The sequence below is a fragment of the Treponema medium genome, assembly GCF_017161265.1.
Classification (GTDB): Bacteria; Spirochaetota; Spirochaetia; order Treponematales; family Treponemataceae; genus Treponema; species Treponema medium.
In genome coordinates this window covers 2,422,199-2,479,869 of sequence record NZ_CP031393.1, presented here as the reverse complement: position 1 = coordinate 2,479,869, position 57,671 = coordinate 2,422,199, and the positions used below count along the sequence as shown (strand labels likewise).

Here is a 57,671-nt window from a genome sequence, read left to right as displayed (position 1 = left end):
ACAGAAAGCAGCTGTATATGAAGCTAATTTTGGTTGCGAACATTTTGAACTTGGCGACATAAAAGATGTGAATGGTAGGGATTTACCTTTTGCTCATTTATCTTGGGTCAGTTTTCCGTGTCAGGATTTGTCTTTGGCTGGTTCTTTAGGCGGTATTCACGCATCCAGAAGTGGATTGGTGTGGGAATGGCTACGCGTTTTGGATGAAATGGAAGAAAAACCACGAATATTGGCCTTGGAAAATGTAACCGGATTGCTTTCCACAAATGGCGGCGATAATTATCGGGTTCTTCATATGGCGCTTGTGGAGCGAGGTTACGACTGTGGCGCTATCGTTTTAAATGCTTCCCACTTTGTTCCGCAGTCAAGACAGAGGGTTTTTGTTATTGCCGTGGAACATGGATATGAAATCCCGGCGTATTTAACCGGAGATGCCTCTTGCTGGCTGCATAATAAAGCCGCCTCTGATTTAGGTCGGTCTCTACCCGGATGGATTTGGTGGCAGGCCGAGAAACCTCCGCATCGCCACAGCACATTAAAAGATATTATTGAAGAAGGAGCAGAATTTGATAAAGATACTGTCTTGCCGCTTGTTCCGGAACGGCACTGGATCAAGCTAAATGAGCAAGACACGGTTTATGCTACGGGCTATCGCCGAACTCGTAATGGAGAACAGCAGCTAGAATTGCGCTTTGATGGTATTGCCGGTTGTTTACGAACGCCGGAAGGCGGAAGTAGCAAACAGTATTTAGTTGTGAAAAAAAATAATGAAATTCATGCTCGCCTATTAACTGTTCGTGAAGCCGCTCGATTGATGGGAGCGCCGGATAGTTTTGTTCTCCCCGGCAGTTACAACGATGGTTATAAAGCGATGGGCGATGCTGTCGCAATGCCGGTAGCTCAATTCATAGGAGAAAAATTTTTAACAAAACTTGCGGAGGCCGTATACGAATACGATGATTAGTGCACAAGAAAAGTTAAAGATATTTCAAGAAGAAAATAATATCTATACGAAAGGACCGCTATCGTTAGTAGTTCAATTTACTCGACTTGTTCAGAACAAGGATTTTCCCTTAAATCCAGACGATTTTCAAACAAGCAGCAAGGGGCAGGTCGCTGGCCTTGGCGGTGGTAATCTCAAAAAAATATTAAAAGCGCATGGCATTACTCAACAATTATCCGCAGAAGGTGGGCGCACGAGTCGCGGAAGTATGGGGTTAATGATAAAGTACGTTGATTTTCTAAACACATGGAATGAAGAAGAAACAGTTGATTTTTCAATCGTGGAAGAATTTTGGGCGGAACAAGTTAGAGAATATTTCAGAAATCAGCCGTTTGTTTTGACCGCCGACACTTCCAAAACTATTGGAGCAAATTTAGACGAACTATTTGAACAGGCTAAGAAACGTCAGAAACAAAATCTGGGAACGCAGTATTTAGGGACGGTTTTACAGCACTTAGTAGCTGCGAAATTATGTCTTATTATGCCTGAAAATGCATTTGAGATTCATGGCGTTTCCGTTGCGGACGCACCGACTGAACGAAGCGGCGATTTTGTTATAAACAACACCATTATCCATTGTACAACAATGCCCGGCGCTTTGCTGATTGAAAAATGCAAGGCGAACTTGCGTAGCGGATGCCATCCTGTCATCATTACAATCTTTGAGCGTGTACATACAGCATTAAATCTTGCGGAAGATGCGGGGCTTGCCGGGCGTGTTGAGGTTTGGGATATTCAGCAATTCCTGTCGTCTAATGTATATGAGCATAGCTTTTTTGATGAAAGCAAAAGAAATTCTACGCTTTCAGATATTATTGGTCGTTATAATAAAATTGTTCTTCAGACTGAAACTGATCCGAGCCTTCGCATTGAGTTTGAGGCGAGATGATTTATCATGGCGGATATTTTTAATAATGAAAAACGCTCTGAAATCATGCGAAAAGTTAAATCAAAAAAGAACAAATCAACAGAACTGCGATTGATAGACATATTTAAACAGAATGGTATTATTGGATGGAAGCGCAATTATTCAGTCAAAGGACATCCCGATTTTGTGTTTCTAAAAGAAAAAGTTGCAGTATTCGTAGACGGTTGTTTTTGGCATGGTCATGATTGTCGAAATACACGCCCGGCAGAAAACCATGAATACTGGCAAAAGAAACGCGAACTTAATATGAAGCACGATAAAGATGTGACTGCCTTGTTTGAGGTACGCGGATGGAAAGTTCTGCGTATTTGGGAATGCGAATTAAAAAAGAGAAACGAAACTATATTAGTCGAAAAAATTCAGTCAATATTGAGTCGTTCTTCTGGAAGGACACAACGATGACAATTAAAGCTGTTGATTTATTTTGCGGCGTAGGTGGGCTTACCTATGGTTTGCAAAAAGCGGGAATTCCAGTTGTAGCAGGAATTGATATTGATGATTCTTGCGAATACGCTTATACTCACAACAACAATTGCACATTTATTCATAAAAGCGTTGAAAATGTCACAGGAAAAGAAATACGCGCCCTTTTGCGAGGTGCTGACGTTAAAATACTTGTCGGATGTGCACCATGTCAACCTTTTTCAAGCCACCAAAAAGATAAACAAAACCGTTCTAAACATAAAGACTGGAAATTACTATACCAATTTGGGCGGTTGGTGGAAGAAACTCGTCCCCGCATAGTATCAATGGAGAATGTGCCAGAATTAGAAACGGAAAAAGTTTTTAAAGATTTTGTTTCCACGTTAGAAGGCTTGAATTATATTGTAAATTATCAAGTTGTAAATGTCGCAAATTATGGCGTACCGCAACGGAGAAAAAGGTTGATTTTACTTGCGTCGTGTCGCAAAAAAATAAAACTTATTGATGCAACGCATCAAAAACATCTGACAGTCAGGGACGCTATTGGTAGCTTACCGAGAATTTCCGCTGGGGAGGCAAATGAAAACGATAGACTTCATATTTCGCCAGCACTCTCTCCTCTTAATTTGGAACGAATACAACATTCCGTTCCCGGCGGTACATGGCGCGATTGGCCTGAACGTTTAGTATTAAACTGCCATAAAAAAGAAGGTGGAAAAACTTATGCATCAGTATATGGTAGAATGAAGTGGGATGATTTGTCTCCTACTATCACCACACAATTTATCGGTTATGGAACCGGGCGTTTCGGACATCCAGAACAGGACAGGGCGATTACTTTACGGGAAGGCGCTATTTTACAGTCTTTTCCTCCTGATTATCAATTTTCGCCTAGCGATGTTGAAGTTTCGATAAGGAAAATAGCACGCCATATAGGAAATGCTGTTCCGCCTCGTTTGGGCGAAGTGATTGGAGAAAGTATAATTAGAAGTTTACCTAAAAATGGACAAAAGGAAGCGACGATTGCAAATGAAAGAGAAAGAATACAAACTTAATATTGATCCCCGTATTTTGGAATTATTAGGTCCAAGCCTGTATACAAACATTTATTATGTGCTAGCTGAATTAATTGCTAATGCCTACGATGCAGATGCTCACAATGTATATATCATTGCTAACAAGGATGATATTACCGTTGAAGATGACGGCAAAGGAATGTCATATGCTAACGGCGATATCCAGAAATACCTCAATGTTGCCGCAGTTTCTAGAAATACCGATGCCGAATCTCTAACCCCTATGAAACGGAAGAAAATGGGGCGTAAAGGCGTGGGAAAACTAGCTGCCCTATCGGTTTCTGAGAATGTTCTTATAAAGACGGTTTCAGATGGCGAAAAATCAGGGTTTGTATTATCTCGTCATATAAACGATAATAATTTACTTGCCCCGCTCACTGACGAGCAAATTTCTTTCGAAAGAGTATCTGGCAACGGTACTTCTGTCGTTATGCAGAATCCGCAGTACAAACTTCATAGTACATTAAAGGCAATTAAACGGAATTTACTTAGGATATTCCCGTTAATAAATGAGAAATTTAAAATTCACCTGATTCGGGGAACGGAAGAGGAAACCATTGAGAGCTTTGATAAGGAAATGATTTCAGAACTCTCTACTCTAATTACTTTAGGGGATGTGTTCACATATCTTAATGCTTTTTTCCAGACTCCATATGGAAATCAAATAGCAGAACTCCGCAAAAATAAACCTTTAGTAACAATGCCTATTAGTATGGATGACAAATCTGGTGTTGAACATACATATAACGTCGAAATCAAAGGATGGATAGGAACTTATACATCGACTCGCGGCAGAAAAGTAGAGTTAACGGATTTTCCTGATAATTTTATTTCTCTGTATGCCAACCAAAAAATGGGCGAATTTAATATACTTCCTGTTGTTGGACAAAACAAATTGAATGAAGTCTATGTCGTAGGTCAACTTCATGTTGATATTTTTGAACTGACAGAGTTACCCGATATGGCTCTAAGCAATCGTCAAGGATATAAAACGGATGATCCTCGCTATCAGGCGGTACTAGATTATGTTAGAAAAACTTTATTGCCTGATATCTTGAAAATGCGAGATTTGTTTGTGTCTTTTGGCAAAAAGAAAAAAGAAGAAAAAAAGCTAGAACAGCAACGTCAAAACGAAGCTTCATTTAAAAGGTTGGTAGATACTTTCAGAAAAAACACCGCCAAGAAAGCAACTCAAAAAATTTTTTCTCATTTAGGTATTAGGACAGAGCAAGCTGATGAAATAGAGGCAATCCTTTCTGATGAAATAAATGCCAACAGCCCGGATATGGGGATTAAAAGCATTATTGATTCTCAAAAGAAGAAATTGCTAATTAGTCAGACATATCGAGACAAGGATTTAGCGGATATTATTTACAATATGTTAGTATTTAACAACGTGCCGCCTGAAGATATAATTTATACAAACTGTGATGATGAAGTATCACGAATTCCAGAAGGCGACGTAGGAAAAAGTGGGATATACAGCTATTTGCGTGATTTCTTTGTTGATAGTTACTCTACGCAAAAGATTTATGTTATTTTCGTTACAAGTCATAATACGAAAAGTTCATGGGGTGCATTGATGGAAGTTGGCGCAGCATGGATAACTCAAGTTGAGCATAAAATATTTAACATTTACGATTTTCGCCCCGAACATCCTTTAGACGATGAACAACAATGGCATTCAAGTTCTAGAGATGATGACGATAATCTTTATATGTCAAAATTGAGTGTAGACATTTTTGCTCAAAAAATTGAATATATATGTGATAAATTGGGCTATAAAAAAAGAACTCGTCAGGAAAACAAGGAGCATTTGTCAACATTGGTAAAGGTTACACCTCGTTAATATGAAAGCGTGGCGCTGTTATGTCTGCCTGACTTTTCCCGCGCTTTTGCATTTCAATGAGATCCTGTTCTAAATCAATATCTTCTCCTGCATTTTTATCCTTTCTCATCATTCATTTTCCGTTGAAAGACAATAAGAGCAAGAACAAAGATAACTGCCGTATAGATTATTACAACAGCCAAATGAGAAAGGTCATAAGCGAAGTTGTCGCTTGAGGTTGCCCTTATCGCTTCAGCACTAGGATAGAATGGCAACATATTTGTTATTGTTTTGAAAGTGTCGCCTATTAAATCGATCGGAATAAATACTCCGGATAACCATCCGACAACGTTTGTTAACAAGGCGGCGCAAACACCTCCGACCGCTTACAAAGCAAAAAAATCGTTTCTGTTTGGAACCACCGGCATCCGTGCCTGATCGCACACACAGTGCGAAACATGGAACACTGTAGGCCGATGCTCTGCGTCGAGGGTGTTGATTCGAGCATCATTTACAGCCGCTTATCGGTGCACACTTTGCGTTCCGCGATATTGCCCAAGCCTGCGCAGCATGCGACGGCGGTAAGGTAAACGGGAAAATCGTCGTGGAGCTGTAAGGCTCGTGATGCATGAGAAAAGTCCTCTGATAGCTCCCTTGTTGCCTCAGAAAGCTTTCGCTTGCTGTATATGGAATGCAAACCGAAATCAATAGAAAATAAATGCAGGTTTATTTTAAGATGGGAGATGATCTAATGGAGAATACACGTACAATAAAAAGAAATCTTTTGATATTTATTGTTTTTATATCAGTAATAGGCTTTGTAGGATATTTTATTGACAGGATGACGGGACATGCCGATTATATGAATACAGGTATGGGCGATACCGGTACGGCAGGAATGGGAATATGGCTTATCAGTACAATGGAAGATGCCTACATCAATCCTTTGTTACTATCGGGTGCGGTAGTTATCCACACGCAAACAGCGCTCGCTTTCGGAGATAGGCATTCTTTTCTTAATCAGATAATATCTTTACTTCTTCTCTAACATGATATTTAATTAATCCATTTTCTAGTACCGGAGAATATTTATTTCCAATATTAGTTTCAATAATTGATATCTTTTTTTGTTCAACATTGTATTTTTTTAAAATAATTTGCGAGCTCAATATTTCCTTTTCATCTTCCGGAGATTGAGGATTGAACCAATTTGAATAAATTAAAATAGCTTTATTCGTGTCAAAACAATATTCATTGTAACCGCAAATATCATCGGGAGCATCAAAATAGCACAGTTCTTTTTTATCGACATTATATTTTGCGATATATGAAATATGAGTAGGGGTTATAGACCAAAACCAATAATTTTTATTGCTATCATCCCATCCGAGATCATAAATTGTATCTGCATTCGGGTATCGGGATTGTGCTTCATCCCAAGAATATCTTAATACCAAATGTCCATTCTTATCTTTTATTTCTAAGATACTGGAACCTATTATAACTGCTGATAATGTAGTAGCAGCATACCTATTTTCTCGTATTATATTTGTATCGTTGTGAGCTATTGTTTTTGATTTATTACAAGAATTTAATAAGAGCCAACAAGTCATTAATACGAAAATAAGTGTTTTATATTTTACCATGCTTCTACCTCACTCATCTTATAGCCGTATGCTCCACAACCAGAAGCTCTCGCTCCAGCGCGATTTTGTCGTTCGGCTCCTTGACATAGATGTTCCTGTAAGTCCAGTCCTCCGGCTTGTATGAGCCGCCGTCGTCAGTAAATGCCGCGAATGAGGCGAACAGAAGTGCTATGATTAAAAGTGATCTTTTCATTTTATCTCCAAGCTGCTCAGTAAGCTATCCGTTGAACGGACGTGTTCGATTTCTTTTATAAATTGATGAGATTATATCATAGGAATGCTGCCATTTCAATTAAAACCCTCGTGCCGATATCTATTTTATCGTATCAATCCGCGGTGAATAAACGGTTTATGTAAGATCGGCTAAAATACCGTGCATCATCATTGAGAAGTGAGGCGGTATGTGCTAAAATCAAAAACTGTTATCAGTATTTTTTTTGATAATCGTGCTTGCTGTAATCAAAGGAATCTAATGCTTTTTATTTTGGTTAAATCTGTTATGTACTAAATTTGATAACATACAAACTACAATAATCTCAAAGAAAATTGGTAAAATGATTGCGGAGAAAAAATGAAAACGAAGATTTTTGAGTTTATCAAAAAAGCAGATTTTGTGTTGGTGTTTGTTTTTGTTCTTCTGGGGATTATAGCTCTGGGTTCAGCACTCATCAATGATTTGTTACCGTTTCATCGAACACGGGTGCAGCAGATTGCAGTTGTCGAGGATGTACACGTAGAAATTAAAGAACATCTGGAATTTGAAAGAAAAATAAAAGATGTATATATTTTTAGCGTGAAAAGTTCGGCGATTAAGGCGGATGAAGCATACGGTACGGAAAAATCCAAGTGGTCGGGAAATGGATTTTCGAATGTGTTGGGAAGAGGTTTTGGTGGAAATGGTATCACAAACCTTATTTTTGTGAAAAATAACGGGCGGGAAGAATACAAGTTGTTTCCGGCAAATGTTTTTATCTATAAATATTGCTTAGCCGAGGTTGAGGAAGAGCAGCCGCCGAGATATCCTCATGAGTGTAATGTGTATGCCGTCGTTAAAAACGATACAACGAACGATAAGATTTTGAATAGCGAGGATGATATTGCGCTTTATGTTTCCGATTACGACGGTACGCATGTGAAAGAGATTTCGTCTGCAATAATTACGTTCTGCTTTCTCGGCGGCGAAGAAATCTTGTTTTCAGAATATGACGGAACGGTACAATCGTATTTTGTTTACGATTGCAAGACGAATGTAAAAACACTGATAAAATCCGTAAAGCAAGAGATTATAGAAAAAGAAATTGCGCTGTATAAATAATAGAAGGGTAGGCAAAATATGGATAAGATTTTTCAACAGGATTTAACCAAAGAAGAAAAAGTCAGCGGCATTTTTGTTGTCAAGCTCTTGTTTAAAGCGCCGGTAACAATGCCGGCTCGAGAGCAGATGGAAGCGGTGATGCAAAAGCGCTTGGGAGATGCCGAATGTTTTTCGTACGATTCCGATACTGCCGTAGCGCAGTTTGCCGCCACACGATTGAGCCGAACCTGATGGTAAATCATGCATACAACACCGCGTTGTATCTTTTAATAAATGATAACCCCATAGAAACCGGCAACACCATTGACGGCATACCGGACGGTTCAGCGCAGCCTGAGCGATGGATATGCCGCTACGAAGAATCGCTTATCCAGCCTGTGCGCGAAGTTCTCGATATAGATACCGGCGCCTATGCTGCGGGTAACAGACATTATGAATAAACACAAAAATGATAGTATCCGATCAGTGATGTTGAATATGAAAAGCTGTAAGGCAAAGGCGGATAAGAAATGAATGGAGAAATAACAGATGCTATTATCGAAGCTGCAAAAAAGTATGCGGAAACGTTTTTTAAAACCGATACAAGCGGACATGATTTTTTTCATACAATGAGAGTATGCCGCATCGCGAGCTATATTGCGAAAGAAGAACACGCTGATCCGTATATCGTTCAGCTTGCAGCATTGCTGCACGATGTAGATGATAGAAAACTTTCGCCGGAAACGTATAAGCATAAAGACCGTGCCGTCTCGTTTATGCAAAAACATCATATCAGCAATTTCGTATACCGTTTGATTTGTACCATTATTGAAGAAGTTCCGTATCAGGGAACGGATTCCGTTACTCCGTCTTCCATCGAAGGAAAATGCGTTCAGGATGCAGACCGATTGGATGCCCTGGGCGCGATAGGAATAGCACGGGTATTTGCATATAGCGGAAGCCGTAACCGTCCGCTGTACGATCCAGCAATAAAACCTATGCTGAGTATGGATAAAGAAACCTATTATCAGCATACATCTACAGCAATTAACCATTTTTACGAAAAACTATTTTATCTTAAAGATATGATGAATACCGAAACTGCTAAACGAATTGCCGAACATCGTGAACAGTACATGAAAAATTTTGTTACAACCTTTTTAAGCGAATGGGATATGGCAGATTTTATAGAAGGTATAACTTCGGCTGCTAAATAGAGCAGCCTCGTTAACCGATGAGTTTGCCTTGCGGCAAACGTCACGTATTGACGTATGCGCGTTCCGCGCACGAATGCAACAGTCTCCAAAATTGATATTTTGTTCGACTGTTGCATTTTAAGGAAGGTTTATTTTAAATTGTCTCCGAGCTTGCTCAATACGTTTAGCCGCTCTTGTTCGTCAAATAATCCTCTTTCTTTCATTCTTTTATTTTAGCATTTTTTTACATCTTTTTTAAGGGGTTTTTAGAGGTGTCCTTTAATTGTTTAGGTATGAGTAATCTCTAAAAACCGTAGCCCCATCGGCTTGTTCTGTAAGAAATAATTATCATATCCGCTAATACGGACTACGAGTCGGTTTCTAGAGATTTACCTTATGCTTATTTATTCAACAGGCGTCACATTGTTGACATCAAAGAACTGCGGGACGCTGGAAAAAGTATATCCTGCAATCTTTGACGAATTATAAACGACTAAATCTTTAGCGTAGGAGATCGGGAAGTCGATTACATTATCATTGGAAATATTCAATGCAGTTGCAATAGCTTCTTGAACGATTTTCGGATCGGCAGACGTTGAAAACATATTTACGGCATTTGCGTAGCGTTGAAAATCTTTAAGCGCCTTTAATGAAACGGCGTGGGGATCGGCGCCGAGAGATTCCTGCAAAAACTTGTGCGGCTCCGTATACGAACCTTCCGTATTCCACGTTGTAATATCATAGTGTCCGGCAACGCCCTCTGTCCACCATGTCATCTGATCTTGACCGATAGTCGCTATATCAATACCTATCTTTGCAAGTTGTGTTTTAATAGCCAGTGCGATATCTTGTGCTAAAGAAATATCTATCCAATAGGTATACTGTAATGTTAATTTCTTTCCGTTTTTTTCTCGAATACCGGTGCCGGTATTCATTATCCAACCGGCTTCATCCAACAGAGTATTTGCTTTGTCTACATCATAGTTCCATGTATTGTTATAGGAAATATCGGTATAAGGCGCTCCGGGCGCAAACAAGGTAACGGCGGGAGTTTCATGTCCATACGTCAGTCCCGTAGTGATTTCCTTTCTGTTAATCGCAGAGGCGATAGCTTGACGAATTTTAATATCACTTAAAATTGAACCGGAAGCGTTCAGTACCAGATTCCGAGTCAGCGTATTGCCGGTATTTATCGTGCCTTTAATACCGTTAAGAGAAAGCGCTTGATTATAATCGTCGTAGCTGAGAAGATCAGCACCATAAATTAAATCAACTTCTCCGGTTTGCAATGCCTGTAACCGTGAAGACGCTTCCGGTATATACTTCACGACAATCTCATCATAATATGGAGCTTTCCCCCAGTAATGTTCATTTCTGATAAATCGGGTGCAATCTCCGGAAATCATTTCCTTATGAATATACGGACCGGTACCTACAACAGCTTTGAATGTTTGAAAATTTCCTGCTTCAAATACATTCGGCGACATCATCGCTGCAACATTTTGAAAACAGAAATCATTGATATAAGAAAAGCACGGTGAAGCGTAATGAACAGCTATCGTGTATTCGTCGATCGCTTCTACGCTTTTAATATTGCATATTCCTTTGATGCCGCTAAAGTTGGGATTGGAATTATCAAATTCGAGAATTGCTTTTACGCTTTTCGCATTAAAAGGCGTTCCGTCGGTAAAGGCAACACCTTTACGAAGTTTGAATGTAAGAACGGTGTTCGTATCATCCCATCCCCATTCTGAAGCTAATCGCGGAATAATCTTTCCGTTCTCATATCCGACTAAGGTTTCATAGACAAAGCCGCAGGCAATGTTGTTTTCCTTGTTCATCGTCAGCGTAGTAAGGTTATCGAGTTCTTTCGCTGTAACGATTGTGAGCACCTTCGGCTCATTTCCCGTTTTTCCGGTATTACTGCCTGATTGTGTGTTTGCAGAATTTTGTCCGCATGACATCATTGCCAAAACCATGCAACAACCCAAAATCGTAGTAATAAGGTTTCCGTGCAGTTGTTTCATATTATCATTCCTCCTCGTATGATAATCGGCATCTTCTAAGAACTGAAGGTATAGCTTTTAAAAGATGTCTTAATTTATGAGATGACCTTGCTCGGTAATCCGCCCGTCTCGCATAATGACTACTCTATTAGCAATACGCATGGCGTCTCGTTTGCTATGGGTAATAAAAATGCAAGAGCTGCCGGATAGCTTTACAAAGTTCTCTACCAAGGTTAGTACGGCATCTGCCGAAATAGCATCAAGCCCGCTCGTTACCTCATCCATAACTAAATAATCAGGTTCTACGGCAATTGCTCGAAGCAAGGAAAGCCGCCGTTGCTCCCCGCTTGAAAGCTGACGGACAGGGGTTTCTAAAAGCCGATAATCCATATGAACGTCATCCATTAACTGTAAAATATGTTTTTTTCGATCTGCTTTTTTCCGGTCGGTAAGATTTACTAATGCCTCTTCAACATTTGCATAAGCTGTTCTTGCCGGATTTAAGGTTCCGGAAGAATCCTGAAAAACTGCTTGTATCATTTTGCGGCGCTGTCTCCAAGTTTTATAATTCCAACTTGTTATATCTTCTCCGTTTATAAAAATAGCGCCTGATGTCGGTTTTTCAATTCCGATGAGAAGCCGTGCAAGCGTACTCTTTCCTGAACCGCTTTCTCCTTGAATTGCAAGGTTTTCGCCTTTTCTAAGATGAAGATTGATATCCGAAAGCGCAAAGAAATCTCCTAATTGTTTGTTATGATATATTTGATTTACATTCCGAATTACAATTTCTCCCATTTCCATTCCCCTCGGTTTTCTGTCCGGCTTATTCGTACGGAGGGTTTAATACCCCGACGCTCTGCGTCGTAACAAAGGGTATTAAAGCCGACTGTAACCACCTTATGAGAACAACATACCCCGACGCTTGCGTCGGGGTTGTTGATTATGGAAAACCGTTTCATCCACTCTGTTTTTGGATGAGCTAAAAGCCTATCCATCGTTCCGGTTTCAATTATTTTTCCCGCTCCTAATACATATACATTGCGGCACACTAGGGTAAGTGCACTAATATCATGCGATACAAACAAAATTCCTTTGTCCTTCATTTGTTCTTGTATAATGGAAAGCAGCACATCTCTGTTTTCTTCATCCAATGCTGCTGTCGGCTCATCCGCTAAAATATAATCCGGCGCCATTGCGAGCAGTATTGCTGCTGCGACTCTTTGCAGCATTCCACCCGATAATTCAAAAGGATAGGCTTGTAATACTCGATCAGTATCTTTGAGATTTACCGCAATCAAATATTTTTTTGCCAAAGCCTTTGCGTCATCTCTATTAAGATGTAAACGATTGATAAATGTTTCTTCCATCTGATATCCGATCTTCAAGCGGCTATCGAATGCCGTCATAGGATTTTGAGGGATAAATCCCAGCCGCTTACCGCACAGTTCACGATGCGCTTTACGAGAAAGCATCGATACATCTACATCATCCAGCAAAATCGTTCCGGCACTGATACTGCAATTTGTATGAAGCATTCCCAAAATACTCCTCAGCAAAGTTGTTTTCCCGGCGCCGCTCTGACCGGTAAGACCGATGATTTGACCTGCCGGAATTTCCATAGAAACATCTTTTAAGAGACAACGGCCTGATTTTTCTTTTACCTCCAGTCGTTCAATTTTCAACATCACGATGCATCCTTTGTTGTTAAGTTTCTTCCTTAAAGTTGAACAACTGAACAAAGTGTGAACTTTGGAAGTTGTTCAATTCGTGCGCGACACGCGCACACGTTAATAAACGATGTTTGCCGAACGGCAAACTCGTAGTGTTTTTCAGCCGCGACATTTTAGCGGCTGAAAATAAACCTTCCGATGACATTAAAGCAGAGGGTCGATATGATAACTGCTCCTATCGGATACAAAATCATGAACGGATGAAGAATTAACGCGCCTCTTGCATCTAAAATCATACGTCCCCAATCCACGACGTTATCGCCAAGTCCCAATCCGATAAAAGAAAATCCCGTAATTGCTAAAATCATATCCGCACAGGAAAGACATAAGAAGCGAATCATTTCGGCGAGCAGATTAGGAAAAATATGAATCAGCATAATTCTTGCCTTTGAAGCGCCGGATGCTATTGCACACATAATGTATGCTTTTCCTATTTCCATATCAGTGCGGGTACGTACCAGTTTTATATACCGCAAAATATAGGATATCGTTAAAGCAATAAGCGTTGTTTTTGCTCCGCTCCCCCAAGCGCCGACGAACACAATTAAATATGCAATAGGCGGAATTGCAGTAACGGCATTAATGAATCCGTCTATAAGCGCATTTTCTTTAATGACACCTCTGCTTGTAACCATTCCTATGGCGGTTCCAAGCAGAAAAACGATTAACGAGCCGCCTAATACAAGGCTTAATGTTGTCCATCCTCCATAGAGCAGCCGTGAAAAAATACAACGGCCTAATGAATCCGTACCGAACGGATATACCCTGCTTGGAGAAGCAAATCTATTGAGCAAATGTGCTTCCATCGGATTATTGGGTGCACATAAAAATCCTAAAAAGAAAAATATGATAATCAATAGAGGAATAAAAAACATACTTTTTTGAGCGAAATGCCGTGCGTTCATTTTAGTACATTACCGCCTTTTTAGACCCGATTGTCCATTGCGCAAAATCGGCTGCGATATTACAAAGCGCTATTGCTAATGCTAAGAAAAAAACTTCAGCGTGAATCATAGGCGTGTCATGATCAAGTACATGATTTACTATCAGATACCCGAATCCCGGAATTGAGAAAATGGATTCAATAATAGTTGCATTTGCAAGCGCTAATCCGATACTTTGCAAAAAATTAGGAATTAAACCGATTACCGCTCTCGGCAAAAAGTGAAAAAATAAAAGGCGGATTTCCGAAAGTCCGCGGCATCGGGCATAAAACGCATAATCTTCAGAGCTTTCGTTGTTCAGAGCGTCCATCAAAAGCGGCGTATAAAATGAAGCGCCGAATATTCCAATACAGAGCGCCGGAGAAATATAACTTATTAATGTTATATTTCCTGCGACGGAAATCAATGATTTTTGAACGGCAAAATAATCCAAATAAACAGTCGCTACATAAAAAGAAGGAATAGAAACGCCTAAAATACAGAACAGCCTTACCATTTTTTTTGCCGCTTTATGCGGACATAAAAACGCAGCGCAACTAAGTCCGATGATAAAAATAATTTGAAAAAAAGAGGCGAGGAGAACAATGGACAATGTTTTAGGAAAAGCTGTTGCAATATCAGCCCATACATCGTGTCCGTTTGCAAGAGAAGTGCCTAAGTTAAAATGAAGTAAATTCCATACCCAATAAAGATATTGAATTATCAGCGGTTTATCGAACCCCAACCGAACACGTATTCTCTCTATCTGCTCCATCGTCGGATTTCCCACCATCCGTTTTGCATAAGCAGTTGCAGGATCAACAGATGATAACCGCATCAGCAAAAAAGACAGCAAGGTTACAAACAGCAAGGTGAAGAGTAATTCAATTAATTTCTGCAGAATATATTTTCTTACATCCTGATTCATGCACCTTCCTTTAGTTATAAAATGTTAGCTATTGTTAATAAAGCCTCAAAAAAAATACCGCATATTACGCGGCTTTTTTTAAGACTTGAGCTATAGAAACAGATTGTATTTGAATTGATGAACTCTCGCTACTCTAAAAAGACAAACTACCCTCTATTTGGACAATGATTTTAGAATATACGGTGCTCCTTCCCTCTTTTGAGCACAATCTTTTTTATGTCAAGCGGTATAAAAAAATGTGTTTTAAGCCTACTTTCAAAATACCGCATAATTTGCACTTTCCGGAAGGTATAGGTTTTATAATGAGCCATAATCCCAAGGTATGAATTTACGCTTGCAAGGCATTGCCGTTTTTCTTCGGCACTCGGTAGATGAGATTCTGCTACTGCAGCGTATTTTTTTAGACTCTGTACAAAGTTATTTTTTATCCGGCGGTCGCTCACCGTATAAAAGGGTTTGATAAACGTGCCTAAAAATTGTACACCGTTGCCTGCTTTTTGTAAGTATATTTTTTTAGGATGCAGGGTAAGATGTAATTCTTCTTTTAAAAATTTTTTTGACAAGCGGATAATTGCTTTAAGTTCATAGATGTTACGGCTTACAAAAACACAGTCGTCAACATAGCGTACATATCGTTTAAACTGAAGCGTGTGTTTTATATAGTGATCAAATACCGAAAGATAAAAATTCGCAAAGACTTGACTGGTTAAATTGCCAATCGGCAGCGCGCAGCCTTGCTGTGCCGTAAACATACTCTTATTACGCGGAAGCGGTTCCCATTCTGCTTTTTTGCTTTTAAATATGCAGTGTTGCGTTGGGTTATTAAAGATAATTGCCTTGGCAAGATACTTTTCAAAATCAGCCGAATTGCCGGAATCGGTTTTATACTGACTGTCGATAAACGATTCAAGTTTTTGCCATAAAATATTCCGATCAATACTCATAAAAAAACCTTTAATATCGAGTTTAAGGATATATGTTTCTTTATGCCCATTATTACTTTCACTTTTTATGTTATGCTCTACCTTACGGATAGCGGCATGTGTTCCTTTTCCTACCCTGCATGCATAGCTGTCGCGGATAAAATATTTTTCAAAAGCGGTATTAAGACGAGAGATTAAAATGTGATGCACAATTCTGTCGCGAAACGGGGCGGCAAAAATTTCACGCCGTACGGGTTTTGTAACGATAAAACAATTCGATTTTCCCGGCTGCCATTTTCTATTTTTTAAGTCTTCATATAATCGAATCAGATTTTCTTCGTAATTTAATTCAAAATTTCTACTTCAAAGTCATCCAAAAATTGTTCCAAATCAACAACCCCGACGCAAGCGTCGGGGTATTAAACCCTCGCACGAATAAATGCTCAACGTATCAGAACGCCCAAGGACGGGTGTGGTTCCTCCAAGCAGAAGCAAGTTTGCTCCTGCAAACTTGTAGCCCAAAAATGATCATTTTTGGGCGTGTCTCCGCTTTATTTCGGCTAGGCGCCTAGCATCTACTCCACCTCTTTGCAAAAGGCATTTCAGAAGCGGCATTCTCAAACGTTTTCGACTTCATCTCTGCTGAGACCGGTCATCTTCTGAATAAAGGAAATCTCACAATTTTCCTCTTTCATCAACCTTGCCGTTTCAAGCGCTTTTTGGCGGGAACCTCGTGCCTCGCCTTCATCAAAGGCGTCCATAAGAGCTGCCGGTAAAATATGATATTCTTTCCGTGCTAATTCGTTACGTTTTACGGTCTGTATCATCTGCTCTATCCTCCCTGTATATTCAGTTGTTACCTTACCGGTTTTTACATATTGTAAAAAGCCTTGTAAATCTTTATTACCTGCTGTATTAAACGCATTTGCATTCAATATAATCTTTTTTGCATCTTTTACAAATATGCGGGCATCTGCTGTGTCGTACGCCGAAAATAAATGCTCACCGTATACCCGATACGCCTCCGCTTTATTTTCGGCTATCTCCTTGCATCTGCTCCACCTATTTGCAAAAGGTGTTTCAGTACCGCCACGGATGGCGGTGGTTCTACGCAGCAGCGATGTTTTGCCGAATGGCAAAACTCGTGTTTTCCGATAGACACGGACGTCTATCGGAAAACACATTTCAACATTGTAAGATGTACCGGCATCATCTTTTACCAGTACATCCAGCCTGATCGTTTTTGCTCCCGAATTAGTGGTAACAGTATTCTGGGACGATAGATATGTGATTTTCTCGATTTTAATGGTAAAGAGCATTTCAAGAAATTCTTTACAGATGGACTCATACTCCATAACTTTACAGAACATGAAATCATCGGAAATAGTTAGGTCTTCAAATGGTTTTTGTGTCATTTACACCTCCGCGTACCTCTCTTATACAGCACGGACGTAAAAATGGCTAAGAAAATGAAGAAAAAATCAACGCATCTGACGCAGAGCATCGGGTACAGCTCTCAATGTTTCGCACTGTATGTGCAATCCGGCACGAATGCCATCGTTAAGAAATGTACGTCCGTAGGCGTTCGGCGTTCTGAAACAGAGATTAACAAGGAAAGCATAGCTACTCAGCTTTTCATTCAGAACCAAGCTTGGGAACCAAGGCGGGTTCTTAGTGATTACAAGCCAGCGTAGCAATCCACCTAAGTCGCCCGCTGAGGGGCGTCCATCGATGCCGCGTAGAACCAGAGGCAGCCGTGCCGCTACTGAAACAAAGTTGCACAAAAAGCCTGACTGCTCAGTCCTTTTTAAGAACGAAACATGAGTTCCAAAACGGGTTCTTAGGGCAGAGCCCTAAGTCGCCGTTTTTCTTTAGATGGGGTCATAGGGGAAGACTTTTCTTTTTATCGAAAAAAAAGAAAAGTCTTCCCCTAACCGGTTAAAAGCCTGCCAGACAACAAACACGCTTAAGATCGTACTTGTTGCTGAAGTCCACATTGCCATCGCTGAAATAGACTCGCCACGTGCGATAATTGAGGGAAGCAAACTGCGACGACGACCAATAAAAATTCGTCCCAAGAGATTCGTCTGCATACGCACTGCCGCCCGATGCATCATGTATTGTCTTCAAGCTTGCGTTAATCTTATCCTTGTTTTTATACACTTCGCACAGCTCTGCAAGGCTCGGCATATACCAGTTAAATGTTTTATGGTTAAGCTGTGCAACATACTGCGTGTTATACTGATTTACCCAGTTAAACGCCGGATAATTCGTTGCTGCATCCGCTGATCCTGCAGGATCTACTGCCTTGATATATTCCCAGTTATCACTGCCGTCTGAGTCTCCGGTAAACGTTGCCGTTTGGGCAGCTCCGCTTCCCTTCTGACTAGGTGTACAAATAATCCCTTCAAACATCGTCTTGTAGCCGGTGCTGCCATCCTTTGCCCATACAAGGTCGCTGCCGCTTGTATGCAGCGCAATCATACGCGGTACTCCATAGCTATTAGAACCGCAGATAATCGCAACCGGCGGATTGCTTGAGTCTATCGTATAGCCACCTTTATCAACGAGTGTTTTATCTGCAAGTACAATTTTGCCGACATCATAGCCGGTATAGTCCTTTACACTGATCGTTCCTGTGTTGCTTGCCGTGCCGCACATTACCGTAACGGGATACTCTCCAGCACTATACGGACAGGTTACCTCCGCTGTTGCCGTTGTATCATTTACAACTGTAAAGTTTGTTATGCTAGCATCGCTTCCGCTAAAGCTTGCCCCCAGCGCGGTAAAGTTTTTTCCTTTAATCGTTACCGGCAGCTTGTTTCCGCCGTAAGTCTTTCCGGCCTTAGGTATGCTTACGCTTGTAATTTCAGGCGCACCGTACAGCTGCAGCTGTGCAGTCTCCGTTTGTTTATTTCCCTTAAAGAACACCGCCACCGTGTATACGCCGTTTACAGCAGGCAAGTTGGCAATCTCTGCGGTAAACTCAGTTTCATTTCCTACATTTTCTGCAACAGTTACGGTACTTCCTACTGCCTCATCTCCATTTGAATCGAGCAACTTTATCTTTGTTTCACCGCGGATATCAAAGTTGGTTCCCGTTACCGCTACACTGACCTTCGTTGCACTACCGAGTTTGAGTTTATCAGGCGTAAGCACTATATTACTAACCTTTGCAGGGTTTGAAACGATAAAAGAAGCCGTAGCGGCGGCAGGAGTGGTGCTGTTGGCGATTGCCTTTACGGTGTACCTTGTGCCTTCATCGGTAGGATAAGACGGTACCGGTGCCTGTACTGTTGCGGTTGCCGTATTGTGTGATGCATCAATTGTTGCCGTTACCGGCGGATAATTTGTACTACCGTCCGTCACTTGTACCAAAAGGCTTGTAAGCTTATCAAAATTGCTGCCGCTTACCGTTACTGTAATATTTCGGTCGGTTTGAACTGTATCAAAGTGCGTGCGGCCGTTAAGCTCTACCTTTGTTATTTCAGCTGTTGCCGTTGCCTGTACGGTTGTTTCTACAGGGGTAGCAGTATTGCCGACATCATCTTTTGCTGTTACCGCGATGGTGTATGTACTGCCATCCGCTGTAATATTGGGAATTTCATAGCTGATATTACTGGTTTCAAGCAGCACATTCGTTGCCGCTCCGCCTTCTTTTTTCCAGCTCAAGGTCAGGCCTGCAAAATCGCTGTCTGTAGGATTCGTCCACGTTACGATAATCTTTTGGTTCCCTGAATCGTATACTGCAGAAAGGCTTTTAACCTTTGCAGGCGGTGTGGTGTCCTTAGCCGGCTGTGGAGTTGTAACATTTTGATTACAGCCGATCATCATCACTGCTGTAAGCATCAGCATTCCTGCTAAGGAGCTCAGCAGCTTGGTTGTTCTATATATAGTTCTTTTCATGTATAAATTCTCCCGTATAATAATTCATAATCCATAATTTATTTAGGGGGGGCTAACTACTATCGAACCAGACTGCCTGCCGTGAATTACGGTACAGGGCGGTAAATAATGGGTAATTATGTGGTGTGAAATTTCTTGCTGAATATTTTGAATCTTGAACGTACTTTGTAGTTTCTGTTCTTAATGCAACCGCTAAGTATGCAGAGAACGCAAAAGGGTTTATATCTGCGGTTTGTTTTTGCGTGTAAAGTGAGAAAAGATTGTCGTATTTATGGAAATTAGATAAAAAGCTATCTAAATAAAGTTCACGCTGTGAGCTGTGAGCTGTGAGCTGTGAGCTGTGAGCTGTGAGCTGTGAGCTGTGAGCTGTGAGCTGTGAGCTGTGAGCTGTGAGCTGTGAGCTGTGAGCTGTGAGCTGTGAGTATTATGCCGCCAGTTACGCGCATGTCAAGCCCCTTTTGCAAAAGGCTTACGGAAGGGGGAGACGGTTGGTACTGCGGTAATTTGATTACACGACTGTACATGTTTATAATTATAGGGCTAAAAATGGAATAATGCAAGGGGAAGTCTTCAGGGATAAAATAATGAGTACCAGCAGTGCTGATGAGGTATCTTCTAACAATCTATACTTGAGTTTTTTTGCAGATGCTCTTTTCTAAATTCGGAGGGTAATTTCCCGAACTCTTTTTTAAAGACTTCGGAAAATTTACTTGGATTATCATATCCTATTTTTGCAGCAATTTCTGTTATACTGTCTGATGAATCTTTAAGTAACACCGTTGCTGCGTGCATACGGTATGATTTCATATAGGAGTATATAGGTGAGCCGTATACGCCCTTAAAGCAAACTTTCATTGATGTAAGAGGAATATTGAATGTATCTGAAAGTTCCTGCAACGTATAATGACGACAAAGATTTGCTGTCATATAGGCGTGAATTTCCTTTATTGTGCGTACTTGATGACCTGCAAAATATCTTCGTTCTTTTTTATAATCCTCAAGAGAAACCTGATTTAAAAACATAAGCAATTCCAAAATTTTAATCTTTAGATAATAGGCAATCATTCGAGGTTTAACTTGATACAGTTCGGAAAAAATATGTTCAATTTCGGTATGGCATCTTAAAACGACACAAGCATTATCTTTACAAAATTTGTCTGCAATCTGATATACATCTATGTTTAAGCCGCCTATGACATTTTCAATTTTTTTCATCGTTTGATTGGTTCTCTGCAAATCTATCGTTATTGAAATTCCGTGATAATGAGAGAGCGGAAAATACGTTGCAGTAGTTTTGTTCGTTAACCTGTTGATTGCAATATCACCTGCTCCGATATATTGATAATCCTTATTGGTAAACTCACATTCAAATCGGCCTTCGCGGCAATGATTGATTTCTAACACATCAGGATGGGGTAATTTATTCTGATTTTGTCCATCGCTCATGTGAAAATCATTATAGAATAATTCAATACCCGGAAGAATTTCGTACTGTGTAATGACACCTTCGCCGGTGCTGTTTTTCATTTTGTAGATGCTGCAGCCGTCTTCTCCGGCAATTTTTTGAACCTCCGGATCAAAAAAGTCCGTATATTGTTTTTCGTCCATCTTCATACTACTTCAAAGCGGAAACTCTTTTATTAATTAATGCTATAAAGGCTTTTTTCATATCATATAAATATTGCCTTCTGTGAAGCTGTTTGATATGCGATACACACCCTTTAGCGTATAATGTCAAAGAAAGAGCATAAAAACAAGCCCATTCAGGTATATGATCGATTTTAAAATAAGCAGCAAATACACCTTAAATAAATTATTTTTTTGTATTGACAAAAGGGCGCAGTATAAACAGCCCCCTCTACTTCTGCGCAAACTCAATCTTGTTCCGTACCCTGTTCAGCTTGCTGAAATAAACACCGAGCGTAAAGTACAACAGCAGGAACAAAAGCTGCATACCGATAGTGTGCCAATCGGGACGCAGCATCCGTTCGGTAAAACTATTTGCACGCACATAATAATATGTCGGGAAAACGCGGGCGAGCGTAGTAATGCTTTTCGGCAGCAGTTCCTGTTCCAAAAAAATCCCCGAAATAAAAGCAAGCGACAGGGGAAGCACCGTACCGACAATACCCATTACCGCACCTTTTTTTAGCGCAGCGTTCAACATAAAAACCGCACTTAAAACCACCGCTGCGTAGACGGCAGCGTTCAGCGTATAGCTTGCAAGCGGCAAGGTACGGATAGTGTGCCGGTACATCAATGCGGCAAAGGCAATTAACACCGCAAGAAAGAGGGCGACGACGGTCAGCTGCGCAGCAAAATTTTCAAAAGCAAACCGCATATTCGACACCGGTGAAACGGCCGTGCGGATTCTCAGCCGCTCGTTATTTAATTCAAACAGCGCCCAGCCGATGGAATTGATAATCAGCGAGAATATCGCCCATCCCAAAAAATTGAAAAAATATTTAAGCCCTGCGGCAGTCGAGGTATCTTCTTCTCGGTTCACCTTGATAACCTCGGTTCGTACTGCAAGCGCGTTTCGTACCTTTTCAAAGTCGAAAGACCCCGTGGCCTCCTTTGTTGAAAGTGCAAAGCGTAAAAAGGTTTGTATCTGCGAATCGATATAGAACGCTGCCGCCCGTCTGCCGTCTTTAATGCTGATGATTCCTTTTTGTCCTAATTCTGTTTTCTGTTCAAACCCTTCGGAGATAATTAGTCCCGCATCGATCAAACCGACGGAAATATTTTTTCTGAGCTTTTTCAAAAGGACTTCATCACTTAAACCGGAATCGCCCAAAAGCGTAACCGTGTGTTTTGTTTGCAAATAGGCAGTCAGCTGCTCCGAAAGCGGTGAATGATCTTGATCTGCAATGCAAACGGTAAGCCGTGTTTCGGAAAAACCGTGCGCGTTTCTGCTTTCCGGCTGCAGCATTAGAAAACACAGCGATAAAAAGATAGCAAGAAAGATGACGGTGCCGATTTTCCGCTGCCACACCATCTGCAAAAAATGCTTATAGACTGTCATACTGTACCTCCCGCGCATTAAAGAATGCAATGCTTAAAAACAGCGCGATAAATACTGAGTACACAATAAAAAATAACGGCGCTAAATCGTATTCGTGCAGGATATTGATGTTGTATAACGTATCCGTAAAAAGCGCGATGGGGTTTATTTTACTCAGAATCGGAACCGAAGCATCCAGTGCGGTTTTTACACTGACGCTCATCATGCCCGATAAAAAAGAAAGAAAAAGCGAACTGAACACACCTATCATCACTTTTGTGTTTTCCGACAGTTTGGGAATTGAGCCGATACAGAGGCCGAAGGCGGTTCCGAACAGATTTGCATAGATCAACAGCGGAATCGTTACCGCACAATCCGTGATGAGGTTAATCTTTAACACAAGCATCACATAGCCGATGTATAAAAGATTCGATGCAAGGTTAAAGCAGACAAAGAAAAGAACGCCAGCAAGATATATCCTGAACCGCTTGATAGGCGCTGCGGACATTCTTACCGCTAATTTTGAAATATTCGCCTGTATGCGTTCAGGGATGGAAATTGAGCCAAACATACTGTAAATGGAGACCATCGCCAAAAGCGAGTAGAATAAAATCATCATCGAATTGTTTTGTTCATCCTTACTGTCGATGAACCGTTTCCGGTAAACGGAAGGCGTTATCGGGATACCGAGCGCATCGGTTTGCTTTATCTGCTCTACTATGTTTTTAATGATTGTCTGCGCGATACCGTTTTTGTATATTCTAATCGATAAATCGTCTGCGATAAATACTTGAATACTGCCTTCGCGCAGGGCGGCATCGGCAGCTTCTTGTTCCATCGGAATAACATGCACTATCGGAATAAAATTAAAGATGACTCGATGAGGATTTGTTTCGGTAATGCCGGTGTTTACGGTGGCGCTTATACCCCGCGTGTTGATTGCGGAGAAGATTACAAAAAACAGCGACGATAATAGGATTGGATATGCGACCGTCCAAAACATTCCTTCTACCGTGAAGATCATCGAAATTGCCGTGTACTTTAATTCACGTAAAAACTTCATCAGTCCCGCAGCTCCTTTCCCGTAAGCTCTAAGAAAATGTCGCTGAGACTGGGACGTTCGGAATACAATTTGCGATATGCGAGCTGCCGTTTATTGATAAAGAGAATCAGTTCGTTTAGGTTGTTGATGGAATTTTCAAAAGTGATCAGCCATTCCGAGCCGTTTTGTACAACGCCGGTTACGTGCGGAATGGTGTTCAATGCTTCCATGATGCTGTCAGCGGTATCGTGCAGACCGACAAACTCAACGACGACTTTTTCGCTGGTGCGGATACGGTCTTTCAACTCATCAAAAGTACCGTTTGCAATATCCCGCCCGTTATCCATAATCACCATCCGGTCGCAGAGCTGTTCCGCTTCTTCAAGGTAATGCGTGGTGTACACAATGGTGCTGCCGTTTTGAGCAAGCTTTCTGATACCGGAAAGAATAAAGTTTCTGCTCTGCACATCGACGGCAACAGTCGGTTCGTCCAAAAAAATGAGTTCCGGCTTATGCGCAATGCCGCAGGCAATATTGAGCCTCCGTAATAATCCGCCGGATAGCTTTTTCGCTTTATACGATTCGTAGTTGTTAAGACCGACAAAGTCGATTGCTTCCTTTACCAGTTTTTTTCGTTCGGCTCCGTTATCGATGTACAGTCCGCAAAAGTAGTCGATGTTTTGTTTAACGGTAAAATCGTAATAGACGGATACTTCCTGCGGCACAAGACCGATTTTCCGTTTTATTCGTGCGGAGGGTTTAATACCCCGACGCTTTGCGTCGTAACAAAGGGTATTAAAGCCGACTGCAACCACCTTATGAGAACAACATACCCCGACGCTTGCGTCGGGGTTGTTGATTGCAAAAGCGTCGGGACGCATCGGCTCATCAAAAATCCTGATCTCGCCTTTATCGTACTTTAACAGCGAAAGGATGCAGTTGATTGCCGTTGTCTTACCGCAGCCGTTCGGCCCCAACAGCCCAAGCACTTCTCCTTTTGCAACGTCCAAATTAAAATGATCCAATGCGATTTTTTCTTTATACCGCTTAACCAGATTTTTTACCGACAATACCGGTGTGCTCATACATTCTCCTCGCCGATTCGGCTGTCCCATCAACCATTTTCCTTTCCATCAATTCAGATATGCGTATTGTACACTTTTGTCCAATCTAAAAAAAGGTGTGCAATATCATATTGGCGTATGACATTTGTTATTGGTAATGATTAGCAATCCCGACGCAGAGCGCAGACGAGGAACAAAGCTGAATTTTTATCAATCGGAAATGATACATTTTACGCAATCATCCGTTTCAAAAATAGAAAAACGCAAGGATATCAAAATTTCAACTTTGATAGCTTATCTTGACAGTCTTGGAATGGGAATATCGACAGGGTATCTTCTAAAAATCTAACCGAGTTTTTAGAAGATGTCCTATGCTATTGTTGACATATTCGTCAATGATAAGTATGAATAAATATTTAAAAATACTCGTTAAAAAAAGGAAATATAATATGTATACTATCGAAAAAAAATATGCAGTGTTTATGCTCATTACTTGTTTAACATTATTCAGAATACCGTTATCCGTCTTTGCTTATATGGAAATAACAGCGGGAACTATCCGTGGCATTTATTATCTCTGCTTATTCTTGGGTATTGCCGTAAGCGATTTTTTGGATGGGAAATGTGCCCGTGCATTTCATGTTCAAAGCAGCTTTGGTGCAATAGCAGATGTCATCTGTGACTTTTTCTATATTATGACTTCAACCTACGCACTGTACCGCTTGGGCTGTTTACCTGTTTGGATGCTAATTCTTATTACCGTAAAACTCTTTGAATTTATCTTGACCTCCCTACTGATAAAACGCGGGCAGTACCGATCTCATGTTTTTATGTTTGACCGTATCGGCCGGTATACGGCAATAGGATTTTATGTTTTACCTACGGTAATTGTGCTCTGCAAGATATATTTGATGCCGCTCTTTTTTATCATCCGATACGGTTTTTATATCACTCTCTTACTTTTCTCTTTGCTCTCGACTTATCAAAGATTTATACTAATCGTAAAAATATATCGAATTCATCCGGCAAAATAAGGCGATTGCAAATAAATCACGATGCGGTGTATAGTAATTTTTCCCTCCCCTACGAATTAAGATAAAAAATGATGGTCGGATTTTCTCAATTACAAAGGACATTCTGCATTTGTGTCACTTGTGAATGACAATTTGTTTGCATTTAGCTCTGACAGGGGGTATAATAGAATCATACTATCGGGACGCTCTCAAATCTTTCGATTTTTAAAGCGAACCCGCTGTAATTAAAGGAGGCTCTATGATGAAAAAAAATGTACTAAAACGGTATCTGGATTCCAATTTGTTAAGGCGAATCCTTGGAGCGCTGATACTCGGCGCAATTACCGGTATTGTACTCGGTTTCTTCCCCAATGCGGTGCAGCCATACGTAGCATATACGAAGTTTTTCGGCGATGTGTTTATTCGATTACTGAAAATGATAGTTGTACCGGTCGTATTCTTTTCAATTATCTGCGGTTCAGCCAGTATTGAACCGGCAAAGTTGGGACGGATCGGTGTAAAAATCATTCTCTATTATTTGCTGACCAGTGCTCTTGCCGTATTTGTCGGGCTTGTGTTTGCAAACTTACTGCGCCCCGGTTTCGGTTTTTCGGTTATCGGTTCGGCAGCTGCAAAGGCGAAGATCAGCGAAGCGCCTGCAATGAATCAAATTCTTTTAAAAATGATCCCGACCAATCCGATGGAGGCGTTGGCTCAAGGGGATATGCTACCTATCATATTATTTGCAATGCTGTTCGGTTTTGCCGTTTCTTTTGTACGCAGCTCCAAAGACGAATTGCTTCGTAAAAGCGGTGATACTGTGTTTTATGGCTGCAACGGAGCGGCAGAGGCAATGTATAAAATCGTTGGTGGAATTATGCAATATGCACCGATCGGCGTATTTGTTTTAATTTCGATCGTATTTGCCCAACAAGGACCGCAGGCAATAGGGCCTCTTTTAATGGTAACACTCTGCGCCTATCTTGGTTTTGTGGTACAAACGGTGGCAGTGTATGGCACCATCCTTGCTATATCAAAAATTTCTCCAATCGATTTTTTCAAAAAAATTCGTGAGATTATGATTACCGCTTTCGTTACCCGTTCATCGTCAGGGACATTGCCGGTTACCATGCGTGTAGCAGAAGAAAATTTGGCAGTTCCGCGCAGTATTTCTTCGTTTACACTGCCGCTCGGTGCGACAATTAATATGAACGGTACCGCCATCTACCTCGGTGTTTGTGCGATGTTTATCGGTTATGCAATCGGTTCTCCGCTGAGTATTTCACAGCAGGTTACCGTTGTGCTTACGGCAACGTTGGCAGCGGTCGGCACTGCGGGCGTTCCGGGATCGGGTGCTATTATGCTTCTGATGGTACTTGATTCTTGCGGCTTAAAACTTACTGAAGGTTCGGCTGTAGCGGCTGCTTATGCTATGATTCTCGGAATTGATGCGCTGCTTGATATGGGAAGAACCTGTATCAATGTAACGGGCGATGTTGTGGGTACACTCATCGTTTCACGGCAGGAAGAAAAATACCAGACGTCAAATCAAGCGGATGCCTAATTCATCCGATTGATCTCTGTGAGGCTATCCAAAAACGGAAAGCCGACTGCAACCACCTCGTCAACGATGTACCTCCTTGTACATCGTTGACTGCGAGTTTTTGTTCAGTACCGCCACGGATGGTGGGCGTGTTAAGTAGAAACGATGTTTTACAAAAAACTTCTTTTTGTAAAACTTGCAAGGCAATTTACAACACGGACGTTGTAAATTGACATAACTCGTTTCTGCTTGAAATCGCCGGCATCCGTGCCGGATCGCACATACAATGCGAAATGTTGAGCAATACTCACAAACCGCGTCGGGGTTGTTGATTTTGCGGGGATTAAAACGGTCGGAGTGATTGTCCTATTTTGCCTTTGTTATCATATTAAACCTGTGCGGAAACTTCCGTTTCGGAACAGGTTACCTTGAAATGCGATGTTCTAAATCGTGCTATTTGTACGATTTAGAACTCGTCGACCTATTCGAAAACGCAGTTATCGAATAGGTCTATTGCATTCAACGATAAAAAATTCTATAATCATCTTTATGTCCGAGAGTGTTGACTGGGAAGATAAGAAGTATCAAGAGGTTTTCGATGATGAGACGCGGCTCCTTGTCAGACGGAGAGCTGCCGATGAGAGCTGCACCATCGATGATATACAAGGTATTCTTGATTCGTTATACGTTTTGGATGGTAACAACGCCGAGGGGCGGAGTTCCGTACAGCAAATCGTACTTTCCGCAACTATTGCCGCTTATGAAGCCTTTATTCATCAATGGCGAAAAGAATTCACTATTTAATACCATAAAAAGAGGACTCCTTTTATGACTGTAACTCTAAAAAAAATATATATTTGTGTAGCGGGGTTGTTCCTGCTCGTGAGCGGTTGCTCCATTAAACGTATGGCATTTAACGGTATTGCAAATACGCTTGCCCCTTTCCCTGCGCCGAAAACTGAGGCTTCTGATGGGATTGATGCGGCGGCTGCGCTTACCGGCGAAGATGATGTAAAACTGGTTTCGGAGGTTTTTCCGACAGTATTAAAAACGTATGAAATATTGCACCTCAGTAATCCCAAACACCGCGGTTTAGCTGTTATGTCCGGTTCTCTCTATATTATGTATGCAAACGCTTTCGTCCAAACGCCCGCCGACTATATCCCTGAAACGCAGTTTCAAAAAAAGAATCTTGAATATTTGCGGGCAAAAAAATTTTATCTCCGCGGGGCAGATTATGTGATGCAATCACTTGATGGCGCTTATAAGGGGTTTGCCGAAGCAATGGCTCATTATATGGAAGATACAGGCGCCGCTTTTCTTGCCCGCTGTAGGGTCGCCGATGTTGAATCACTGTATTGGGCAGGCTGTGGTATCCTCGGGGCGTTTTCGCTTGATCCAATGGATACTGATGCACTTGCTGCAGTGCCGGGCGCTGTAGCAATGCTTGAGCGGGCGGTAGAACTTTATCCTACATTTAACGATGGCGCTATTTGGGAAACGCTTGCGGCCTTTTATGCTGCGGCTCCTGACTCCTTGGGCGGCGGGGCGGACAAGGCGGAAGACGCATATCGGAAAGCGCTTGAGCTGAGCGGCGGGCAGCGACCGTCGGTGTATGTCCTCTATGCACAGTCTTTTTGCGTTCCGGCGCAAGACAGCGTTGGATTCGACGAAGCGTTACGTAAAGCATTGGAAATTGATGCGACAACCCAGCCGAACAATAAACTCACCATTACTATCAGCCAAGAAAAAGCTCGTTGGCTGCAAAAGATGAAAGGTGATTATTTCCTAGGCGATTAGTTTATCATCCTATCGGTTATATAAGGAGAAAATACTGTGAGAAAATTTTTGACACTATTTGTTACCCTATTTATTATCTCAACGGCTCTTGTCGGCGCTGAAGAAATCGTATTAAAGATTGCAACCGTTGCTCCGTCTCGTTCCCCGTGGGATATTGAGCTTAAAAAAGTTGCCGAGGAATGGAATCGCATTACCGATGGGCAGGTAACGGTAAAAATCTATAATATGACCACTCTTGGCGGAGAAAAAGCGGGTATTCAAAAACTCAAAGCTGCGCGTCCGGGACAGCAGGCGCCGTTAGATGGAGCAATATTTACGATGATCGGTTTACATGAATTGGTACCCGATGCTTACATCTATACGCTCGCATTGCCTTTTTTGCTTCAAAATCAGCAAGAACTCGACAAAGCGCTCAGCGTATACGGTAATAAAATCGAATCAAGAATTAATGCAGCCGGTTATGAGTTAATTGCATGGTCAAATGTCGGATGGCTCTCTTTTTATACGAAAGAACCTTACAAAACACTCGGAGAATTAAAGAAAATAAAATTAGCGGTTGCAGGCTTGGATAGCCCTATTTTAAGCGATAGTTTTAAACTGAGCGGTTTTAATGTGACTGATGTTCCTGCTCAAAAATTCTCTCAATTGCTGAAAAGTAAGAACGGCATCAGCGGCTTTTTTGCCGTACATCTTTTGACCTATGCAGCAGGATATTACAAGGATATTAGTTATGCGCTTGATACAAAACTGTGCCCCATTATGGCCGGTTTCGTTATTTCAAAAGCTTCATGGGAAAAAATTCCTAAAAAGTACCATGCCGCTATGAAAGAAGCAATGGAAAAAGCCCGCCAGCGCAGGGATTCCGCATTATAAATAAAAACACATGAAATCTATGTTCTAAACCATAGAAAAGTCTTTACACTTGAAGGTATGAAGCCTTTTTTACGATTAAAAACTTGGTTTTTTGTTACGTATAGCAGTGGTTTCACTGAATTTTATCTACAAAAGCTTATAATGCGGAATCCCTGCCCGCCAGCGTCTTAATAATGCGCTTGATGATTCGGATGCTGACTGCGTACATAAAATGGAAGCAGCTGGTGTTACGATGATTCGTCTTTCTAAAGAAGAGCTTAAAAAATGGGAAGAAGAGTTTAGTATGAATATTAGCGATATCCATCGGGCTTTTCCGAATGCATTTGATATGAATATGTATCAAAATATTCAAAAACTCGTCGCTCCAATGCGTAAATAACCGTACGATAACGATATGAGAAAGACTGTCAACGTATTTGTACTTTTTTTGGTCGGTATATTGGTTATACTGCCGATGGTGTTTTTTTTCATCAGTGACATCGGCGGTGTTCCGGTACTGGACGGAGAGCGGCTGATTATTCATGTTGTTTTTATTTTTGCGTGTTTTGCAGGAATGATAACCAGCGCAGATCACAAACAGTTGAATATCGAGGTTTTTAACCTTAAATTATCCGCTGGGCTGAAAACCGTCGTCAGTCAAATCAATAACGGTATAACGACAGCCGTTCTTACAGCAATTTTTTTTGCTTGTTTTCCGAATATCTTAGTGGTAATAGATCCTTCGGATCTTTTATGGGGAGTGCCGGTACGGTTTATCTTTGGCGCGCTGCCGTTGATGTTTTTTGCCCAGCTCTTTTTATGTTTTAAAAAGCGCGGTTCGCTTGTGTCCTCTTTGGTAGGACTTGCCGGCGGTTTATTTATCAGCTGCGGTTCGATTGCTGTTATCCTCTATACGCTTTTAGAGAAGGATATCCCGTTTTTTACAACTTATGCCTCATTTTGGCAGTCTTTGAGCGCTCCGTTACTGTTGCCGCTCATTCTGGTACTTATTGCTGCGGCACTTTTCGGATTACCGCTTTTTATCGTATTGCTCGGAATTACGTATACGGCATTCAGTCAAGGGGGCGGATATGTCGATGTGATCCCGCTGGAAATGTATCATATTTTAACGGATACAAGCATCGCGGCAATTCCGCTCTTTACCATTGCAGGCTGTTTGCTCGCGGAAGGAAGCGCCGGTAAGCGGTTAATGGAACTTGTCCGCAACAGTGTCGGTTGGATTAGAGGCGGAGTAGTTATTGCCTCCGTACTTGTGCTTACTTTTTTTACAACTTTTACCGGTGCGTCGGGTGTAACTATTTTAGCGCTCGGTCCGCTTATCAGTGTTATTTTAACCGGAAACGGCTATTCGAAAGATGACTCCGAATCGCTTATTACCGCTTCCGGATCGCTTGGTATCCTTTTCCCGCCCAGTATGGCAATTATCATCTTCGGCGTAACCAATATTATGACCATTGATATCTTCGACGTATTTAAAGGAGCAATCTTTCCGGGGCTCTTGCTTACGCTGTCGATGATTGTCATCGGTGTAATACGGGATCGTTCAAAAGCGCGGATACCGTTTTCATGGGCTATATTGAAAAGAGCCTTCTGCGGCAGTTTTTTTGAGCTGTTGTTGCCGATTTTTATTATCGTCCTCTATTTTTCAGGGCTTTTCTCACTCCTTCAAACCGCTGCTTTCACCGTGCTTTATACTTGCGTATTGGAAGTTATGATCCGCCGCGATTTTTCATGGAAAACGGCTGCTGCTTTTATATTGAAAAGTATTCCTGTTGCGGGCGGAGTTCTCATTATCATCGGTGCGGCGAAGGGATTGGCCTATTATTTAATTGATGCAAACATACCGGCAATTCTAACTGATATTGTGCAGACGTATATACACTCAAAGTACATATTTTTGCTGCTGTTAAATGTACTACTGATTTTTGTCGGCTGTATTATGGATTTATACTCTGCCATTTTGGTGGTGTCGCCACTTATTATGCCGATTGCCGAATCCTTTGGTATTCATCCCATACATACCAGCGTTATTTTCCTTATGAATCTCGCGCTCGGCTTTCTAACACCTCCGATTGGAATGGACTTGTTTATTGCAAGTTATACATTCAATAAACCGGTTATCAAGATAGTAAAGAATATTCTCCCCTTTCTTGGCATTCAAAGTATTATTTTGTTGCTGGTTACCTATATTCCGTGGTTAACTACCGCTTTGCTTCGGTAGGAGAAGATGCTGGTTTGAAATTACGCTGGGGATGGCGAAAGAGTAATCGACTTTTGAGACATCCCCTTCTGCTTTGCAGCAGGATTTTGCCGTGCGGCTCCGCGTGGGCGGCGTTTTGGGGCTTCTTTTGCCTTAGTGGTGCCGGTAAGACGTATATCCAAACCGCCTTTTCTGAGGCAGTATTTTACTGCATATTCAAGTTCTGTCCGTTGCGGGTTCATCGGTAGTACAAAATGTCGGCAATCGGCATATACCGCTTTATAAACAGCTCGCGGTTCTCCTTCCCAGTTGGTGATCAGCTGTAAAAAATCACGGATGAGGTATACCAACGCCTGTCCTTGCCGTTGAATCTTGTGTTCGGCAATTAATCCGTCAAGCTCTTTCATACTTGCAAAATAGTGTTCGGAAAAATGAGGTGAATCCTCGATAAACGAAAATGCCGAAGGTTGTAAATAGAGAAAGAGCTGGTAATGCAGCAGCATTGTAAAAATTTCTGCCGCATGACCACTCATCAGGATTTTGCATATCTCCTCGGTTAAACGGGATGGTGACGTATATTCAATGAGCGGTGCATCGCGATGAATGCGGTAGCGGAGCAGCAGCGGGATTTCAGCGCCGGTGATGGTCGCGTATTTGACAGCGCGGATCATTCGCACCGGATCTTCTGCAAAAATGTGTGAAAGATTGATAATCGGGTGTAATCGCTTTTTGCGGATATCCTCTACGCCGCCGACATAATCGACAATAATGTTTTTTATCGGATCATAGTAGAGCGCATTTAAAGTGAAGTCGCGGCGCCGTACATCTTCGTCGATAGTACCGAAAGTGTTGCCGACGGAACCTTCCTCCAACGAACGAAAAGTAGAGACCTCATATATTTTAGAACCGTAAAAAACATGCACCAAGCGGAATCGTTTTCCGATGAGCCGAGAATTTTTAAAAATCTTACGGATACGGGCTGGTTTCGCCGATGTCGCAATATCGAAGTCTTTCGGTGTTTTTCCGATCAGCAAATCCCGGACAGCGCCGCCGACAATGTAAGCCTCATAACCTGCATTTTGCAGCCCACTGATGATGCGGATAGCCTCGCTATCCACCTTACGGGGATCGATGGAGTGTTCCGTTGCCGTATATATAAGCGCTTTTGATAGCTTTTTATCTGTACTATTTCGAGTATATCTTACTAACATTACAACGGAATATTGTGCCGTGAATTTTCAATTCTGTCAATCTGATATTGATAGGTTGTCAGGGTAAACGCGTCAGGCCGTTTTTTTAATAACCCCGCAGCCCCAATGATCCTGCGCTTTTTATCTACTCTGCCTGATGCGTTTACCCGCCCACTCAAAAAAATATTTATATATTGGTGATTTCAGAGATAATATGCTATTATGAAGTATCGATGTGGAGACTTATGGAAACACTTGTCAAAACTCTTGAACAGACAATTCCGCCTCACGATATGCAGCTCGGCGCTGTGTATGATGCCGCCGCGCATAGCTGCCGTTTTTCTTTATGGGCGCCGACTTCCCGTGATGTGTCGGTAAACCTCTATCAAAACGCCGGTGATTTAACGCCTACTTTTACGGTTCCGCTTCGGTATGACGATGCAACCGGTCTGTGGTGCGGCATCTTTGCGGAGCGGGATCCGGAACTGTTCTTTTACGATTATACGCTGACAAACGAAACGGGAACGCATACTGTGCTGGATCCGTACAGCCTCTCGATGGCGGCTTGTACCGGTAGCGGTGGTATCGGACGGGGCGCTATTATCAACCTGCAAAAAGAAACGCTCAAACCGGAGCGGGAATATCCGTATATCACCTTGCAAAAACGGGAGGATGCGATTATTTACGAAGTGTCCGTCCGCGATTTTACCGCAAGTCCCGACTCCGGTGTTAAAAATATCCCCGGCACGTATAAAGCCTTTATCGAAAAAATCCCCTACTTACGCGAACTGGGCATTACGCATATTCAGCTGATGCCGGTACTGAACTTTTACTACACGAACGAGACATATCAGCAGTATGAAGATGCCGGTACCGTGCATAACAACAACTACAACTGGGGCTACGATCCGCACAACTATTTTACGCCCGAAGGCTGGTATGCAAGCGAGCCTGAAAATCCCGAAAGCCGCGTACGCGAATTGCGGGAGCTGATTAATGAGTGCCATCGGGCAGGGCTCGGTGTAGTGCTCGACGTGGTGTATAATCATGTTGTACGCACCGATCTTTTCGACGCGATTGTTCCGGGCTATTACTTTCGGACAAATCCCGACGGCAGCTATACCAACGGCTCGTGTTGCGGGAACGATATTGCCTCGGAGCGGCCGATGGCACGAAAGCTCATCGTTGATTCGGCTGTACACTGGGTGAAAAACTATAAGGTTGACGGCTTTCGGTTTGATCTGATGGGATTACTCGATACCGAGACGGTGCTGGCGGCGTACAACCGCTGCAGCGAACTTAATCCGTCGGTACTGTTCATCGGGGAAGGCTGGAAGCTGTATAACGGAACCGAAGGTACCGTCGGTATGGATCAGCGGTACATGACCCAAACCGACAGCGTTGCCGTCTTTAACGACGAATTTCGCGATTTGGTAAAAGCAGGCGGTATGAATGAAGAGGACAAGGGCTTTTTAACCGGCGGCAACGTCGATCTTAGACAGCTCTTTTGCAACTGTATCGGTTTACCTCAGTGCAATTACACCGCCGACAGCCCGGGTGATAACGTGCAGTACCTTGTTTGCCACGACGGGCTGACGCTGCACGACTGCATTGCCCATAATGCAGGGCTTGATGAAAGCATTCCTGCACAACGGCAGGAGCTGATTGCCCGTATCAAACTCGGCAACGCGCTGGCGCTTACCTGTCAAGGGATCGCATTCTTACACGCCGGACAGGAACGGGGGCGTACCAAGCCGAATGTGCACGGAGCAGCGGAAGAATGTACCGGCGCTTTTGTGCGAAACAGCTATGATGCTTCGGACAGCGTTAACCGCATTGTGTGGACGCTCGATGAGGATTACGCCGAGCTGCTCGCATACACGCGCGGGCTTATCGCGTTGCGGAAACGGTTTGACGTGTTTAGAATAGGAAATGCCGGACGCATTGCACAAGCCGCCGCATTTTTGCCCGCAGAAGATGTAGCGGTTGCTGCATCGGGTGATTGCAGCGGTAACCGATGTGCCGTAAAGAGTGATGCCGGAGCATTGTCCGAAACGGAGAAACAGTGCGGGCAGGCATTCGGGTACACACTCGACTGGACGGACGGCACGTGGTTTTTGTTGTTTAATGCGGCGGGAACGGAACAACGCTTTGCACTCGTCGACACAGTAAAAAAAAACACCGTTTTTGTCGACGGAGCGGCGGCATCTCCGGACGGTATTACATGTCCGTCCGGTATACGATTTGAGCAAAACCGGATCATACTAGATCCGTACACTGCGGCTATTTTTCGCAGTGAATAGACCTGTTCGATAACTTCGTTGTCGAACAGGTCGGCGAGTTCTAAATTGTACAAATAGCAGGATTTAGAACATCGCATTTCAAGGTAACCTGTTCAGAAACGGAAGTTTCCGAATAGGTTTAGTAGATTTTTTTCATAACAGATTGGAGGTGTTATATGAAAAAAGCAATGATAGGGCTTTCGGCCTGTGTATCTTTGGTGCTTCTTCTTGCTCTTACGGGGTGCGGCGGAGGTTCCGAGAAGAAAGGTGATATGAAAGGCGAAACGGTTACCATCAAAATATGGGAATCCGAAGGCGCCGAAAAAGATTTTATGCTGTTCGCTGCGGAAGAATACAAAAAAACGCATCCGAACGTATCCTTTGTGTATGAACCGGTTCAGTCGACCGATGCGCGTACAAAGATTGAAATGGACGGCCCTGCAGGTGTCGGTGCGGATATCTTTGTTGCACCGCACGACCACATCGGCGCCCTTGTCGCAGGCGGTCATATTCTCCCCTTTGACGATGCGTCTGTTCTCGATAACTTTATCCCCGCTGCATTGACATCCGCCGCGTATGAGGGAAAAAACTACGGGTATCCGCTTGCAATCGAAACCTACGCATTGTTCTATAATAAAGACTTGTTGCCGGAAGCTCCCAAAACATGGGAAGAGATGGAATCGTTTGCAAAGACGTGGAACGATAAAGCTCAAAATAAATATGCATTGGTCTGGGGTGTCGGAAATGCATACTTTAACTACATCTTTATGAGCGGCTTCGGTGCACCGCTTTTTGGCCCGAACGGCGATGATCCCAAGCAGCACAACATCAATAGCCCCAATGCTATTACCGGCTTAACCTATTTCCAGAGCCTGCGTAAGAAGATGCTCGATGTTCCATCAGGTGACATTACCGACGATTTCTGCAATTCCTCGTTTGCGGAAGGTAAAGCCGCGATGATTATTACCGGTCCGTGGAAGATCTCCGATTTTTCAAAAACAGGCCTTAACTACGGTATTGCACCCATTCCGGTATTTCCCGGTATGACCAATCCTCCGGCATCGTTCTCCGGTCTTCGCATGGCCTTTGTCAGCGCTTACAGTGATCATCCGGCGGAAGCGCAAGACTTTGCAAAATTCCTTACTTCAAAGCCGATATTGGAAAAACGGTACGAAATGACCAAACAAATTCCGCCCCGCTCCGATATCACCATCACCGATCCGTTAAGTCAAGGTATTTTAGCACAGGCGCAATACGCAACACCGATGCCCACCATTCCCGAAATGGGCAAATACTGGTCTGCAATGAATGCAACTTTTGCGAATATCTGGGACGGCGGCAATGTTACGGAAAAACTGAATGCTGCTGCGGCTACAATGGAGTCGATACAATAGGGTATTTCTAAAAACTCACGTTTTTAGAGGTTCCCAAACGGTATCTTTTAAAACCCGATTCACAGTCTGTAAAACGGATTGCGAATCGGGTTTTTGACAGTTCCCTTAGCTATAGGTGCTTGGTATGCAGTTTTCGGCAATAGAACATCGCAGTACGGATAATTTTTGTTATCCGCTCAATGAAAATGAACTTATGATCAGCCTTAAAACCGGCAGCGACATACGGCGTGTATTTATTGTATACGGAGATCCGTTCGACGGTTCGGTAACACCGGGCGGATGGGCATGGGAAGGCAAACGGCAGGAAATCACCCGCAAAAAAGATCTTCCCTACCATACATGGTGGCAGGTAACGGTTACGTCGCCTTATGGACGGTGTAAATACTGCTTTGAACTGCACGGTCAAGATGAAGGCGATGTCCGCTACTGTCTGGAAAACGGGTTTTACACGGCGGATGAGCTTGTTACGCTGCGCCGGATAACCGGTAATTTTCCCGGTTTTGAGTTTCCGTGGCTGGACGGCGCTGAATGCGTCCGCGTACCGGATTGGGTACCCCGCACAGTGTGGTATCAAATTTTTCCCGATCGGTTTTGCAGGGATACCGCCTCGCAGAAACCGAATGCTCTGCCGTGGCCTGCTGCCGAGGATGCTGTTACCAACAATGAACACTATGGCGGTACGCTTCGGGGTATTACCGAAAAGCTCGGCTATCTTGCCGATTTGAACATTACCGGCTTATATCTTAATCCGGTTAATGCTTCGCCGAGTGTGCATAAGTATGATACATCCGATTATCTGAATATCGATCCTGCATTCGGTACTGCGGAAGACTTATGCATGTTGGTAAAGGAAGCCCATGCACGCGGTATAAAAGTGATGCTGGATGGCGTCTTTAACCACTGCGGCTGGGACTTTGCACTGTGGCAGGATGTCGTTCGCAATGGAAAAGCCTCGCCGTATTTCGATTGGTTTATCGTACAAGAATGGCCGTTTGAAACCGTTGCAGAACCGGAATGTGAAGCCGCCGCGAGCCGAAGCCGACCGTCCGGTACAAACGGAAAGAGCGGGCGGTACAGTACGTTTGCGTATGTCGATACGATGCCGAAGCTGAATACCAATAATCCTGCCGTCGTCGATTACCTACTGAACGTATGCGAAACATGGGTGCGCAGTTATGATATTGATGGGCTCCGGCTCGATGTTGCGAATGAGCTTTCGCACACATTTTGCAGGCAGCTTTATCGGCGGATGCGCAGTCTTAAAAAAGACTTTTACCTGCTTGGAGAAATATGGCGCAGTGCCTTGCCGTGGCTGCGCGGCGGTGAGTTGGATTCGGTAATGAATTATCCGCTCGCGCTGTGCTTCTGGAAATTCTTTTACGATAAAACGCTGCCCGCCCTGACTTTGGAGCAGGACATAAACGCTGTTTTTACGGCCTATCCCGAACCTGTTACCGTAGGCCTGTTTAATCTGCTGGACTCCCATGATACGCCGCGCCTTTTTACCCGCAACGGCGGTGATGTGTCCGCCGTATGGCAGCAATACGCCCTGCTGTTGAGCCTGCCCGGTTCGCCGTGTATCTATTACGGCAGCGAGGTTTTGCTTGCAGGCGGAAATGATCCCGATTGCCGCCGCTGTATGCCGTGGCAGGCTATCGAAGTAGGTGAATACGCCGAACCGGTGAGCATGATGCGGCAGTTGATTGCTTTGCGCCATACGCATCCGGCAATGACCGCTTCCGGTTACTCATATCTGCATGACGTGCCGCTTACCGAAAGCGAATCGAATAGAATTATTCATTTGCAAAAGTATGCCGAAACGGTAGAACCTGCGGAAACTACGGAGACCGTTGAAAGCACGGGAGTTCCGATTACGCGGAGCATAGACCTCATTCTCAATTGCGGTACGGCTCCGGTATCAATCGCACAGATAATAGATGAAAAGGCACGGGTATACCTCTCCCTGCGCTGCAGGGATAAAACGGTACAGCCCGGCGGCTTTATCTTTTTTGAACATGGGTAATATATAAGGAGGAGTTTTAATGGCTACAACGACCTTACAAGGTGCCGCCGTTATCGACAAATCAATTATCAAAAAGACGTCAACCGCATCGACGTGCTTTATGGGGCTCGGTCAGATCCTCTATTTAAAGCAATATGTGCGCGGCGCCTTTTTCGCTTTGATGGAATTGGCGGTATTATTTTTGATCTTTTTTGATCAGACGGTTATGCAGTTCAATGGAAAAGGCCCCATCGTGCGGAGTCTGATCGGCCTTATCACGCTCGGAGAAGAAAAACCGAATGTCCCTATCAAGATGAAGGATCATTCCATCTTCATGATGATCGGCGGCCTTATCACCGTATTGCTGCTCGTCGTATTTATCGGCATATATGTTGCGAACGTGATCACTGCCAAAAAAACGGCGGCCTATATCGTGGAAAAGCAGCGTTATCCGTCCGCGGCGGAAGCCCGTAAGAAGTTTGTCGAATCGGCCTTTCCGTATCTCGGACTGAGCCCTGCGATCCTCTTGATCTTGTTTTTCACTGTTTTGCCGCTCATCTTTTCGGCGCTGGTTGCCTTTACGAATTATTCATCACCCAAGCACATTCCGCCGAACAACCTTGTCGATTGGGTCGGTTTTGAAAACTTTATCACGATGTTTAATTCAAAGATGGCAAACAGCTGGTTTTCCGCCTTCGGGCGCGTCGCTCTGTGGACGGTTATCTGGGCGTTCTTTGCAACCACAACCTGTTACTTTACCGGTATGATCTTCGCGGTTATCCTCGTCGACAAGCGCATCAAGCTGCCGAAATTCTTCCGAACCGTGTTTATCCTACCGTATGCCATTCCGGTTATGCTGAGCTTGTTCATTTGGGCGAACCTTTTAAACGGAACATTCGGCCCCATCAACCGCTCGCTGATGCAGTTCGGTCTTTTAAGTGAACCGATTAAGTGGCTTTCCGATCCGTTTATGGCAAAGATTACGATGCTGTTGGTCAATATTTGGATCGGCTTTCCGTATAGTATGATATTAATTACCAGCAATATGACGGCCATCCCTGCGGATATTTATGAGGCGGCAACCATCGACGGCGCGAATAAGATGCAGCAGTTCTTCCGCATCACACTCCCGCTGGTGCTGTTCCAAACGATGCCTATTCTCATTATGCAGTTTGCCGCCAATATCAACAACTTCGGCGCGGTATACTTCCTTACTGCCGGCGGTCCGAATCTTGACGACAGTATTCAGACAAAGGCAGGCGCAACCGACCTGTTGATTTCGTGGATTTATAAACTTACGTATGATACGCCGACTTTATACAACCTTGCCTCGGTACTTTCGATCCTTGTGTTTGTCGTGCTGGTACCGTTCGCAGTCTATAATTTTACGCATACCAAGGCGTTTAAAGAAGGAGAACTGTAATGAAAAAGCATTCTCTGAGTACCATACTGGTGCTGATTATCCTGTATACCGTCCTTATTTCGACGGTGCTCTTTGTCCTCTATCCCGTTGCCTTTACGGTCGGCGCAGCCTTTACCAAGACCAATTCGTTGGCGGCAACAAGCATTTCTCCTATTCCCAAGGAACCGTCGGTGTATCAGTTTAAACGGCTTTTAACACCCGCGGACAAAATCGTCGAAGGTACAACCGATGTGCGCGGCACCAACTACGTTAAATGGTACGGCAATACCCTCAAAATTGCGGTGTTCAATGTTCTTTTGACCTTGGCTGTCTGCGTAACCGCCGCCTATATCTTTTCCCGTTTTAGGTTCCCGCTGCGGAAGCCGCTGCTCGCTTCTATGATTGTGCTGCAGATGTTCCCAAGCTTTATCGGAATGGTTGCAACGTATGTGCTATTATGGAAGATAAACGGCTTAAATACCCATTGGGGACTCCTTTTGGTATATGCGGCGGGCAGTGTGCCTTTTAACGTATGGCTGATGAAAGGCTATTTTGATACGGTGCCGAAAAGCGTTGAAGAAGCCGCCCATGTCGACGGCGCCGGTTCATTTACCACATACGTGAAAATCGTACTGCCGATGGTAAAGCCGATGATTATGTTCCTTGCGCTTACCAGCTTTACTGCGCCGTGGATGGACTTTATCTTCCCGCGCCTTATTTTGCGCAGCGACGATAAAAAGACCTTGGCGCTCGGCCTTTTCGAGCTGATTAACGGCCGCGCAAACGATAACTTTACGATGTTTGCCGCCGGAGCGCTGCTCGTTGCGGTACCGTTTACGCTGCTGTTTATGGCAGGGCAGAAATTCCTGCTCAAGTCCCTTGCTGCCGGAGCGGTAAAAGAGTAGAAAAGGGCAGGGCAAAGAATTGGCAATGGGTAATTGGTGATGCGTAATTATATTTCCAATTACCCATTACCCAGTTTAAAACCAAGTAGGGGATATCCGGGGCGCTACTTGTAGAGAGGCGCTAGATAGTCTTTGACGCGGAATAACGCATACAGCGGAAGGCTCCACACACAGGTAGAGCCAATCACATTACTACCCACATTTTTAAGAGACGCTTTAATCGCTGTCTTAGGTTCATAGCGGGAACAAAATAGCTGGAGGCTTTTTGCTTTCGTATTATCCGCAGACTTTACTTCAATAGGGACGACGGCGCCTGCATAATCGGTTAAGAAATCAAGTTCCGCATCAGCCTTTGTCCGCCAAAAATAACTTTCTATGCCTAGACACTTTAGCTGAGTGAGGCAGTAGTTTTCGGTCAGTGCACCTTTGAAATGTATATAAGCGGAATCTCCTTCAAGAATGGTTTTAAAATGGATGTTCGATTTTTTACGGAGTAATCCGACATCGGCCATATATACCTTAAAATAGGTGTTATCCGCCATTCCCGATAAGGGGAGTTCCGGCGTTGGCACCATAGTCAGTTTATAGGCAATGCCTGCGTTTACCAACCACTCAAGCGTATCTTCAAGGTCTTTTGAGCGCGCGCTTTTTTTTACGCGGGAAAAAATAAACTTGTTGTTATCCCGCGCTATTTGCGAAGGAATTGCCTCCCAAATAAGCCGTATTTTTGTTGCCGTTTCTGCGGTCGTATGCTTGCCGAAATCTTCCGCATAGCCTTTTAAAATTTGTTCTTGTATTTCTTCTACTTGACGGTAATCATGCGTGTCAATCCACGTTTGTACGGCTTCCGGCATTCCGCCGACGATGTAGTAATTCTTCAGATATTTTTCCATCGGAACCGTATAAAGTGCAGGCAGCTCACGGTCAAGCTCATATTTTCCGATACCGTCTATATATTTCGACCCGCCGTCTGCAATGACAAATTCTTCAAAACTCATCGGATACATTTCAAGCCGGTCGACCTTACCTACCGGAAACGATATCCCTTCTTTACGCAGCGCGACCCCCAGCAGCGAACCTGCTGCAATAATGTGCAACTCCGGCTTTTCCTCGTAAAAGTATTTAAGCGTCTGTATTGCCCGCGGACAATCTTGAATCTCATCAAAGATGATCAGTGTTTTTTCAGGGAGAATTTTATGTCCGTACACGGCAGTTTCAAGTTCATCGATGATTCTTTCAACATTAAAATCGAAATCAAAGATCGACTGCAGCCCCAAATTTCCATCAAAATTAAAGTATGCTGTTTCTTCAAATGTTCTTTTGCCGAATTCACGGATAAGATACGTTTTACCGCATTGCCGGACACCGGTCATCAGCAGGGGTTTACGGTTCTTCTTATTTTTCCAGTTGATTAGTTGATGTAATATCGTACGTTCCATAAATACAGCGCCTCTCAGTCAAAGATAGCGTTTTTCGACCGAATATTCAATAAGTTACTGCGTTTTTCGACCGAATAAATGTATTTTTATTGCATTATTAAACCGAATAAGAGCGATATATACGAAGACGTTGCAGATGGTCTAGATTCATAATTCATAATTACCCATTATTTTTTCCCTTGCATTATCTCATTTTTAGCCCTATAATCATAACCATGCCGAGCCGACATACCGCATATCCGCAGTCAAAACCGCCTCCCATAAGCCTTTTGCAAATATGCAGCATATCTGCGTTGTCGCTTCACAAAAAACAGTCCTCGACGTACAACAAGTACGCCTGCGGGTGTTTTTTGTACGCTCCTAGCATCTATACCGCCTATTTGCAAAAGGGGCAAAAGGGGCTTGACAGACCTGTGATTTCCGGCAAAATTTCACAGCTCACAGCTCACAGCTCACAGCTCACAGCTCACAGCTCACAGCTCACAGCTCACAGCGTGAACTTTATTTAGATAACTTTTTATCCACTTTTTATAGACACTACTATCTTTTCTCACTTTACACGCAAAAACAAACTGCAAAGTACGTTATCTATTCCAAAGATTCCGCAATACATCTTGTCCCCACTCAATTATTAATTATGAATTATGAATTCATAATTAGTTATAAATTCCACTCCGCCTTGTACTGCAATTCACGGCAGGCGGTTTGGTTCGATACCGGATGAAATCAATTCAGAATTATGAATGCATAATTCTGATTTTCTTTCTTCCTAATTATGAATTTTAGAAACTTACAGGAGAAACGTATGAAAACCATACATAAAAAGAATACTACATTTTTGAATTTGGCAGCGGCAGCGCTGCTGGTTGCTGCTTTGGTACTGGGCTGTAAGCCGAATGTAAGCAACGGAGGCGAAGTACAGCCGGAAAAGTTTACTGTAACATTTAACGTAAACGACGGAAACGGGGAGCTTACGGCAATCGTAGACGGAAAAACTATTACCTCACCTGCACAAGTTGAAAAGGGGAAAAACGTAGCCTTTACGGCCACACCTAATAAAAAGTATGCAGTAGACAAGTGGTCCATAACTCCATCAAATGCGCTTATCGAAAACGGCAAGGCGGAGGATACAACCGCAAAGGTGAAGGTTACAGCAAACACAACGGTCAATGTAACGTTTAAGAGTACAGCAGTACAGCCGCCGACACCGCCGGTTACAGACGGCTGCACGGTAACGATGAGTGCAGGTGCAAACGGCTCTATAACGGCAAGTCCCGTTATTCCTGCCGGAGGCAAGGTAGCAAAAGACGCCGAAATTACCTTTACCGCGACTGCAAATCCCGGATATCGAGTTGATACATGGGTAATTACCGGCGGTGCAATACAGGCCGGCGGACAGCAGGGAGATACAACCGCAAAGGTGAAGATTACCGAAAACACAACGGTCAATGTAACGTTTAAGAGTATAGCAGTACAGCCGCCGACACCGCCGGTTACAGACAGCTGCACGGTAACGATGAGTGCAGGTGCAAACGGCTCTATAACGGCAAGTCCCATTATTCCTGCCGGAGGCAAGGTAGCAAAAGACACCGAAATTACCTTTACCGCGACTGCAAATCCCGGATATCGAGTTGATACATGGACAATTACCGGCGGTACAATACAGGCCGGCGGACAGCAGGGAAATACAACCGCAAAGGTAAAGGTTACAGCAAACACAACGGTCAATGTAATGTTTAAAGCGATAAAATACCCTGTAGCCATGACGCACGGAGAAGACGGGGATATCACTGCGGATATGTCAATTCCTGCCGAAGGGATTGATTACGGCACCGAAATTACCTTTACCGCGACTGCAAACACCGGATATCGAGTTGATACATGGACAATTACCGGCGGTACAATACAGGCCGGCGGACAGCAGGGAAATACAACCGCAAAGGTAAAGGTTACAGCAAACACAACGGTCAATGTAACATTTAAGGCGATAAAATACCCTGTAGCCATGACGCACGGAGAAGACGGGGATATCACTGCGGATATGTCAATTCCTGCCGAAGGGATTGATTACGGCACCGAAATTACCTTTACCGCGACTGCAAATCCCGGATATCGAGTTGATACGTGGACGGTAACCCCGGCAGAGGCGCTTATCGCAGACGGACAGCAGGGAGATGCAACCGCAAAGGTAAAGATTACAGCAAACACAACGGTCAATGTAACATTTAAGGCGATAAAATACCCTGTAACTATGACGCACGGAGAACACGGGGATATCACTGCGGATATGTCAATTCCTGCCGAAGGGATTGATTACGGCACCGAAATTACCTTTACCGCGACTGCAAACACCGATATCGAGTTGATACGTGGACGGTAACCCCGGCAGAGGCGCTTATCGCAGACGGACAGCAGGGGAATACAACCGCAAAGGTAAAGGTTACAGCAAACACAACAGTAAACGTAACGTTTAAGCCTATAGTATATACGAAAGTCGCATACGCTGACTTGAACGCTTATCTTGCCGCACAGCCTGAAACCAACGGCATCTATTACATCGAGGTAACCGGTCTTACGGCGCCAGACGTAAAAGGAAACTCCATTGGTAATAGTGCAAGCCCGCTCGGGCAAATACTGAACAGCAACAGACAGAAAAAGGTAGCGCTCAAATTCGGCACAATGCCATACGTTACGGATATGACTAACTGCTTTAGCGGTTGTACAAGTCTTGTTCAAGTATCGTACATCCCTAATAGTGTTACGGATATGTGGAAATGCTTTAAAGGCTGTACAAAGCTTGAGCAAGTACCGAACATCCCTAATAGTGTTACGAATATGCGCTGGTGCTTTAAAGGCTGTACAAGCCTGACGTCCGTACCGAACATCCCTGATAGTGTTACGGATATGACCAGCTGCTTTAACGGCTGCAAAAGCCTGACGTCCGTTACGCTCAAATGCGGGTACCTCGATGGTAAATTTAATTATGCGTTTTACGGCTGCAGCCGCTTAAGCACAGGCAGTATTAAAGTTCCGGCGGATTCGTTGGATGACTATAAAGATAATGCAGACAAGATGGGCGCAAAGGCGAAATGGTTTGCAAAGGATGAATAATCCGCTGCATATATAACTAAAAACATCGCAGGGGAACCGTAATAAATAGGGATACGCGGTTGCCCTGCGATCGTCTATAACCGTAGCAACGGTACTGCTAACGTTCCGTTGTAAGCAAGAACAATATTAAAGAGGTATTTTTATGAGTAACGAAATGATTTGTTTGGAAGAGGAAGCAAATGTTGCAGTAAAGCATGTGTTCCGCGCAGAGCTTTTAAATGCAATCGCAAAGAACGACAAAGGGGCGTTTAAGAAGTGCGTAGAACAGATTGGAAAAGATTGGCACGTCAGCCGCACCGTCGAAACGGAGGAGAAAGAGGAGTTTCGTGAAGATCTTTGGAAAAACAAAGAGGCAATACTGTCAAATAAATATGAATGGAATAAGTCTCAGTATAGCGCTTATAGTTACGAAAGCAAAATTTGCTTTTTACTCAATCCTGTGTACTATAAACTGATTTATGACGGACTGAATAAAGCGGCGCTGACCGAATTTTACAAATCAATAAAGGACACACGAAAAGTGGATAAAGAAACGTGGCAAGAAACGGTAGAGCATTACTATAGCACATTATCGTTTTCCCCCAAAGATGAAACGGACATAGACGGTATCTTCAGAGAAGATTTTAAGCTGTGGGCAAAAGATACCGTAAAGACATGGATTGTCAAAGAAAACGGACATATCACGTATAAAAGAGGCCTTACACCTGAAAGCGCGCAAGAACTATCGGTGTAAAACAATTACCTGCTGCGTTTCCTGCGATTATCCTGATTGCACCTAGCCAAAAGATATTTTTTGTGATAAATTGCTGCAACTATGGGGGAACCAATGAGCGAAAAGTATGATTTGATAATCGTTGGCGGCGGTCCTGCAGGGATGGCAGCCGGAATTTATGCTGCGCGTTCAAAATTAAAGACCGTTGTTTTGGAACAAAAACGGAATACGGGCGGTCAGTGTTATATTACCGAAGAAATTGAAAACTATCCCGGCTTTCCCGAGGCAACCGGTCCGTCTCTCAGTGAGGCTTTCCATAAGCATGCCGAGAAGTTCGGTGTCGTATTTGTAAATACGGGTGCTGAAAAGCTTGAAAAGAGCAATGACTCTCTCCATTATATCGTGCATGGAACCAACGGTACCGACTATGAAGGGCTTGCCGTTTTGATTGCAACGGGAGCGGGCGCTCGAACGCTCGGTTGTAAAGGTGAAAAAGAATTCAGCGGGAAAGGTGTTTCCTACTGCGCTACGTGCGACGGAGCTTTCTTTGAAGAATGCGAAATTGCCGTTGTCGGCGGCGGAGATGCGGCTGTTGAAGAGGCTATGTATCTGACAAAGTTTGCCGATAAGGTAACCATTATTCACCGCCGTGATGAGCTGCGGGCCGCTAAGTCTATTCAAGAAAAAGCTTTTGCGAATCCTAAGATGGCCTTTAAATGGAATGCCGTTGTGGATGAAGTATGCGGCGACGGACTTGTGTCTCACTTAAAACTTCGGGATACGAAAACCGGAGAGGTTTCCGATTTTACAACTGAGGGTTTGTTCGTGTTTATCGGGCATGATCCTCAAACTGAGTTGGTGAAAGATCTCGTAAAGCTTGATGAGGCGGGATATATTATTACAAACGGCCGAATGGAAACCAGTGTGCCGGGAATTTATGCCGCCGGCGATGTTATCCGAAAGGAATCCCGTCAAGTAGTTACTGCAGCGGCTGATGGAGCATTGGCAGGCATTTGGGCAGGTAACTACATCGACGATATAAAAGCGCGTCAGAAGCTTTCAAAATAATGCAAGCACCACCGCTTGTCAACGTTAAACTGAGCGGCGGCGTATAGGAGGACTAAAATGGTTGAATTGACGAAAGATTCATTTGAACAAGAAGTGCACGGATCGAAAGGTGTTACATTGGTTGATTTCTGGTCTCAGTCTTGTGTGCCGTGCAAACAGTTAATGCCTGACGTTCATGCAATGGCAGAGCGCTATACGGGGAAGGTAAAGTTCTGTTCGTTTGATATCGGTCTCGGACGCAGAGTTGCAATGAAAGAGCAGGTGCTCGGTCTGCCTTCAATTCTTATTTACGTTGACGGCGAAAAGAAAGAACATCTGACCGGCGAAGGTCTAAACGCCAAACAGATTGAAGATACGCTTCAAAAGTATCTGTAAGAATTTAGAACCTGTTGATTTATGCAGCAGGCTCACTGCCTCGATGCTCTGCGTCGAGGTGTGTTGATTGTGAAATATCGGGGAAACATCTCCTGATATAGGGTGTTTCTAAAAATCCAAGCGGATTTTTAGAAATTTCTACAATTTCCTTGGAGGGTATGCTATGGAATTAAAAGGCAAAAAGGTCATCATTATCGGTGACCGCGACGGCATTCCCGGGGAAGCCATAAAGCTTTGTGCTGAGACGGCGGGCGCTGAAGTTGTTTATGCGGCAACCGAATGCTTCGTCTGAACAAGCGCAGGCGCAATGGACTTGGAAAACCAAAAGCGGGTTAAAGATTTAGCTGAAAAGTACGGCTGCGAGAACACAGTGGTGCTTCTCGGCGGTGCCGAAGCTGAATCGTCAGGCCTTGCCTGTGAAACCGTTACAAACGGTGATCCTACTTTTGCAGGTCCTTTGGCAGGAGTCTCGTTGGGACTTTTGTGTTATCATGTGGTTGAACCGGAAATCAAAAATCAAATAGATCCTAAGGTCTATGAAGAACAAATCAGTATGATGGAGATGGTTCTTGATGTTCCTGCAATTATTGCAGAAGTCAAAGAATATCGTGAAAAATACTGTAAGTTTTTAAAGTAAAAATGACATGATAAAAGCGTATCGATTGCGATCTGCTAATCGATACGCTTTTGTAAACTTTCCTCAATCTTAAATTAGAATAAAATTCGTATGCGAGACCTTGACTAATCTTGAAAAGCAATTAGAATTATTAGTATGAGTGATTATCTGGATATCAATAATGAAGAGTTATTGAAAGACTTTTTTAGTGAAGCGGAACAGCAAGTAGAGCAGTTGGAAAGTAATATCCTTGTTATCGAGCAAGATCCTACCAATAAAGAAGCTATTGATGAAATTTTCCGTGCGGCTCATACTTTGAAAGGTGGTTCTGCGACCGTTGAAATGAGTGAATTATCCGGTTTCACTCATGCTGTCGAAGATTTGCTTGATGCTATCCGGTCGAATCAAGTTACAGTTACAGCAGGGATTCCGCATTATAAGCTTTTGTAGATAAAATTCAGTGAAACCACTGCTATACGTAACAAAAAACCAAGTTTTTAATCGTAAAAAAGGCTTCATACCTTCAAGTGTAAAGACTTTTCTATGGTTTAGAACATAGATTTCATGTGTTTTTATTTATAATGCGGAATCCCTGACAGTTACAGAGGAAACCATTGACCTTTTGTTGCATTCTTTGGATATAATCAAAGATATGCTTGCCGCAAGATCTAATGGTGAGGTATATAGCCAAGATGTGTCTGAAACGGTAACAAAGTTGCGGTCGTATATCCCTGATAAGAAAGATACTAAAAAAACTACTGCAAAAGCTTCTTCGCCTAAGCCTGCTGTCTCTAAACCGGTAACGCAGCCGCAAGCAAAAGCTGTAGCTTCCGGCGACGAAGATGCCGTCGATCCGGCATCTTTACTTTCCGAATATGAAATCCTTGAATTACGCGAAGCGGTACCCGCCGGAAATAAGGTGTATGCCATTCGAGTGCAGTTTGATGAGTCAAGTTTAATGAATACCGTTGGTGGCATTCAGGTGTTTGCAGCTTTAAAGCAATCTGCGATGGTGCTTAAAACCATTCCCGATTTTGATGCACTCTATGAAGATGAATTTCATTCTGAAGTTCTTTATTATGTTGCGTCAACGGCAAGCGAAAGTAGTTTGCTATCGATTGCAAATATTCCCGATGTGACGCTTAATGCAGTAATCGACGAACTAACCTTTAGTGCCGAAGGGAGCGCTTCAAAAACAAAAGCTTCAAAACCGGAAGAGCCTGCTCCAGCTGCAGAAGTACAGCCTGCTCCTGACACAGGATCGAAAGCTGAAACGCCACAGCCGGAAGCGTCCGCTCCTGCCGTGCAGGGAGATGCAGGGCATCCGAAAAAAGCTCCGGCCGCCGCCGCAAATGCCGCCCACGCATCGGGGTCGGTACTGCGCGTTGACGCAAAGCGTATTGACTACTTACTGAACTTGGTCAGCGAGACGGTTATTACCAAAGCATCACTTAACCAAAGTGCAATGGAGTTTAATGAGCTTTATGCGCTTTTCCAAAATGCGAACGGTGAATATAAAGATCGAATTCGTAAACTTTTGGATAAATTCCCGTCTTATCTTGAGAAGCTTCAACAAGGAGCAGATTTAAATACTATTAAGAAGGAACTTGCAGCAGATTATGCCGGTATGTTTGAGCTTTTTAGTCAGTTTGAAACATCCATGAAATATTCGGTTACTAAGTTCCGTTCTTCCGCACAAAACTTGGGACGTATTTCAGGTGAGTTGCAGGAAGGGGTTATGAAAATCCGTATGGTCCCCATCAGTCAGATTTTCAGCCGCTTCCCTCGCGTTGTTCGCGATCTTTCTAAATCGTTAAATAAGAATATCCAGCTTGTAATCGAAGGTGAAGATACCGAATTGGATAAATCGGTAGTCGAAGATCTTCTTGATCCGATTATGCACTGCGTGCGTAATTCGATGGATCATGGTATTGAAACTCCTGAAGAGCGGAAAGCGTTGGGTAAATCCGAGCAGGGAACTCTTTTGCTCAAGGCAAGTAATGAAGGGAACATGATTGTTATCGAAGTTGTCGATGACGGCAAGGGTATTGATGTCGATGCTGTCAAGGCAAAGGCTGTAGAACGTGGCCTTTTACATCCCGGCAAAAACCTCACCGATGTTGAAGCGTATCAGTTGATCTTTGCACCGGGTTTTTCAACCTCAAAGACAATTTCAAGCGTTTCAGGGCGTGGTGTTGGTCTGGATGTCGTTAAGACGCATATCGAAAAGCTCAACGGAACGGTTACAGTTGTTTCGGAAAGAAATAGGGGGACTCGCTTTACGATTAAACTTCCGTTAACGCTTGCAATTATCCAAGGCTTGCTGATACGTGTCGGCGAAGAAGTGTACTCTATCCCGATTACTTCCGTTATTGAAAGTCATCGTGTGCGCAGTGAAGAAATTAACCGTATTGACAGTTATGAAGTATTTAATGTTCGCAATGAAGTTATCAGTTTGTTGCGGTTGAATAGGCTGTTCGGTGTTCCTTCTGCAGAAAAGGGCGATGACGGTCATCATTATATCGTTATTGTCGGAACAGCTGAAAAGAAAGTTGGATTAATGGTCGATAGTCTCATTGGTGAAGAAGATGTCGTTATTAAGCCTTTAAAAGATCAGTTCACCAATTCTCCGGGAATTGCCGGCGCTTCAATTCTAGGAGACGGTTCCGTTTCATTGATCATCGATGTCGGGCAATTGCTTGATTTGGGCTTAAAACAGGAAATGCATGCCCGTGAACGGCGCGAGGCTTCCATCTGGTAAAAGGGGAGTAAATAGCTATGGAAAAAACCGAGTTGAATGTAAGCGTAAATGAAGATCTGCAAGACGAGTATGTAAACGAGCCTCTTTCTGTTATCGATTTTAAGATGATAACTTTTTCTCTTGCAGAAAAAGATTATGCGATCGATATTATGAAAGTAAAAGAGATCGCAAAAGCGAATAATTTTACGTATGTACCGAATACGGCGCCTTTTGTACTTGGAGTATATAACCTGCGCGGTGATATTATTCCGATTATTGACTTACGTATTTTTTTCAATATTCCGATTAAGCAGCGCGCAAAGGATACGGTTGAAAGTATGGTTATCATTAATGTTGATGATCAGACTTTCGGTATTGTTGTTGACCGGATCGATAAAGTAGTCGGCGTTTCAAAAAATACTATTCAACCGCCGCATCCTATTTTCGGTGATATAAATATTAAATATATTTATGGTGTTGTAGAGAATGCCGGTCAGTTATACATATTATTGGATGTCGATCGTATTTTTGCTTCTCGTACCATAACAGAAACAAAAGCGACAGTTGTCGAAGGTGAGGCGCTGCCGGTTGATGGTTCTGCAAAGGTCGGCGTAACTGATGTTACACAGTCAAATGATGCGCTTGATATCCGCTTTATTGGTGATACACTTGCAGCTCTCGGTCAGTTCTATCCTTCTGCCGTCAATGCTGCATGGCTGGAAAAGCGATACTATGAATGGCGGGATATGCGTGTTGCTTCGAGCATTCAAATACAATCTGAAGACCAAGCGCGGGAGTTTTTGAGCAATTTCCTTTCGCCCAATACGCACCGGTTTTGGTCTGATGCATATATGAATACGGTGCTGGCTGCCTTGCCCGATAATGATGCAAAAATTATTACCGTTTGGAATGTCGGCTGCGATTCGGGATATGAGACATACAGTCTTGCAGTGCTGTTGAAGCAAAAATATCCTCGTGCCGCAATCAGGATTTATGCCAATGATGCTGACTTGTTGGCTATTTCTAATGCGCCGATGCTGACCGTTCCTGAAGATCAGGTGATTAATAGATTTAAACCGTATTTGGTCAAAGGTGTGAATGATTTATATAGCTTCAATCAAGAAATAAAAGACATGATTTTGTTTGAATATCATGATTGTTTGCATCAAAATACAGTGCCTGATGTCGATATTATCCTTGCTCGTGATGTATTATCATTTATTAAAGCGGAAAAGCAGAGCATCTTACTGGAAGAATTTAGAGATAAACTGAAAACAACCGGTATTGTTATCTTAGGTGCAAATGAAATGATGCCTAAACAGAGTGGATGGATGCGGCAAGTAATGGGGGATATAACTACTTTCTCACGAGAGTAGCTTGTAGCGGATAACTGAAAATCGACAAAGATTTTCAGTTATTGATAAAGAGAGGGCTGGTAGCCGTTTTATAACGGCTGTCATGCACAGTTTGTATAAAACTGAAAACGGACCTCGTACCGTAACGGATGTTATTGTTCGTTTAATTTTTTTCGGAAGGAGATTTTGATGCGTGTAGAGTATATCAATCCGTTTAGCGAAGCTGCCTATAATATCTTAGTGCAAGTGCTCGGCGGTGAAGTTAAACGCGGTGACTTGTATTTGAAATCTACTTGTATGCCTGTAATGGGTGTTGCGGCAATTGTAGGTTTGGCCGGTGATGTTGAAGGCCGTGTTATTTTTGATATGACACCGGAAACGGCATTAAAGATTGCATCGACGATGAATCAGGAAGAGTTCACCGAATTTGATGAATTGGGGCGTGCAACGATCACGGAACTTGCAAACCTCATTACCGCACAAGCAGTAACGAAGCTGCATGATCTTGGGTTTAAATTCGATTTAACCCCGCCAGCTCTTTTCACCGGTGATAATATGTCAATATCGAGCAGTGATATTGAAGCATTGATCGTACCGATGGAAACGGCGCAGGGTAAAGTTGAAATAAACGTTGCTATTCGCGACAGAGCATAAGAGGAGAGTAGGCTATGATTTCTAAACAAGATTTTCCGTCTATTAACGAACGTGCCCCGGGTGGCGTAAGAGCTGATGGTTCAGCTTATAAAGTCCTGGTGGTGGATGATTCTATTTTCGTTTCTAAACAGATCGGTCAGATTTTAACCAGTGAAGGCTATGAGGTTATTGCAACTGCTGTTGACGGATTTGAAGGTGTTGAAAAATACAAAGAGTTGTGTCCGAATGTCGACCTTGTTACAATGGATATCACGATGCCAAAAATGGATGGTATTACGGCTCTTGAACAGATAATGGCTTTTGATAAAAATGCAAAGGTTGTTATGATCAGCGCGCTCGGAAAAGAAGAGTTGGTAAAGAAATCCCTGCTGCTTGGAGCAAAAAACTATATTGTAAAACCGCTCGATCGCAAAAAGGTTCTTGAACGTATCGCTGCTGTTTTAGCGAAATAACGAAGATTCCATATCTTACCGTAGAAAATATATAATCTGCGGTAAGATATGATTTTTGCAGATGCCCTCGGCAGGGGGGTGGTTACTGACAACAGCTGTCATTTATGAATACAGAGCAGTTGGTATGTGTGATCTTTGTATGAAATGATGTATTCATCTCCGAGTAGGCGGTTGAGCTTATTTCTAAGCCGATAGATGTGCGTTTGCGCATAATTTTGGCTGTTTTTAACCGTTTTTGCATTTAATAATTCAATAATTTCTTCTACGCTTATTCCGTCTTTCTTTTCTAATAATCTTGTAATCAGTTGTTTTTGTTTCTTCGAGAAATGTTCCATTACTCGATTGACACTATTTGCATTGGCGGAATAAGCATTGAAAACTTGATGTTCCGTTTGAGATGTATATTTTTCTTTTTGTTTTTTATACTTTCGAAGCTTCTTTTTAACTTTTTTAATCAATTCTTTATCTTTTTCGGTTGTAAATGGAAAGTAGTAATATTCCGATAGGTAATGAACGGTAAAATCAAAGGTAGTTTCGGTTTCGCTATAGTCGATCACGGTAAATGTTAATCCGAGTTTGTCAAGTAATTCCTCAATGTCGATATTATAGTGCTGTATTCTACTGTGTTCGATGAGTAAAATTTTAAGTGACGGACTTTTGAACTTGGAAAGAAAATCTTTTAAACAATACGCAGCCGAAACTTGTATGTTGGCATCTTCGAGATACCGGTGGAGACTTTTATTTCTTTGCAGATTTTGATCATATAAAAGCACTCTCATACTTTTATTTTCGGTTGAATACCTGTTATGCTCAATCGTTTATCAGAGAATTGTCGAAACTGTGTGTCTTGCTTTTACCTACTTGCATACGGTCTATAAAGTATCGTATGATGCTTATCTATGGCAAAACGTACAAAAAGAAAAATATCGCTCGGTTGTCTCTTTTGGATTGTATTTATTTTATTGATTGCGGTACTTTTTTTCTTGAATAAGGACACAATATCTTTTGTTTTAGATAAAACGAACGCAAGAAGCATATTCTTAAAAGATAAAGTTGAAACGCCTCAAGAATCTTCACAAGCGCTACCTGAAATTCAATCTAAGGAAGAGAGCGGAGATAGCACTCCTATAAAAGGAGACGGAAGTAAAGAACCTGAACAAGAAACGAACAGTGAACCTGCTAAGCCGCAACAAAGTAGTGGTAAGCAGTCCGCTGAATCACAAAAGCCCGAAGCTTCCAATACGCGTACCAATGAGCAAATCAAGAAACCTCAGTCTGAAAATAATAGTCGAGTTAATTCGCAACAAAACAGCGGGCAAACAACTGTCCCCAGTTCGACGACGTCCAAACCGGTTGAAGAACGGACGGCGCCGCAGCGCAGTACCGCTACAGCTGCACAACAGCCGCAGGCTACTTCTTCATCAGCACAGAAACCGAATGCAACTACACCGGCAAAATCCGAAACCGATAAAAGTCAACCGGCAGCGGTAAGAAAAGCGGTTATATACTGGGTTCGGGTAGATGCGGATGGAAAGCTCGTTCCTAAGAGTGCGATCCGTTTGCTTCCTAAGTCCGATGCGCCGATGAGCGATGCGCTTGAAGCCCTTTTTGCCGCTCCTACTGTAGACGAGTTAAAACAGGGCGTACGAACGCTTATTCCACCCGACACCAAGCTCCGTTCCGCATGGGTCAGAGATGGTGTAGCATTTATCAATGTGAGTGAGGAATTTCAGTTTAACCAATACGGCATTGATGGTGCCTTAGCGCAGCTTTTGCAAGTGGTATTTACAGCGACGGAATTTTCGACCGTAAAATCGGTGCAGTTTCTGATTGAAGGGCAAAAAAAAGAATATCTTGGCGCTGAAGGTGTGTGGATAGGCACACCGCTTTCGCGTACTTCTTTCTAACGTGAATTCCCGTGCGTCTTTTAAAAACTGAAGCTTTGGAGATGTCCTGCGGTTTACCGAAGGGGATTTTATGCCGATATTGGAGAGTATGAAATCTTTTGTTGTGCTGGCTGCAAACGGTATTTCCGATTATGCTCTGCGGCCGCTTACCCAAGACGGTTGTACTGCTCTTGCTTCCGCACTGGAGCGTACAAGCCGTTTTCCCGATTATGCGGGTACCATTATAACCGCAGCAACCGAGCAATGCGCTGCAATTCAAAAATACTGCGATGATGTACAGCTTTCCACCCTGCCGCCGGTACAGGTAGTTCCGGTTGCAGAGGATACCGCTGCTGCCTTTTTTAAGGCGCTTACCCCTTTTGCAGTGGAAGCAGATCATATCTTTATTGCATGGGCAGATGCCCCTTTTTTAGACAGTGCGGGTGCGGCGCAGCTCTATGCTCAGCATTGTACCTATAAGGCGGAATACAGTTTTGCGGATGGGTATCCTGAGGGGCTTCTTCCGCAAATCGTTTCGGCAGGTCTTGTACCCATATTAGCAGCGCTGCCTTTTGCAGCAGAGGTGCCGCTTAATCGCTCTTTTCTTTTTGATACCGTTAAAAAAGATATAAACTCCTACGACTTGGAAACGATGATTGCGCCCGAAGATATGCGGCACCTGCGACTCGCTTTTTACGCCGACAGCAAGGCTTCTTGGCTCTTGTGCAGTCATTTTACCGGTATCACTGCGGAGAACTATGCAGCATATATCACCGAGCGGCAAGAATTCCTGCGGCCGCTGCCTGCCTATTACGGTATGGAGATAGTCGCCTATCATCCCTTACCTTCCATCTACCGTCCGAATCTGTTCCCTAAAAACTTTGATGATTCTTGCTGTATGGACTTTGAAGCCGCCGCTCGGCTCATTGATGCGATTGCCGCTTTTTCCGAAAGCGCCGTTATTTCGCTGTCGCTCTATGGGGAACCGCTCTTGCATCCCCAGTTTGCAACGATTGTGGCGCAGATATTGAACCATCAGAATCTTTCAGTCTTGATAGAAACGAGCGGTGTTGTAGAAAAAACGGCAGCTAATCTTGAGTGTTTTGATCGGCTCGCTCAAGTTTGCAGGGATATACCGCCGAGAAGTAACGGGCGCTTGCCGATTTACTGGATTGTCGATATCGATGCGGCAGGTTCAAAAACGTACGGCACCGTGCATCAGCTTCCCGATGAGGATGCGGAACGGTATTTAAAGCAGGCTGTAACTTTTGCGGATCAATTAGCAAAAGTTTTTCCCAAAGCGGTGTGGGTACAGATGACACGTATGAATGAAAATGAAGCGGAATTGGAGCCTTTTTACCGGCTATGGGAAAAACGAGAAGCAAAGCCGCTTATCCAAAAATACGATCATCTTTGCGGGATTCTTCCCGACCGCCGCCCTGCCGACATTTCTCCGTTGAAGCGGCATCCTTGCTGGCACCTCAAGCGGGATTTGTCTATTTGCACAGACGGAACCGTTCCGCTCTGTAAAGAAGATGTCAGCTGTTCGGTTGTACTCGGCAATGCCTTTACGATGCCGCTCGAAACGATTTGGGAAAACGGCCGGCGTTTTTACTCCGATCAGATACAATCCTGCTATAAGGGGGTATGTGAGCACTGTGACGAATATTATACCTACAACTTTTAACGAACGGAAGGTTTCACATACTATTATCGGCGGTATGCAGTATCGGGGACAA

At 43.2% G+C, this 57,671-nt stretch carries 52 protein-coding genes and 2 pseudogenes (2 of these 54 running past the window's edge); 36 read left to right on the top strand and 18 right to left on the bottom strand.

Going from position 1 to position 57,671, the window contains the following annotated elements:
* The 5 genes in view from DWB79_RS10840 to DWB79_RS10820 are tightly spaced (at most 6 nt apart) and all read left to right on the top strand, a layout consistent with a single transcriptional unit that may run on beyond the window.
* Positions 1-964, top strand: the 3' portion of a protein-coding gene (locus DWB79_RS10840; RefSeq protein ID WP_016524088.1) for a DNA cytosine methyltransferase. The gene continues 140 nt to the left of window position 1, outside the view; 964 of the gene's 1,104 nt are visible here — the last part of the coding sequence; its start codon lies beyond the left edge, outside the window; the stop codon is at positions 962-964.
* Positions 957-1,892, top strand: coding sequence for a DUF4928 family protein (locus tag DWB79_RS10835; protein ID WP_016524087.1), 936 nt, complete (start codon positions 957-959; stop codon positions 1,890-1,892). Before DWB79_RS10840 ends, DWB79_RS10835 begins: the two co-directional genes overlap by 8 nt.
* 6 nt (positions 1,893-1,898) lie before the next feature.
* Complete coding sequence (locus DWB79_RS10830) at positions 1,899-2,333, top strand: very short patch repair endonuclease (protein WP_016524086.1); 435 nt, start codon at positions 1,899-1,901, stop codon at positions 2,331-2,333.
* A complete protein-coding gene (locus DWB79_RS10825) occupies positions 2,330-3,409 on the top strand; it encodes a DNA cytosine methyltransferase (protein WP_016524085.1) in 1,080 nt (359 codons plus the stop codon). Before DWB79_RS10830 ends, DWB79_RS10825 begins: the two co-directional genes overlap by 4 nt.
* Complete coding sequence (locus tag DWB79_RS10820) at positions 3,384-5,279, top strand: ATP-binding protein (protein WP_016524084.1); 1,896 nt, start codon at positions 3,384-3,386, stop codon at positions 5,277-5,279. The genes DWB79_RS10825 and DWB79_RS10820 overlap by 26 nt, the downstream gene beginning before the upstream one ends.
* Before the next feature lie 95 nt (positions 5,280-5,374).
* On the opposite strand, the gene DWB79_RS10815 is transcribed toward DWB79_RS10820, so the two are convergent.
* Positions 5,375-5,620, bottom strand: coding sequence for a hypothetical protein (locus tag DWB79_RS10815; RefSeq protein ID WP_245541326.1), 246 nt, complete (start codon positions 5,618-5,620; stop codon positions 5,375-5,377).
* A 389-nt stretch (positions 5,621-6,009) separates the two neighbouring features.
* Between DWB79_RS10815 and DWB79_RS12150 the strand changes: the two genes are divergently transcribed.
* Positions 6,010-6,306 (top strand): hypothetical protein, encoded by a 297-nt coding sequence (locus DWB79_RS12150; RefSeq protein ID WP_016524082.1) that lies wholly within the window; start codon positions 6,010-6,012, stop codon positions 6,304-6,306.
* Here the strand turns inward: DWB79_RS12150 and DWB79_RS10805 are convergent.
* Positions 6,275-6,904, bottom strand: coding sequence for a hypothetical protein (locus DWB79_RS10805; protein ID WP_016524081.1), 630 nt, complete (start codon positions 6,902-6,904; stop codon positions 6,275-6,277). The two genes, DWB79_RS12150 and DWB79_RS10805, sit on opposite strands and share 32 nt — an antisense overlap.
* A 13-nt stretch (positions 6,905-6,917) precedes the next feature.
* Positions 6,918-7,097 (bottom strand): hypothetical protein, encoded by a 180-nt coding sequence (locus tag DWB79_RS10800; RefSeq protein ID WP_016524080.1) that lies wholly within the window; start codon positions 7,095-7,097, stop codon positions 6,918-6,920.
* 378 nt (positions 7,098-7,475) lie between these two features.
* On the opposite strand from DWB79_RS10800, the gene DWB79_RS10795 reads away from it, so the two are divergent.
* The 4 genes from DWB79_RS10795 (at position 7,476) to DWB79_RS10785 (ending at position 9,415) form a co-directional block, all read left to right on the top strand.
* Complete coding sequence (locus DWB79_RS10795) at positions 7,476-8,219, top strand: hypothetical protein (protein WP_016524079.1); 744 nt, start codon at positions 7,476-7,478, stop codon at positions 8,217-8,219.
* Between the two features lie 18 nt (positions 8,220-8,237).
* A complete protein-coding gene (locus DWB79_RS12145; protein WP_016524078.1) occupies positions 8,238-8,450 on the top strand; it encodes a hypothetical protein in 213 nt (70 codons plus the stop codon).
* Positions 8,450-8,659 carry a DUF4261 domain-containing protein gene (locus DWB79_RS12140; protein ID WP_016524077.1) on the top strand — a complete coding sequence of 70 codons (210 nt, stop codon included), beginning with the start codon at positions 8,450-8,452 and terminating at the stop codon, positions 8,657-8,659. Before DWB79_RS12145 ends, DWB79_RS12140 begins: the two co-directional genes overlap by 1 nt.
* Positions 8,660-8,728: 69 nt before the next feature.
* Complete coding sequence (locus tag DWB79_RS10785) at positions 8,729-9,415, top strand: HD domain-containing protein (protein ID WP_016524076.1); 687 nt, start codon at positions 8,729-8,731, stop codon at positions 9,413-9,415.
* Between the two features lie 383 nt (positions 9,416-9,798).
* On the opposite strand, the gene DWB79_RS10780 is transcribed toward DWB79_RS10785, so the two are convergent.
* From DWB79_RS10780 to DWB79_RS10725, 12 genes are all read right to left on the bottom strand, one after another.
* Positions 9,799-11,421 (bottom strand): nickel ABC transporter substrate-binding protein, encoded by a 1,623-nt coding sequence (locus DWB79_RS10780; RefSeq protein WP_016524075.1) that lies wholly within the window; start codon positions 11,419-11,421, stop codon positions 9,799-9,801.
* Between the two features lie 69 nt (positions 11,422-11,490).
* Complete coding sequence (locus tag DWB79_RS10775; RefSeq protein ID WP_016524074.1) at positions 11,491-12,195, bottom strand: ATP-binding cassette domain-containing protein; 705 nt, start codon at positions 12,193-12,195, stop codon at positions 11,491-11,493.
* Positions 12,180-13,085: an ATP-binding cassette domain-containing protein gene (locus DWB79_RS10770; RefSeq protein WP_016524073.1), complete on the bottom strand. Its 906-nt coding sequence runs from the start codon at positions 13,083-13,085 to the stop codon at positions 12,180-12,182. The genes DWB79_RS10775 and DWB79_RS10770 overlap by 16 nt, the downstream gene beginning before the upstream one ends.
* A gap of 158 nt (positions 13,086-13,243) precedes the next feature.
* Positions 13,244-14,035, bottom strand: a complete 792-nt coding sequence (locus tag DWB79_RS10765) for an ABC transporter permease (protein WP_016524072.1) — start codon at positions 14,033-14,035, stop codon at positions 13,244-13,246.
* Between the two features lies 1 nt (position 14,036).
* Positions 14,037-14,981 carry an ABC transporter permease gene (locus tag DWB79_RS10760; RefSeq protein WP_016524071.1) on the bottom strand — a complete coding sequence of 315 codons (945 nt, stop codon included), beginning with the start codon at positions 14,979-14,981 and terminating at the stop codon, positions 14,037-14,039.
* Positions 14,982-15,151: 170 nt separating this feature from the next.
* Positions 15,152-16,114: a reverse transcriptase domain-containing protein gene (locus DWB79_RS10755; protein WP_016524070.1), complete on the bottom strand. Its 963-nt coding sequence runs from the start codon at positions 16,112-16,114 to the stop codon at positions 15,152-15,154.
* Between the two features lie 407 nt (positions 16,115-16,521).
* Positions 16,522-17,319 carry a hypothetical protein gene (locus tag DWB79_RS10750; RefSeq protein ID WP_016524069.1) on the bottom strand — a complete coding sequence of 266 codons (798 nt, stop codon included), beginning with the start codon at positions 17,317-17,319 and terminating at the stop codon, positions 16,522-16,524.
* Between the two features lie 523 nt (positions 17,320-17,842).
* Entirely contained in the window at positions 17,843-19,810 is a 1,968-nt protein-coding gene (locus DWB79_RS10745; protein ID WP_016524068.1) for a DUF1566 domain-containing protein, read from the bottom strand.
* A gap of 615 nt (positions 19,811-20,425) precedes the next feature.
* Positions 20,426-21,256: a helix-turn-helix domain-containing protein gene (locus DWB79_RS12210; protein WP_276588725.1), complete on the bottom strand. Its 831-nt coding sequence runs from the start codon at positions 21,254-21,256 to the stop codon at positions 20,426-20,428.
* Between the two features lie 412 nt (positions 21,257-21,668).
* Positions 21,669-22,835, bottom strand: coding sequence for an ABC transporter permease (locus DWB79_RS10735; protein ID WP_016524066.1), 1,167 nt, complete (start codon positions 22,833-22,835; stop codon positions 21,669-21,671).
* Entirely contained in the window at positions 22,822-23,877 is a 1,056-nt protein-coding gene (locus DWB79_RS10730; RefSeq protein ID WP_016524065.1) for an ABC transporter permease, read from the bottom strand. The genes DWB79_RS10735 and DWB79_RS10730 overlap by 14 nt, the downstream gene beginning before the upstream one ends.
* A complete protein-coding gene (locus tag DWB79_RS10725; RefSeq protein WP_016524064.1) occupies positions 23,877-24,941 on the bottom strand; it encodes an ABC transporter ATP-binding protein in 1,065 nt (354 codons plus the stop codon). The genes DWB79_RS10730 and DWB79_RS10725 overlap by 1 nt, the downstream gene beginning before the upstream one ends.
* 428 nt (positions 24,942-25,369) lie before the next feature.
* Between DWB79_RS10725 and DWB79_RS10720 the strand changes: the two genes are divergently transcribed.
* The 7 genes from DWB79_RS10720 (at position 25,370) to DWB79_RS10690 (ending at position 32,370) form a co-directional block, all read left to right on the top strand.
* Complete coding sequence (locus tag DWB79_RS10720) at positions 25,370-25,954, top strand: CDP-alcohol phosphatidyltransferase family protein (protein ID WP_016524063.1); 585 nt, start codon at positions 25,370-25,372, stop codon at positions 25,952-25,954.
* Between the two features lie 238 nt (positions 25,955-26,192).
* Positions 26,193-27,497, top strand: a complete 1,305-nt coding sequence (locus tag DWB79_RS10715; RefSeq protein ID WP_206181005.1) for a dicarboxylate/amino acid:cation symporter — start codon at positions 26,193-26,195, stop codon at positions 27,495-27,497.
* 528 nt (positions 27,498-28,025) lie between these two features.
* The gene (locus DWB79_RS10710) at positions 28,026-28,280 is read left to right on the top strand and encodes a hypothetical protein (RefSeq protein WP_016524060.1); all 255 of its coding nucleotides are present in this window, start codon (positions 28,026-28,028) and stop codon (positions 28,278-28,280) included.
* A 24-nt stretch (positions 28,281-28,304) separates the two neighbouring features.
* Positions 28,305-29,276, top strand: a complete 972-nt coding sequence (locus tag DWB79_RS10705; RefSeq protein ID WP_016524059.1) for a TRAP transporter TatT component family protein — start codon at positions 28,305-28,307, stop codon at positions 29,274-29,276.
* 36 nt (positions 29,277-29,312) lie between these two features.
* Complete coding sequence (dctP, locus tag DWB79_RS10700) at positions 29,313-30,149, top strand: TRAP transporter substrate-binding protein DctP (protein WP_016524058.1); 837 nt, start codon at positions 29,313-29,315, stop codon at positions 30,147-30,149.
* 211 nt (positions 30,150-30,360) lie between these two features.
* The gene (locus DWB79_RS10695; RefSeq protein WP_016524057.1) at positions 30,361-30,528 is read left to right on the top strand and encodes a hypothetical protein; all 168 of its coding nucleotides are present in this window, start codon (positions 30,361-30,363) and stop codon (positions 30,526-30,528) included.
* Between the two features lie 15 nt (positions 30,529-30,543).
* A complete protein-coding gene (locus DWB79_RS10690; RefSeq protein ID WP_016524056.1) occupies positions 30,544-32,370 on the top strand; it encodes a TRAP transporter large permease subunit in 1,827 nt (608 codons plus the stop codon).
* A gap of 20 nt (positions 32,371-32,390) precedes the next feature.
* Here the strand turns inward: DWB79_RS10690 and pcnB are convergent, their stop codons facing one another.
* Positions 32,391-33,560, bottom strand: a complete 1,170-nt coding sequence (gene pcnB, locus DWB79_RS10685; RefSeq protein WP_016524055.1) for a polynucleotide adenylyltransferase PcnB — start codon at positions 33,558-33,560, stop codon at positions 32,391-32,393.
* Between the two features lie 224 nt (positions 33,561-33,784).
* Here pcnB and DWB79_RS10680 point away from each other — a divergent pair, with 224 nt between their 5' ends.
* The 5 genes from DWB79_RS10680 (at position 33,785) to DWB79_RS10660 (ending at position 41,524) form a co-directional block, all read left to right on the top strand.
* Positions 33,785-35,842, top strand: coding sequence for an alpha-amylase family glycosyl hydrolase (locus DWB79_RS10680; RefSeq protein WP_016524054.1), 2,058 nt, complete (start codon positions 33,785-33,787; stop codon positions 35,840-35,842).
* A 155-nt stretch (positions 35,843-35,997) separates the two neighbouring features.
* Positions 35,998-37,215, top strand: coding sequence for a sugar ABC transporter substrate-binding protein (locus DWB79_RS10675; RefSeq protein WP_016524053.1), 1,218 nt, complete (start codon positions 35,998-36,000; stop codon positions 37,213-37,215).
* A gap of 124 nt (positions 37,216-37,339) precedes the next feature.
* A complete protein-coding gene (locus DWB79_RS10670) occupies positions 37,340-39,238 on the top strand; it encodes a glycoside hydrolase family 13 protein (RefSeq protein WP_016524052.1) in 1,899 nt (632 codons plus the stop codon).
* Positions 39,239-39,257: 19 nt separating this feature from the next.
* A complete protein-coding gene (locus tag DWB79_RS10665; RefSeq protein WP_016524051.1) occupies positions 39,258-40,640 on the top strand; it encodes a carbohydrate ABC transporter permease in 1,383 nt (460 codons plus the stop codon).
* The gene (locus DWB79_RS10660; RefSeq protein ID WP_016524050.1) at positions 40,640-41,524 is read left to right on the top strand and encodes a sugar ABC transporter permease; all 885 of its coding nucleotides are present in this window, start codon (positions 40,640-40,642) and stop codon (positions 41,522-41,524) included. The genes DWB79_RS10665 and DWB79_RS10660 overlap by 1 nt, the downstream gene beginning before the upstream one ends.
* Positions 41,525-41,628: 104 nt before the next feature.
* Here DWB79_RS10660 and DWB79_RS10655 read toward each other — a convergent pair whose 3' ends face one another.
* Positions 41,629-42,963, bottom strand: a complete 1,335-nt coding sequence (locus DWB79_RS10655) for an ATP-binding protein (RefSeq protein WP_016524049.1) — start codon at positions 42,961-42,963, stop codon at positions 41,629-41,631.
* 805 nt (positions 42,964-43,768) lie between these two features.
* On the opposite strand from DWB79_RS10655, the gene DWB79_RS10650 reads away from it, so the two are divergent.
* The 11 genes and pseudogenes from DWB79_RS10650 (at position 43,769) to DWB79_RS10600 (ending at position 54,046) form a co-directional block, all read left to right on the top strand.
* Positions 43,769-45,343 (top strand): InlB B-repeat-containing protein, encoded by a 1,575-nt coding sequence (locus DWB79_RS10650; protein WP_206181003.1) that lies wholly within the window; start codon positions 43,769-43,771, stop codon positions 45,341-45,343.
* 128 nt (positions 45,344-45,471) lie between these two features.
* Entirely contained in the window at positions 45,472-46,074 is a 603-nt protein-coding gene (locus DWB79_RS10645) for a leucine-rich repeat domain-containing protein (RefSeq protein ID WP_051125826.1), read from the top strand.
* Positions 46,075-46,216: 142 nt separating this feature from the next.
* Complete coding sequence (locus DWB79_RS10640) at positions 46,217-46,807, top strand: hypothetical protein (protein ID WP_016524046.1); 591 nt, start codon at positions 46,217-46,219, stop codon at positions 46,805-46,807.
* A 93-nt stretch (positions 46,808-46,900) separates the two neighbouring features.
* Positions 46,901-47,854, top strand: a complete 954-nt coding sequence (trxB, locus tag DWB79_RS10635; protein WP_016524045.1) for a thioredoxin-disulfide reductase — start codon at positions 46,901-46,903, stop codon at positions 47,852-47,854.
* Between the two features lie 57 nt (positions 47,855-47,911).
* Positions 47,912-48,229 (top strand): thioredoxin TrxA, encoded by a 318-nt coding sequence (gene trxA, locus DWB79_RS10630; protein ID WP_016524044.1) that lies wholly within the window; start codon positions 47,912-47,914, stop codon positions 48,227-48,229.
* Between the two features lie 163 nt (positions 48,230-48,392).
* Positions 48,393-48,866, top strand: coding sequence for a glycine/sarcosine/betaine reductase complex selenoprotein A (gene grdA, locus DWB79_RS10625; RefSeq protein ID WP_082244624.1), 474 nt, complete (start codon positions 48,393-48,395; stop codon positions 48,864-48,866).
* A 135-nt stretch (positions 48,867-49,001) separates the two neighbouring features.
* Positions 49,002-49,265, top strand: a pseudogene (locus DWB79_RS10620) (Hpt domain-containing protein); the annotation flags it as partial.
* Between the two features lie 172 nt (positions 49,266-49,437).
* Positions 49,438-51,606, top strand: a pseudogene (locus tag DWB79_RS10615) (chemotaxis protein CheW); the annotation flags it as partial.
* A gap of 17 nt (positions 51,607-51,623) precedes the next feature.
* A complete protein-coding gene (locus DWB79_RS10610) occupies positions 51,624-52,961 on the top strand; it encodes a CheR family methyltransferase (RefSeq protein WP_016524041.1) in 1,338 nt (445 codons plus the stop codon).
* A 168-nt stretch (positions 52,962-53,129) separates the two neighbouring features.
* Complete coding sequence (locus tag DWB79_RS10605; RefSeq protein WP_006188200.1) at positions 53,130-53,594, top strand: chemotaxis protein CheX; 465 nt, start codon at positions 53,130-53,132, stop codon at positions 53,592-53,594.
* A 14-nt stretch (positions 53,595-53,608) separates the two neighbouring features.
* On the top strand, positions 53,609-54,046 hold the full coding sequence (locus DWB79_RS10600) for a response regulator (protein WP_016524040.1): 438 nt from the start codon (positions 53,609-53,611) through the stop codon (positions 54,044-54,046).
* 98 nt (positions 54,047-54,144) lie between these two features.
* Here DWB79_RS10600 and DWB79_RS10595 read toward each other — a convergent pair whose 3' ends face one another.
* Complete coding sequence (locus DWB79_RS10595; protein WP_016524039.1) at positions 54,145-54,825, bottom strand: helix-turn-helix domain-containing protein; 681 nt, start codon at positions 54,823-54,825, stop codon at positions 54,145-54,147.
* 120 nt (positions 54,826-54,945) lie between these two features.
* On the opposite strand from DWB79_RS10595, the gene DWB79_RS10590 reads away from it, so the two are divergent.
* From DWB79_RS10590 to DWB79_RS10580, 3 genes are all read left to right on the top strand, one after another.
* A complete protein-coding gene (locus tag DWB79_RS10590) occupies positions 54,946-55,953 on the top strand; it encodes a GerMN domain-containing protein (protein WP_016524038.1) in 1,008 nt (335 codons plus the stop codon).
* A gap of 70 nt (positions 55,954-56,023) precedes the next feature.
* Positions 56,024-57,619, top strand: coding sequence for a spiro-SPASM protein (locus DWB79_RS10585; protein WP_016524037.1), 1,596 nt, complete (start codon positions 56,024-56,026; stop codon positions 57,617-57,619).
* Positions 57,591-57,671, top strand: the 5' portion of a protein-coding gene (locus DWB79_RS10580; RefSeq protein ID WP_016524036.1) for a glycosyltransferase family protein. 885 nt of this gene lie beyond the right edge of the window; 81 of the gene's 966 nt are visible here — the first part of the coding sequence; its start codon is at positions 57,591-57,593; its stop codon lies off the right edge, out of view. The genes DWB79_RS10585 and DWB79_RS10580 overlap by 29 nt, the downstream gene beginning before the upstream one ends.

Excerpts from the sequence above, each read along its gene's own strand:
- DWB79_RS10835 (WP_016524087.1), top strand. The coding sequence starts at position 957 with ATGATTAGTGCACAAGAAAAGTTAAAGATATTTCAAGAAGAAAATAAT.
- DWB79_RS10830 (WP_016524086.1), top strand. The coding sequence starts at position 1,899 with ATGGCGGATATTTTTAATAATGAAAAACGCTCTGAAATCATGCGAAAA.
- DWB79_RS10825 (WP_016524085.1), top strand. The coding sequence starts at position 2,330 with ATGACAATTAAAGCTGTTGATTTATTTTGCGGCGTAGGTGGGCTTACC.
- DWB79_RS10820 (WP_016524084.1), top strand. The coding sequence starts at position 3,384 with ATGAAAGAGAAAGAATACAAACTTAATATTGATCCCCGTATTTTGGAA.
- DWB79_RS12150 (WP_016524082.1), top strand. The coding sequence starts at position 6,010 with ATGGAGAATACACGTACAATAAAAAGAAATCTTTTGATATTTATTGTT.
- DWB79_RS10805 (WP_016524081.1), bottom strand. The coding sequence starts at position 6,904 with ATGGTAAAATATAAAACACTTATTTTCGTATTAATGACTTGTTGGCTC.
- DWB79_RS10800 (WP_016524080.1), bottom strand. The coding sequence starts at position 7,097 with ATGAAAAGATCACTTTTAATCATAGCACTTCTGTTCGCCTCATTCGCG.
- DWB79_RS10795 (WP_016524079.1), top strand. The coding sequence starts at position 7,476 with ATGAAAACGAAGATTTTTGAGTTTATCAAAAAAGCAGATTTTGTGTTG.
- DWB79_RS12145 (WP_016524078.1), top strand. The coding sequence starts at position 8,238 with ATGGATAAGATTTTTCAACAGGATTTAACCAAAGAAGAAAAAGTCAGC.
- DWB79_RS12140 (WP_016524077.1), top strand. The coding sequence starts at position 8,450 with ATGGTAAATCATGCATACAACACCGCGTTGTATCTTTTAATAAATGAT.
- DWB79_RS10785 (WP_016524076.1), top strand. The coding sequence starts at position 8,729 with ATGAATGGAGAAATAACAGATGCTATTATCGAAGCTGCAAAAAAGTAT.
- DWB79_RS10780 (WP_016524075.1), bottom strand. The coding sequence starts at position 11,421 with ATGAAACAACTGCACGGAAACCTTATTACTACGATTTTGGGTTGTTGC.
- DWB79_RS10775 (WP_016524074.1), bottom strand. The coding sequence starts at position 12,195 with ATGGGAGAAATTGTAATTCGGAATGTAAATCAAATATATCATAACAAA.
- DWB79_RS10770 (WP_016524073.1), bottom strand. The coding sequence starts at position 13,085 with ATGTTGAAAATTGAACGACTGGAGGTAAAAGAAAAATCAGGCCGTTGT.
- DWB79_RS10765 (WP_016524072.1), bottom strand. The coding sequence starts at position 14,035 with ATGAACGCACGGCATTTCGCTCAAAAAAGTATGTTTTTTATTCCTCTA.
- DWB79_RS10760 (WP_016524071.1), bottom strand. The coding sequence starts at position 14,981 with ATGAATCAGGATGTAAGAAAATATATTCTGCAGAAATTAATTGAATTA.
- DWB79_RS10750 (WP_016524069.1), bottom strand. The coding sequence starts at position 17,319 with ATGACACAAAAACCATTTGAAGACCTAACTATTTCCGATGATTTCATG.
- DWB79_RS10745 (WP_016524068.1), bottom strand. The coding sequence starts at position 19,810 with ATGAAAAGAACTATATATAGAACAACCAAGCTGCTGAGCTCCTTAGCA.
- DWB79_RS12210 (WP_276588725.1), bottom strand. The coding sequence starts at position 21,256 with ATGAGCGATGGACAAAATCAGAATAAATTACCCCATCCTGATGTGTTA.
- DWB79_RS10735 (WP_016524066.1), bottom strand. The coding sequence starts at position 22,835 with ATGACAGTCTATAAGCATTTTTTGCAGATGGTGTGGCAGCGGAAAATC.
- DWB79_RS10730 (WP_016524065.1), bottom strand. The coding sequence starts at position 23,877 with ATGAAGTTTTTACGTGAATTAAAGTACACGGCAATTTCGATGATCTTC.
- DWB79_RS10725 (WP_016524064.1), bottom strand. The coding sequence starts at position 24,941 with ATGAGCACACCGGTATTGTCGGTAAAAAATCTGGTTAAGCGGTATAAA.
- DWB79_RS10720 (WP_016524063.1), top strand. The coding sequence starts at position 25,370 with ATGTATACTATCGAAAAAAAATATGCAGTGTTTATGCTCATTACTTGT.
- DWB79_RS10715 (WP_206181005.1), top strand. The coding sequence starts at position 26,193 with ATGATGAAAAAAAATGTACTAAAACGGTATCTGGATTCCAATTTGTTA.
- DWB79_RS10710 (WP_016524060.1), top strand. The coding sequence starts at position 28,026 with ATGTCCGAGAGTGTTGACTGGGAAGATAAGAAGTATCAAGAGGTTTTC.
- DWB79_RS10705 (WP_016524059.1), top strand. The coding sequence starts at position 28,305 with ATGACTGTAACTCTAAAAAAAATATATATTTGTGTAGCGGGGTTGTTC.
- DWB79_RS10695 (WP_016524057.1), top strand. The coding sequence starts at position 30,361 with ATGGAAGCAGCTGGTGTTACGATGATTCGTCTTTCTAAAGAAGAGCTT.
- DWB79_RS10690 (WP_016524056.1), top strand. The coding sequence starts at position 30,544 with ATGAGAAAGACTGTCAACGTATTTGTACTTTTTTTGGTCGGTATATTG.
- pcnB (WP_016524055.1), bottom strand. The coding sequence starts at position 33,560 with ATGTTAGTAAGATATACTCGAAATAGTACAGATAAAAAGCTATCAAAA.
- DWB79_RS10680 (WP_016524054.1), top strand. The coding sequence starts at position 33,785 with ATGGAAACACTTGTCAAAACTCTTGAACAGACAATTCCGCCTCACGAT.
- DWB79_RS10675 (WP_016524053.1), top strand. The coding sequence starts at position 35,998 with ATGAAAAAAGCAATGATAGGGCTTTCGGCCTGTGTATCTTTGGTGCTT.
- DWB79_RS10670 (WP_016524052.1), top strand. The coding sequence starts at position 37,340 with ATGCAGTTTTCGGCAATAGAACATCGCAGTACGGATAATTTTTGTTAT.
- DWB79_RS10665 (WP_016524051.1), top strand. The coding sequence starts at position 39,258 with ATGGCTACAACGACCTTACAAGGTGCCGCCGTTATCGACAAATCAATT.
- DWB79_RS10660 (WP_016524050.1), top strand. The coding sequence starts at position 40,640 with ATGAAAAAGCATTCTCTGAGTACCATACTGGTGCTGATTATCCTGTAT.
- DWB79_RS10655 (WP_016524049.1), bottom strand. The coding sequence starts at position 42,963 with ATGGAACGTACGATATTACATCAACTAATCAACTGGAAAAATAAGAAG.
- DWB79_RS10650 (WP_206181003.1), top strand. The coding sequence starts at position 43,769 with ATGAAAACCATACATAAAAAGAATACTACATTTTTGAATTTGGCAGCG.
- DWB79_RS10640 (WP_016524046.1), top strand. The coding sequence starts at position 46,217 with ATGAGTAACGAAATGATTTGTTTGGAAGAGGAAGCAAATGTTGCAGTA.
- trxB (WP_016524045.1), top strand. The coding sequence starts at position 46,901 with ATGAGCGAAAAGTATGATTTGATAATCGTTGGCGGCGGTCCTGCAGGG.
- trxA (WP_016524044.1), top strand. The coding sequence starts at position 47,912 with ATGGTTGAATTGACGAAAGATTCATTTGAACAAGAAGTGCACGGATCG.
- DWB79_RS10610 (WP_016524041.1), top strand. The coding sequence starts at position 51,624 with ATGGAAAAAACCGAGTTGAATGTAAGCGTAAATGAAGATCTGCAAGAC.
- DWB79_RS10605 (WP_006188200.1), top strand. The coding sequence starts at position 53,130 with ATGCGTGTAGAGTATATCAATCCGTTTAGCGAAGCTGCCTATAATATC.
- DWB79_RS10600 (WP_016524040.1), top strand. The coding sequence starts at position 53,609 with ATGATTTCTAAACAAGATTTTCCGTCTATTAACGAACGTGCCCCGGGT.
- DWB79_RS10595 (WP_016524039.1), bottom strand. The coding sequence starts at position 54,825 with ATGAGAGTGCTTTTATATGATCAAAATCTGCAAAGAAATAAAAGTCTC.
- DWB79_RS10590 (WP_016524038.1), top strand. The coding sequence starts at position 54,946 with ATGGCAAAACGTACAAAAAGAAAAATATCGCTCGGTTGTCTCTTTTGG.
- DWB79_RS10585 (WP_016524037.1), top strand. The coding sequence starts at position 56,024 with ATGCCGATATTGGAGAGTATGAAATCTTTTGTTGTGCTGGCTGCAAAC.